The organism is Nostoc sp. NMS7, assembly GCF_017115085.1.
Lineage (GTDB): Bacteria > Cyanobacteriota > Cyanobacteriia > Cyanobacteriales > Nostocaceae > Nostoc.
The window spans coordinates 1-40,841 of record NZ_JABXKJ010000084.1; the positions used below are offsets into that span (position 1 = coordinate 1).

At 37.2% G+C, this 40,841-nt stretch carries 40 protein-coding genes and 2 pseudogenes; 36 read left to right on the forward strand and 6 right to left on the reverse strand.

Going from position 1 to position 40,841, the window contains the following annotated elements:
• A partial coding sequence (locus HWQ38_RS08610) for a hypothetical protein (RefSeq protein WP_292792273.1) occupies positions 1-237 on the forward strand: 237 nt, incomplete at its 5' end.
• 91 nt (positions 238-328) lie between these two features.
• Complete coding sequence (locus HWQ38_RS08615; protein WP_292792275.1) at positions 329-985, forward strand: Uma2 family endonuclease; 657 nt, start codon at positions 329-331, stop codon at positions 983-985.
• On the opposite strand, the gene HWQ38_RS08620 is transcribed toward HWQ38_RS08615, so the two are convergent.
• The 3 genes from HWQ38_RS08620 to HWQ38_RS08630 form a co-directional block, all read right to left on the reverse strand.
• Positions 977-1,297 carry a DUF4058 family protein gene (locus HWQ38_RS08620; RefSeq protein WP_292792277.1) on the reverse strand — a complete coding sequence of 107 codons (321 nt, stop codon included), beginning with the start codon at positions 1,295-1,297 and terminating at the stop codon, positions 977-979. The genes HWQ38_RS08615 and HWQ38_RS08620 overlap by 9 nt on opposite strands.
• A gap of 46 nt (positions 1,298-1,343) precedes the next feature.
• Positions 1,344-1,562: a hypothetical protein gene (locus tag HWQ38_RS08625; protein WP_292792279.1), complete on the reverse strand. Its 219-nt coding sequence runs from the start codon at positions 1,560-1,562 to the stop codon at positions 1,344-1,346.
• 138 nt (positions 1,563-1,700) lie between these two features.
• Positions 1,701-3,878: a polysaccharide biosynthesis tyrosine autokinase gene (locus tag HWQ38_RS08630; protein ID WP_292792281.1), complete on the reverse strand. Its 2,178-nt coding sequence runs from the start codon at positions 3,876-3,878 to the stop codon at positions 1,701-1,703.
• Positions 3,879-4,944: 1,066 nt separating this feature from the next.
• On the opposite strand from HWQ38_RS08630, the gene HWQ38_RS08635 reads away from it, so the two are divergent.
• The 11 genes from HWQ38_RS08635 (at position 4,945) to HWQ38_RS08685 (ending at position 15,691) form a co-directional block, all read left to right on the forward strand.
• A complete protein-coding gene (locus tag HWQ38_RS08635) occupies positions 4,945-6,303 on the forward strand; it encodes a glycosyltransferase family 4 protein (RefSeq protein WP_292792283.1) in 1,359 nt (452 codons plus the stop codon).
• A 131-nt stretch (positions 6,304-6,434) separates the two neighbouring features.
• A complete protein-coding gene (locus HWQ38_RS08640; RefSeq protein WP_292792285.1) occupies positions 6,435-6,863 on the forward strand; it encodes a hypothetical protein in 429 nt (142 codons plus the stop codon).
• 49 nt (positions 6,864-6,912) lie between these two features.
• Entirely contained in the window at positions 6,913-7,755 is an 843-nt protein-coding gene (locus tag HWQ38_RS08645; RefSeq protein ID WP_292792287.1) for an ABC transporter permease, read from the forward strand.
• 175 nt (positions 7,756-7,930) lie between these two features.
• The gene (locus HWQ38_RS08650) at positions 7,931-8,890 is read left to right on the forward strand and encodes a GDP-mannose 4,6-dehydratase (RefSeq protein ID WP_292792289.1); all 960 of its coding nucleotides are present in this window, start codon (positions 7,931-7,933) and stop codon (positions 8,888-8,890) included.
• Positions 8,891-8,995: 105 nt separating this feature from the next.
• The gene (locus tag HWQ38_RS08655) at positions 8,996-10,261 is read left to right on the forward strand and encodes an ABC transporter ATP-binding protein (protein WP_292792291.1); all 1,266 of its coding nucleotides are present in this window, start codon (positions 8,996-8,998) and stop codon (positions 10,259-10,261) included.
• A 9-nt stretch (positions 10,262-10,270) separates the two neighbouring features.
• Positions 10,271-11,173 carry a hypothetical protein gene (locus HWQ38_RS08660; RefSeq protein WP_292792293.1) on the forward strand — a complete coding sequence of 301 codons (903 nt, stop codon included), beginning with the start codon at positions 10,271-10,273 and terminating at the stop codon, positions 11,171-11,173.
• A gap of 81 nt (positions 11,174-11,254) precedes the next feature.
• Positions 11,255-12,103, forward strand: a complete 849-nt coding sequence (locus HWQ38_RS08665; RefSeq protein ID WP_292792295.1) for a methyltransferase domain-containing protein — start codon at positions 11,255-11,257, stop codon at positions 12,101-12,103.
• A 348-nt stretch (positions 12,104-12,451) separates the two neighbouring features.
• The gene (locus HWQ38_RS08670) at positions 12,452-13,258 is read left to right on the forward strand and encodes a class I SAM-dependent methyltransferase (RefSeq protein ID WP_292792297.1); all 807 of its coding nucleotides are present in this window, start codon (positions 12,452-12,454) and stop codon (positions 13,256-13,258) included.
• A 158-nt stretch (positions 13,259-13,416) separates the two neighbouring features.
• Positions 13,417-13,563, forward strand: coding sequence for a hypothetical protein (locus HWQ38_RS08675; protein ID WP_292792299.1), 147 nt, complete (start codon positions 13,417-13,419; stop codon positions 13,561-13,563).
• Positions 13,560-14,495, forward strand: a complete 936-nt coding sequence (locus HWQ38_RS08680) for an NAD(P)-dependent oxidoreductase (protein WP_292792301.1) — start codon at positions 13,560-13,562, stop codon at positions 14,493-14,495. Before HWQ38_RS08675 ends, HWQ38_RS08680 begins: the two co-directional genes overlap by 4 nt.
• Entirely contained in the window at positions 14,492-15,691 is a 1,200-nt protein-coding gene (locus HWQ38_RS08685; protein ID WP_292792303.1) for a glycosyltransferase, read from the forward strand. Before HWQ38_RS08680 ends, HWQ38_RS08685 begins: the two co-directional genes overlap by 4 nt.
• Here HWQ38_RS08685 and HWQ38_RS08690 read toward each other — a convergent pair.
• Positions 15,688-15,858 (reverse strand): hypothetical protein, encoded by a 171-nt coding sequence (locus HWQ38_RS08690; protein WP_292792305.1) that lies wholly within the window; start codon positions 15,856-15,858, stop codon positions 15,688-15,690. The two genes, HWQ38_RS08685 and HWQ38_RS08690, sit on opposite strands and share 4 nt — an antisense overlap.
• Before the next feature lie 20 nt (positions 15,859-15,878).
• On the opposite strand from HWQ38_RS08690, the gene HWQ38_RS08695 reads away from it, so the two are divergent.
• The 8 genes from HWQ38_RS08695 to HWQ38_RS08730 all read left to right on the forward strand — a co-directional run bounded on the left by HWQ38_RS08695 (position 15,879) and on the right by HWQ38_RS08730 (position 23,498).
• Positions 15,879-16,700, forward strand: coding sequence for a Uma2 family endonuclease (locus HWQ38_RS08695; protein WP_292792307.1), 822 nt, complete (start codon positions 15,879-15,881; stop codon positions 16,698-16,700).
• A 234-nt stretch (positions 16,701-16,934) separates the two neighbouring features.
• Positions 16,935-17,171, forward strand: a complete 237-nt coding sequence (locus tag HWQ38_RS08700; RefSeq protein ID WP_292792309.1) for a DUF2281 domain-containing protein — start codon at positions 16,935-16,937, stop codon at positions 17,169-17,171.
• Positions 17,172-17,427: 256 nt separating this feature from the next.
• Positions 17,428-17,847 carry a DUF29 family protein gene (locus tag HWQ38_RS08705; protein ID WP_292792311.1) on the forward strand — a complete coding sequence of 140 codons (420 nt, stop codon included), beginning with the start codon at positions 17,428-17,430 and terminating at the stop codon, positions 17,845-17,847.
• 133 nt (positions 17,848-17,980) lie between these two features.
• Complete coding sequence (locus HWQ38_RS08710) at positions 17,981-18,454, forward strand: DUF29 domain-containing protein (RefSeq protein WP_292792313.1); 474 nt, start codon at positions 17,981-17,983, stop codon at positions 18,452-18,454.
• A gap of 481 nt (positions 18,455-18,935) precedes the next feature.
• Entirely contained in the window at positions 18,936-20,075 is a 1,140-nt protein-coding gene (locus HWQ38_RS08715) for a glycosyltransferase family 2 protein (RefSeq protein ID WP_292792315.1), read from the forward strand.
• Between the two features lie 314 nt (positions 20,076-20,389).
• On the forward strand, positions 20,390-21,481 hold the full coding sequence (locus HWQ38_RS08720) for a glycosyltransferase family 4 protein (protein ID WP_292792317.1): 1,092 nt from the start codon (positions 20,390-20,392) through the stop codon (positions 21,479-21,481).
• A 32-nt stretch (positions 21,482-21,513) separates the two neighbouring features.
• Positions 21,514-22,614 (forward strand): glycosyltransferase family 4 protein, encoded by a 1,101-nt coding sequence (locus tag HWQ38_RS08725; RefSeq protein WP_292792319.1) that lies wholly within the window; start codon positions 21,514-21,516, stop codon positions 22,612-22,614.
• A 59-nt stretch (positions 22,615-22,673) separates the two neighbouring features.
• On the forward strand, positions 22,674-23,498 hold the full coding sequence (locus tag HWQ38_RS08730) for a methyltransferase domain-containing protein (RefSeq protein ID WP_292792321.1): 825 nt from the start codon (positions 22,674-22,676) through the stop codon (positions 23,496-23,498).
• 12 nt (positions 23,499-23,510) lie between these two features.
• Here the strand turns inward: HWQ38_RS08730 and HWQ38_RS08735 are convergent.
• Positions 23,511-23,819, reverse strand: a pseudogene (locus HWQ38_RS08735) (HEPN domain-containing protein); the annotation flags it as partial.
• Positions 23,820-23,845: 26 nt separating this feature from the next.
• Positions 23,846-24,166 (reverse strand): nucleotidyltransferase domain-containing protein, encoded by a 321-nt coding sequence (locus tag HWQ38_RS08740; protein ID WP_292792323.1) that lies wholly within the window; start codon positions 24,164-24,166, stop codon positions 23,846-23,848.
• 28 nt (positions 24,167-24,194) lie between these two features.
• Between HWQ38_RS08740 and HWQ38_RS08745 the strand changes: the two genes are divergently transcribed.
• The 15 genes and pseudogenes from HWQ38_RS08745 to HWQ38_RS08815 all read left to right on the forward strand — a co-directional run.
• Entirely contained in the window at positions 24,195-25,319 is a 1,125-nt protein-coding gene (locus HWQ38_RS08745) for a glycosyltransferase family 1 protein (RefSeq protein ID WP_292792325.1), read from the forward strand.
• A gap of 192 nt (positions 25,320-25,511) precedes the next feature.
• Positions 25,512-26,726, forward strand: a complete 1,215-nt coding sequence (locus tag HWQ38_RS08750) for a glycosyltransferase family 4 protein (protein ID WP_292792327.1) — start codon at positions 25,512-25,514, stop codon at positions 26,724-26,726.
• Positions 26,727-26,775: 49 nt separating this feature from the next.
• On the forward strand, positions 26,776-27,372 hold the full coding sequence (locus HWQ38_RS08755; protein WP_292792329.1) for an acyltransferase: 597 nt from the start codon (positions 26,776-26,778) through the stop codon (positions 27,370-27,372).
• 168 nt (positions 27,373-27,540) lie between these two features.
• Positions 27,541-28,908, forward strand: a complete 1,368-nt coding sequence (locus tag HWQ38_RS08760) for a hypothetical protein (RefSeq protein WP_292792331.1) — start codon at positions 27,541-27,543, stop codon at positions 28,906-28,908.
• A 12-nt stretch (positions 28,909-28,920) separates the two neighbouring features.
• Positions 28,921-30,174 (forward strand): glycosyltransferase family 4 protein, encoded by a 1,254-nt coding sequence (locus HWQ38_RS08765; protein WP_292792333.1) that lies wholly within the window; start codon positions 28,921-28,923, stop codon positions 30,172-30,174.
• A gap of 7 nt (positions 30,175-30,181) precedes the next feature.
• On the forward strand, positions 30,182-31,330 hold the full coding sequence (locus HWQ38_RS08770) for a glycosyltransferase (protein ID WP_292792335.1): 1,149 nt from the start codon (positions 30,182-30,184) through the stop codon (positions 31,328-31,330).
• Between the two features lie 165 nt (positions 31,331-31,495).
• Positions 31,496-33,304, forward strand: coding sequence for an asparagine synthase (glutamine-hydrolyzing) (gene asnB, locus HWQ38_RS08775; RefSeq protein ID WP_292792337.1), 1,809 nt, complete (start codon positions 31,496-31,498; stop codon positions 33,302-33,304).
• 8 nt (positions 33,305-33,312) lie between these two features.
• The gene (locus HWQ38_RS08780; RefSeq protein ID WP_292792339.1) at positions 33,313-34,515 is read left to right on the forward strand and encodes a glycosyltransferase; all 1,203 of its coding nucleotides are present in this window, start codon (positions 33,313-33,315) and stop codon (positions 34,513-34,515) included.
• Entirely contained in the window at positions 34,478-35,347 is an 870-nt protein-coding gene (locus HWQ38_RS08785; RefSeq protein ID WP_292792341.1) for a hypothetical protein, read from the forward strand. Before HWQ38_RS08780 ends, HWQ38_RS08785 begins: the two co-directional genes overlap by 38 nt.
• Complete coding sequence (locus HWQ38_RS08790; protein ID WP_292792343.1) at positions 35,337-35,627, forward strand: hypothetical protein; 291 nt, start codon at positions 35,337-35,339, stop codon at positions 35,625-35,627. The genes HWQ38_RS08785 and HWQ38_RS08790 overlap by 11 nt, the downstream gene beginning before the upstream one ends.
• A gap of 96 nt (positions 35,628-35,723) precedes the next feature.
• Positions 35,724-36,440 carry an FkbM family methyltransferase gene (locus HWQ38_RS08795; RefSeq protein ID WP_292792345.1) on the forward strand — a complete coding sequence of 239 codons (717 nt, stop codon included), beginning with the start codon at positions 35,724-35,726 and terminating at the stop codon, positions 36,438-36,440.
• A gap of 183 nt (positions 36,441-36,623) precedes the next feature.
• Positions 36,624-37,391: a glycosyltransferase family 2 protein gene (locus HWQ38_RS08800; RefSeq protein ID WP_292792347.1), complete on the forward strand. Its 768-nt coding sequence runs from the start codon at positions 36,624-36,626 to the stop codon at positions 37,389-37,391.
• A 447-nt stretch (positions 37,392-37,838) separates the two neighbouring features.
• Positions 37,839-38,885, forward strand: coding sequence for a glycosyltransferase family 2 protein (locus tag HWQ38_RS08805; RefSeq protein WP_292792349.1), 1,047 nt, complete (start codon positions 37,839-37,841; stop codon positions 38,883-38,885).
• A 453-nt stretch (positions 38,886-39,338) separates the two neighbouring features.
• The gene (locus HWQ38_RS08810; RefSeq protein ID WP_292792351.1) at positions 39,339-39,746 is read left to right on the forward strand and encodes an FAD-dependent oxidoreductase; all 408 of its coding nucleotides are present in this window, start codon (positions 39,339-39,341) and stop codon (positions 39,744-39,746) included.
• Positions 39,747-39,758: 12 nt separating this feature from the next.
• Positions 39,759-40,781 (forward strand): annotated as a pseudogene (locus HWQ38_RS08815) (FAD-dependent oxidoreductase); the annotation flags it as partial.
• Between the last annotated feature and the right edge of the window lie 60 nt (positions 40,782-40,841).

Sequence of the window (40,841 nt, forward strand, 5' to 3'; positions counted from 1 at the left end):
CGTGTTTGGGTACTCCAAAGTCGTGTTTGGGTACTCCAAAGTCGTGTTTGGGTACTCCAAAGTCGTGTTTGGGTACCACCGCGTCAAGTACACAGGTGCGTAGGCGTAGCCCGCACTTCTCTACGAGACCCTTCGGCAAGCTCAGGGCATCGCGCTGCGCGAACGGCAAGCTTCAGTGACCACCGTAGGCATCGCCTTTATAAATCTCCACAAACAAAGCGAACGCTTGACTTTTAAAACAGTCGCTATGTAATATTTTCTTTCAAAAATCAAATATGAGTTTTATATGTGATGAAGGTAAAATACAAGTACGATTAGGTGAAGAATAATGGTAACACTTCAATTGCGACAATTAAGTGTTCCGCCGGGACATAGAATAATACTCCACGATGTTAGCTGGCAAGAATTTGACGCGATTTTAGAAGAACTTGGCAACCATCGAGCCGTTCGATTGGCTTACAGCAACGGAACTTTGGAGATGAGAATGCCGTTACCGAAGCATGAGAAAGCCAAAGTCATCATTGGGGATTTGGTGAAAATTCTGCTGGAGGAGTTAGAGATTGACTGTGAAACATTTGGCTCAACCACCTTTAAACGTGAAGATATGGCTTTTGGTGTAGAGCCTGATGACTCTTTCTACATTCAAAATCATGCTCAAATGATTGGTAAAGAGCGAATAGACTTGACAATTGATCCGCCACCTGATTTAGCAATTGAAATTGATGTTACTTCCAAAACTCAACTAGATGCTTACGAAGCATTAGGAGTTCCTGAACTGTGGCGATATGAAGATGGCAAGCTAGAAATTAATATTCTTCGGAATGGCAAATATATTAAATCTGAAATTAGCCCTACTTTTCCCAACTTTCCTATTGATGAAGTAATTCCCCGGTTTGTCGAACAGAGCCGAACTTTAGGTAGAAGTCCAACGCTGAGAGCATTTCGTCAATGGCTAAGAAAACAAATCAACCCAAACTTAACGTAATCCCTGCTCTTTTAACAACTCATATACCCAAGCTGCATCAACTTCTCCAAGGGGCAGAACTGGTTCACGATTGTAGTCTATAGCCAAATCAAATCCGGCGCGTTCGTATACACCGTGTAGCAATATTTGTAAGTCTACGAATGGTTCTGTATCACCCCGACGTATGGGTAAAAAAAAAGCTGGAATCTGCTCTTGCAGTCCAAAAGGATATAATTCTGCCTTGGGGCGAGATTCACTGTGACTTACCAAAATCCGATAGTCTGACTTAATTTGATTACCCAAGATTGGCATGGGTTCGCCACCACGCAGCAAGTTTATTTCTACTTAGCTTGTCTAGTATCCTGGCGATCGCAACTGACTAATTGGTTGATTCATCTTCAGTTTGTCCATCATCTTTTACTGTTTTTATCGCAGCATTCAGACGATAACCAGCTTCTTGGATATAGTATCCAGCAGCGCCAATGTCTTCAAAGACATCATTAAATTGAGGATGATCTATTGTAAAAATCGCTCCTAACCTCTCACCAATTTGCTCAAGCTCTTGTTGAATTGCAAGTAGTTTTTGAGTATCGTTCATCCTGTAACTCCGTGCTTTGAATATTCACCACAAAGACAACTGCCCTGGCGAAATATTTGATTTTTCACCCCTATGGTAATAAAGATGGCACTTTGGTTATAGTTAGCTAATGGTAGTGCTGACGCGACTATTGATTTCCTAATAATAATAATAATAACTATTGTTGGTACTTTTCTGAGCATTACCAACTATGCCTAATATATTCAACCGAGAAATTTTCAGGTTATCTAAAGCTGCTTTTAGCATTGAGGAATTTGTTTTTTGAATTCTGACTACTATCAAAAGCCCATCAGTGTGGGGTACTATCAGGCTAGCATCGGCTAATCCCACCAAAGGAGGGACATCATAAATCACTAGGTCAAAAGTGTTATGCAAATCTGCCATTAGTTGCTTCATTTTTTGAGATGAGAGCAACTTTGTCGGATCGGGTGGTATTGGTCCAGAAGTGATTACAGATAATTGGTTCATGGAAGGTAGTTGTCGGATTACTTCTCCCACTGGCAAGTTTGTAGAAATTAAATTACTTAATCCCCATAGATTATTTAAACCTGATAGGTTGTGAATTGTGGGTTTACGAAGATCAGCATCTACCAGTAGAACTCGTTGCCCCATTGCTGTAGCTATTTGAGCTAGATGCAAGGCAACCGTAGACTTCCCATCACCACTCATAGCTGAACTAATAACTATAGAGCGCATTGGGCGATCGGAACTGAGTAGTTGAATATTGGTATAAAGTACCCGTAGCGCTTCTGAAAAGTGGGTAGATGGGTCACCATACTCTTTATCTAGTAAAACAGCCAACCTAGCAGTTGCCTGAGAAGAAGAGCTTTGGATATTTGCTAAGGGACTTTTTTGATTAAAAGTGCGCTTTTTCTTAGTGTCAATTTCCTTTTCAAAAGGAATATTTCCTAACAATGGTTGTTTGAGCTTCTTTTTCAGTTCATCAACAGTATGGTAGGTATTATCTAGCTTTTCTACAAGTAAGACAACACCAATTGCTGCGAGGATGCTTGCAACCAATCCCAGTATAAAATTGCGTTGGCTAGAAAAGGCATCAATAGGAATATCTAGGGTAGTTGGTCTTTGAAGTAATTGCCAGCCAATATCCGCTTGGGATATTTCAATTTGGAGATTTTCGTGAGTTGATAGAAAGCGGTTTAAACTTTCAGTGGCGATTTGTAATTTGCGCTGTAATTCAGTGTACTGTCGTGCTAAAACTGGCAGTTGGTTGCGTCGTTGTGCAAATTTCCGTTCTATTTTGGCAAGTTCTTGGCTTTGTACTTCTAAGGTCTGATACTGTGTCGCTACTTCGGCAAACTTTACACCCAATAGGCGCTCTGACTCTTGACGTAGCAAAGGTAAAAGACTAGCTCGTTGATCTTTCAATGTTTGCATACTGGGATTGTCTTCTTGCAAACGAGTTGATTCTGTAGCAATCTGAACATCAAGTTGACGTATTTGAATAATCAATTGTTGATATAAAGGAGCATAATTCAGTATTGTTGTTGCTCCATTTCTTCCTTGTAGGATAGCAAAATTAGCACGAACTTGGGCTAACTGTAGATCAATTGCTTGTTTTTGTCGAGAGAATTCAGCAGTTTGTAAAGCAATTTGTGCTACTTGGGTTTCTGGGTCGTTAAAACTGTACTTTTGCCGAAATAGTTGTAATTCTTTTTGGATCTGATCGACACGATTTTGGATAAATGGCAGTTGTTTTTCAACAAACTGAAGGCCCTGATGTAACTTGGTTTGCTTCCTTTCTTGACTATAGTCTAAGTAATTCTGTGCTATTCGCTCTAATACAACTTGAGTCTGCTTTGGATTGCTACTTTGATAACGAAATTCTATAATCTTTGTTTCTTCTAAGCGATTAATCTTCAGAGATTTGATAAGAGAATAATAGTCGATTTCTGGATAGTAGACTTGCAACTGTTTAACAGTGTTTTTCATCAGTTCAGGACTCTTAAGAACCTGAATTTGGCTTTCATAATCTAGACTAGACTGTTGTGCATTAAAGTCTTTGACAACATCCACAACTTTGGGGTCATCATTTACAGGTTCTACTAATAGTTTAAAACTGCCTTCATATTCTGGAGGCTTCTGGTTTACCACCAAGTTAATTACTACAAGTGTCATCACAGCAATCGTTACACTTGTGATGAGTAGCGATCGCCGCCGTAAAATACTTAGAAATTCTTGAAAGCTCCAGTCGTCTTCTTGTTCTTCAGCCCAGCGAACAGGTTGATTTTGAGGAAATGGAGGCACATTATGACTACCATTAGAATTTGAGTTTTGAGAAGGATAATTCTCGATCATGTGTTTAATATTTGGTTATGCACTGAACAGGAGCAGTGGAAAGGCTTTTGAAAGTTTCGGTTAGGTAGTTGGAATATAAGTATTAATATATACTAAATATAAAATGTGTTTGATACTCTCTATGATCAAAGCTCGGTATTTGTTCTTGAGTGTAGTACGTAGTGTATAAGTACTAAATATAGCTTTGAGTATCTGCTTGGTATCTGCTTGCTCAAAGTATAACAATAGAATTTCAACATTGACAAAAAATACCAAATATCCAATACGAGTTTTATCGATTCAAACTTGATTTTTTGACGTTTTTTCAGCGATAACAGGCTTGGGCTATGCCTGAGCGACTGATCAAAGGATGATTGAGAAAAGCCTGAAACGCCCTATATTCGTGATAAATAGTATAAATATACTAATAAAATTAGACAGTGCATAAGTCTGAAAAATGTTGGTTTTATAAAGATTTTGCTAGAATATCTTTTTAAATATAAAGTTTTGATGAGCTTTTGGTCTTTAGAATTAAAACATGATAAGGTGGGGCGTAACAGATGTTACACGTAAAAAATCAAACTCAATGATATATCTTTAAATCTCTTTAAAGATGTTTAAACAGTAATTTGTGTATCATTATTATTCTAGTTTAGGTAGGTTTTCGTAGAAAAGCCTTGCCACAGGGTTCGTAGTGTCCTAAGAAGAATTTAGAAGTCAGGAGTCAGAATGAAGACGTTCGCGGACTCATTACCGCTGCGTTATCAGTGGGGTATTCAAGCCCACCACTTTATTGTTGACCACTAAATATGCAGATTTAGTGGCGGTCTTAAACCCCTTTATTCAGACGCTTGCGGTATCCGCCAGCGACGCACTGAGCCTGTCGAAGTGTCGGACAAAATCCAGGGCTTTGTTGTGATGACTGACGCCTTTATTCTTTGTTGGTAAAGCATCTCAGTCCTAAAGAGAGATGAGGTTTTTTGCTTTAACTCGTTCCCCTCAGGGAGACTTGAATATATAGCTTGAATCTTTCAAAGGTTGAAGGAATAAACAAGCATTTTTCTACTCTAGACTAGGAGCATAGCTGATGAGACTTAATGAACTTAATGAATGGATTAATCAACAATTATTGCCATCGATTTCTCCTGAGTTAGATGCAAGGAATAAAGCTTCTGTAAAAACTCAAAAATCAATTAAATTATCTGTGCTGACCCAATTTTTTCCTCCAGATTATGCTGCGACAGGGCAGTTGATCGAAGAACTAGTGAAACAGTTAAGGAAGCAAGGCGTGGATATTGAAGTCTTTACAAGTCAGCCAGGATATGCGTTTAGCTCTCATACAGCACCAGCAGTTGAATGGGCTGACCAAATCAGAATTCAGCGATCGCGCACTGCCCAAATCTGGACGGGAAGAATTCGTGGTAAAGCTGTTAATGGAATACTATATACTTTACGTGCTATGCTCTATCTGCTGAGAGCTTGGCGTCGTAACAATATATTACTAATAACTACAGCTCCTCCATTTTTGCCAGTTATCGGATATCTGGCTTATTTATTGTTCCGATTGCCCTATGTGTGTGTACTCTACGATCTATACCCTGATATTGCGATCGCACTAGGTGTAATTTCCAAGCGTCACTGGCTAGTACGCTTGTGGCGTGGGATCAACAAACAGGTTTGGCTAAAAGCCAAGGGGATTATAGTACTTAGTCCGGTGATGAAAGAACAGGTATTAGCGCATTGTCCCGAAGTAGCTGATAAGATTTCTATAATTCATAGTTGGGCTAACCCAGAAGCGATCGTGCCGATTGCCAAACAAGAAAACTGGTTTGCTTGGAAGTATAATTTAGTTAACAAATTTACCGTACTTTATTCTGGCAATATGGGTCGCTGCCATGACATGGACACCATATTGGAAGCTGCAAAGCAACTACAAGATGAGCCAATTCAGTTTGTCTGCATTGGTGGTGGTGCCAAACGCGAAGAATTAATCACGGAAGTAAATCGGTTAGGGCTGAACAATTTTACGTTTTTACCTTATCAAGATCAACAAGTGTTACCTTATTCTTTAACAGCTTGCGATCTATCACTAGTGAGTGTGGATGCAACTACAGAGGGTTTAGTTGTTCCCAGCAAATTTTATTCAGCTTTAGCCTCTGGGCGACCAATAGCAGTAATTTGCTCACAGATTTCATATCTCAGACAACTAATGGCTGAAGCCAACTGTGGTGGGACATTTGATAATGGAGATGGTCAAGGTCTAGCGCAATTTATTCGCTTTCTGAATCGAGATCCACAAATAGGAGAACAAATGGGCAAAGCAGGTCGCCACTATTTGCGATCGTCGCACTTTACACCGAAAGTTATCTCTCAACAATACTTAAATGTCTTGCAGCAGGCACTATTATCTGATCAGATAATAACCATATCTCAAAACGATATCTAGTAAGTATATTGGAATTAATTGCATATTTTTGGAGTATTTTTTTAGGAGTTGGGCTTCGATGGTCTTATTGATCTCAGTCCCTCCAACATAGCCTTCCTTGCTCATAGTTGTTGTCTATACAGGAGGTGGAATTGCAGAAAAGGTGTGACCGAAATCGGAAACGTTCCCAGCGACGGGCTATTTATTGCCCCATTCATAGCTGCTATATCGATAGCGTCAGTCAGAAATATAAAATGTTTGCAGACCAAGCAGGTCAATTACAGCAACGAGGCATGAGTCGGCGGAATGCGTTGATGTTAGTAGCGAACCAAACCGCAGTGCCTATAGAAGGGGAATGGTTAGAAGCTTTTTGGTGTGACGAGTGTCAGCAAACAACTTGGTATCATATCCACAAGTGTAGCGATCGTAGTTATGAAATTTCGCTAGCACCACAAGAACTATGGCAGCAAGTAAGCGGAGTGATTGATGCTTTTGGGAACCCTTCTGTTGGGGAGTTTACGCGTAAGAGTGCCAGATATGTTGGTTATCAAGGTCTTAAAGGTTTCCAGTTTGTGAGTTAAGTGTTATTAGCGCCATTTTGTTAAATATATTAATCTTCAATCAATAATTATGAGTGATCCAAAAATTGTCTCTCAACAGGAGTTAGTGATTGAAGCTGGAGGCACAGATCGGCAGTATTGGAAAGACATATGGCGATATAGAGAATTATTCTATTTTCTTGCTTGGCGTGATATTTTGGTGCGGTATAAGCAAACTGCGATCGGTATTGCTTGGGCACTGATTCGTCCGTTTTTGACTATGGTAGTTTTTACAATTGTGTTTGGACAATTGGCAAAGTTGCCTTCCCAGGGTGTGCCTTATCCAATTCTAGTTTTTTCAGCGATGTTGCCTTGGCAATTCTTCGCCAACTCACTCTCGGAGTGCAGCAATAGTTTGATTGGCAATGCTAACTTAATCTCAAAGGTGTATTTTCCCCGCTTAATTGTACCGACAAGTGCAGTAGTAGTTAGCTTCGTAGACTTCCTGATTTCCGGGATGATTTTATTGGGGTTAATGGCTTGGTATAACTTTGTCCCCAGTTGGCGAATTCTGACACTACCACTATTTATTGTTATTGCTTTTGCTGCTTCAATGGGGGCGGGATTATGGTTTGCTTCTCTAAATGTCAAGTATCGAGATTTTCGTTACATTGTGCCGTTTATTGTGCAATTTGGTTTGTATATTTCGCCAGTGGGATTTAGCAGCAGTGTTGTTCCAGAAAAATGGCGGTTGTTATACTCCCTCAACCCGATAGTAGGAGTAATTGATGGTTTCCGTTGGGCGATTTTAGGGGGTGAGTCAAAGTTATACCTCTCAGGTTTTTTGCTATCTTTGGGATTAGTAGTTTTGCTATTCATCAGTGGCATTTGGTATTTTCGTAAGGTGGAACGGACTTTTGCAGATGTGATTTAAAGTTATATTGAGAGCATCTCAATGAGTGTAAAAAGCCTTGTAAAACCTCACCCCAACCCTCTTCTTGGTAAGGAGAGGGAGCAATAATCTTGTTTCTCATTTAGTAATTTGCTTTCACTGAGATGCTCCCGTTATATTTGCCCAATACTTTTAAAACATCCTCTAAAATAAACTGATGAAGAAAGCTCTCATTTGTGGAATATCCGGTCAGGATGGAGCTTACCTGGCACAGTTACTTCTTAATCAAGGTTATAGCGTTTGTGGTAGTTCACGAGATGCCCAGATTTCCTCTTTCCAAAATTTGGTTAACTTAGCTATCCGTGACCAAGTGAAGTTAGAGTCAATGGCTCTGAATGACTTTCGCAGTGTATTGCAAGTGCTGACAAAAATCCAGCCAGATGAAATCTACAATTTGGCAGGACAAAGTTCAGTTGGTTTGTCTTTTGAACAACCAGTAGAAACTTTAGAAAGTATCACTACTGGGACTCTGAATTTATTAGAAGCTATTCGCTTTTTAGGTGTGCCAATCAAACTCTATAATGCTGGTTCTAGTGAATGTTTTGGGGATACTGGCCAAACTGCTGCTAATGAAACAACGCCATTCCGCCCCAGAAGCCCTTATGCTGTGGCTAAAGCTGCTGCTTTTTGGGAAGTTGCTAACTACCGGGAAGCTTATGGTTTGTTTGCCTGTTCTGGGATTCTATTTAATCATGAATCTCCCTTGCGACCAGAAAGATTTGTGACTCAAAAGATTGTTGCGGCTGCTTGTCGCATTGCTGAAGGTAGCACTGAGCAGCTTTATTTAGGAAATATGCAAATTCAGCGTGACTGGGGTTGGGCACCGGAATATGTAGAAGCGATGTATTTGATGCTGAAACAGTCACAGCCGGATGATTATGTAATTGCTACGGGAGAGAGCAGTTCATTAGAGGAATTTGTCGCAGCAGCATTTGCATCTGTGAATTTAGATTGGCGTAACCATGTTGTGATCGATAATAGCCTGCTGCGACCTACAGATTTAGCAGTGGGTAGAGGTAATCCAGTTAAGGCGAAGGACAAGCTGGGATGGCAGGCAAAATACAAGATGAAGCAGGTGGTGCAAATGATGGTGGAGGCTAAACGATCGCAATCCTAAATCATTCATAAATGCGAAGGAGCTTCCCGAAGGGTAGCAATGAGTGCGATCGCTTTGTCGTTCCTCATCGCTGCGGACTTATACCTACTGATAATTGAAAAGCTAATGTCTGACACTGTTATTCAAGTTGAAAATTTAGGTAAAAAATATATTATTGGGCATCAACAGCAAGAACGTTACACTGCACTGCGCGATGTGATTGCTAATAAAGTTAAGTCCTTTGGTAATCTAATCCAAAATCCAAAATCCAAAATCCAAAATTCTCAGGAGGAGTTTTGGGCGCTGAAAGATGTATCGTTTGAGATTAAACAGGGTGACAGAGTTGGAATTATTGGGCGCAATGGTGCGGGAAAATCTACACTATTAAAAATTCTCAGCCGGATTACTGAACCGACAACAGGAAGCATCAAAATTAAGGGAAGAGTTGCTAGTTTGTTGGAGGTGGGTACAGGCTTTCATCCAGAGTTGACTGGTAGAGAGAATATCTATCTTAATGGTGCAATTCTGGGGATGGGCAAGGTAGATATTAAGCGCAAGTTTGATGAGATTGTGGCGTTTGCTGAGGTAGAAAAGTTTTTAGATACGCCAGTTAAGCGGTATTCATCGGGTATGTATGTGCGGTTGGCGTTTGCGGTGGCGGCGCATTTAGAACCGGAAATTTTGATTGTGGATGAAGTGTTAGCGGTGGGGGATGCAGCGTTTCAGAAGAAGTGTTTGGGGAAGATGGAGGATGTAGGAAAGGAAGGACGTACAGTTATTTTTGTTAGCCACAACATGGCTACAGTGACAACCCTGTGTCAGAGAGCTATTTGGCTAGTTAATGGTCAGGTTAATTTAGATGGGAATGTAGAGCAGATAACCAGTAAGTATTTAACCTATGGTGTCGAGCATTCTGGAGAGGTAATTCTTACAAAGCAATCTCAAAATCAACGATTTTCGTTTAAGCGAGTTTCTTTTCTAAATACAGAAGGAAATGTCAATTACGTTTTTGATGTACGAGATCCAATTAAAATTAGCCTTGAGTATGAAGTTACACAAAATTTTAATGGTTTAGAAGTTACTTTTAAAGTGATTAACTCTTCTGGAATTCCCATTTTTACTATTGATAGGTCATTTCATTTGTCTTCTGAGCTTGTGATAGGAAGTTACCTAGCAGAGATTGAGATTCCTTCTCTATTCCTAGCACCTGGCTCTTATAGTATTGATGTAGCAGCGCATATTCCAAACGTTGAAATTTTATCTCTTTATCAGTCTCTTATGAGTTTTGAGGTTGAAGAAACGGGCAGCCGTATGGCTCGGTACAAAGGTTTCGCTATTGGAGTAGTACTTGTCGATTTTCCTTGGAAAGAATTAGCTGTAAATTTTAAATAAAGCATAGCTATGAATATTTTGACTAAAATTAAAGAAAGATTTAATTTACTACATCATATATTTAATCAGGTTATCTCGATTCAAAGTAGGCTTGTAAAAGTTCAAGAAGCTTTAGGTAGGATTGAATCTCGACAATTACAATCTCTAGATAAATTTGAATTGAAAGACAATGAATTTCGAGTATTTTCACAATGGGGAGAAGATGGCATTCTTCAGATGCTTTTAAGACATATTGAGATACCTAATAAGATATTTATCGAATTTGGAGTTGAGAATTATATCGAATCTAATACAAGATTTCTGCTAGTAAAAGAAAATTGGGCAGGCTTGGTTATTGATGGAAGTACTGAAAATATTAGCTATATCAAGAAAGATTCGATATATTGGCAGCATAATTTAAAAGCTGTTCAAGCCTTTATTGATAAAGATAATATTAATAAACTCATCGCGGAAAATGGCATAAAAGGAGAAATAGGAATTCTGTCTATTGATATAGATGGAAATGATTACTGGATTTGGCAGTCAATTAATGTAATTAATCCTGCCATCGTTGTTACTGAATACAACTTTATATTTGGCAAGGATAAATCTGTAACTATACCTTATAATGATAAATTTGTGCGTACACAAGCTCATTATTCTAGTATTTATTTTGGGGCATCACTTAAAGCACTCTACTTACTAGCACAAAAGAAAGGTTATGCATTTGTTGGATGTAACACTGCTGGGAATAACGCTTTCTTTGTGCGTAAAGACTTAATGTCAGATTGTATTAAAGAATTGAGTTTAGAAGAAGGCTATGTTGCAGGTCAATTCAGAGAATCTCGTGATGAAGACGGAAACCTTAATTTTCTTTCTCTTCAAGAAAAACAACAACTGCTTACTTCACTACCCCTTATAGAGGTTAATTAAAAATGCTCAAAAAGCTTCTCTTCAGAAACAGGTTTATTGGCAAAAAATATCTAATTTACATCCCTTGTAATTGAAGTAATTATGCTTATGCACACGTATGAAGAATCTGTGAACTGGATGCGGAGTCAAGCAGAATATGCTGAGTTGGTTAAACTCTGCTACCTTGATGTAGACAATCTCATATCCGCACAGCGTTTTGCATCTAGTGATGAATTTACAGAGGTGAAAAATACCTTACAACTAAGTAATTCATCCAAGAAATTTAAAATACTCGATCTAGGTTGTGGAAATGGAATTGCTTCTTTTGCCTTTGCTTCCATAGGGCATGATGTTGTTGCTGTAGATCCTGACAACAGCGAAGATGTAGGTCTTAGAGCTACCGAAAGACTAGGTTCTGTAGTTCAAAGTGGATCTATCTCGACTGTTCAAGCCTTTTCTGAAGCTTTACCATTTCCAGACTCAACATTTGATATTGTCTATGCTCGTCAAGCACTCCATCACTTCTCTGATTTGTATGAAGGGCTGGCTGAATGTTCGAGAGTACTGCAATCCAATGGCATCCTTTTCGCAACTAGAGAGCATGTTATTACTGATGAAAAACAACTTCAAGAATTCTTAGGAAATCACATTTTACATAAGCTACATGGAGGCGAAAATGCACATACTTTACAAAATTATATTTCAGCAATGCAAAAAGCTCCTTTTAAGAATATAAGAACTTTTGCTCCTTTCGATAATATTGTCAATCACTTCCCCACATCTAATGCTGATGTGAGAAGTTGGCTATACAAGTCATTAGAAAAAAAGCTAGGAGTAATAGTTGCGTCAATTTTGATAAAAGTTCCAACTGTTCAAAGATTTTACAGACAGAAACTTTCTCATGGCTGCGATTTTCCGGGTAGGTTATATTCTTTCCTATGTAATAAGTAAAAAATCTAACAATGCGTATTTTAAATAGTTAACAGATTTATGCAATACAAACTGCTAGCAGTATCAATATCAAACAACTGAAGTTAGAGAAGGTACTTGTATTGCGGAAATTGAATTTCCAGGTACATTACTTGTATCTGATACTTATAGTGTTGATACTGGCGCACATATTCCAAAGGTTGAAGTTTTATCACATTATTCTTCTTTAATTAGTTTTGAAATAGAAGAAACAGGAAGTGATCTGACTATATATAGTGGTGCTGCTTTTGGAGTTATACTAGTGAATTTTCCCTGGAAGGAAGTTTGCCCAGCAGTAAATTAATAATTATTTCTAAGGTAACTATTTGTATGAATAACATTGTTAAACAATTTTGCCCTCCTATTCTTTGGAATTTCTTAGCATACTTGAAAGCTTCTAGAGCTTCGTTTAATTCGCCCAAAAACTCTTTGTTATTATCTCCTACAAGTCTTAATACTGATCATCAAGACTTGGATATGTACTGGAATACTGAGATGGCAAACATCCTTGAAACATGGGGTGAGGGCAATGTTTGGTCTGAAATTCAGTTTCTTATGGCAACTTGTGAGGGCAGAGTTTTAGATATCGCTTGTGGTACAGGTAAAACTATAGAAATTATTTCTAAATTTCCAAATATTGAAGTGTATGGAATTGATATATCTGATTTTGTCATTAGTAAAGCTATAGAACGTGGTATATCAAGCAATCATCTCAAAGTAGGTAATACTACTAGCACAAATTACTCTGATAATTTCTTTAAATATTCTTATTCAATAGGTTCTTTAGAACATTTCACCAATACAGGAATTTCAGAATTTATTTCCGAATCTTATAGGGTTACAGAAATTGCATCTTTTCATATGCTTCCAGTATCAAGAAGTGGGAAAGATGAGGGATGGATAAAAAGATTACAGAGCTATCATAACAACTCGGTAGATTGGTGGCTGGACAAGTTTTATTTGTCATACCCAAATGTGTATGTGATTGATTCCTACTGGAATGATGATATTTCTGTAGGAAAATGGTTTATTTGTTGTAAAAATGAAGCCAAAGTTAATAAAAATGAAATTCCAATTGAAGAAGATAATAGTACTTACGCATTGACGGAAAATACCAAATCATTAAATCTATTTTGAACTAATTTTAAAAGCCATGAATATTATCAATACGCTACGATTCAAGTTTCATCAATTAAATAATATTGAGAATCAGCAAAATAAATTAAGATTAACTATGCATAAACTTCAAGAAGCTCTAGGAAGAATTGAAAATAGACACTTACAAAATTTTGATTTTGACAGCAAAAATATTAACCCAAGTTGCTGGATATGTAGTAGGTCAGTTTCGAGAGTTGCGGGATGAGAAAGGGAATCTTCTTTATCCATCATTAGAGGAAGAGCAAAAAATTCTTTATTCTTTGCCATTAGTGGAGATTGAGTGAGTAAAATTCATAAATTAGCTCTAATTACAGGTGTCACTGGTTTTCTTGGCCGGTATATTGCCCGTTATTTCTCAGAGCAAGGCTGGTCTGTCATTGGGATTGGCACTTCTCCTCCAGAGAATGCACCTTTAGCCAATTTGACAAAATATTATTGTCTTAAATTACCAAATTCAGATTTACATGAAATACTCCAGGAACGTTCTCCCTCAATTTGTATTCATTGTGCTGGTAGGGCTTCTGTAGGCTTATCTGTCTCTGAACCAGCATCAGACTTTTATACAAACTCAATAGTTACCTTTGAACTCCTTAATGCACTGCGTATTAATTCTCCCAAATGTAAATTTATCTTTCTCTCTAGCGCAGCAGTTTACGGGAATCCTGAGTCATTCCCTGTGAGGGAAACACAAACAGTCGCTCCTATTTCACCTTATGGCTTTCATAAACTGATGTGTGAGCAACTGTGCCTAGAATTCACAAAAATTTATGGTTTACCAACAGCCAGTTTGAGAATTTTCTCTGCTTATGGCCCTGGATTACGTCGTCAGGTTCTCTGGGATATTTGCCAAAAAGCAATTACTCAAAGTTCTTTATTATTGCAAGGTACAGGTCAAGAAAGCCGTGATTTTATCCATGCTTTAGATATTGCTAGAGCATTAAGCGTAGTTGTCGAATCTGCACCAATGGAAGGGGAAATATATAATCTAGGCACAGGTAGAGAGGTAACAATTTCTGAACTAGCAACGATGGTGCTTGAGTCACTAGAGCAAAATTGTCAGATGCAATTTGATGGTGTTGTCCCCACAGGTAATCCTCTCAATTGGCAAGCGGATATTTCTAAGCTGAAATCGATAGGCTTTACTCCAACTGTTGAGTTAGAACGGGGAGTTAAGACTTTTGTCAACTGGTGTCGTGCTGAACTGGTAGGTGTATGAATCAACCTCTACGAATTGGTTTGATAATGCAAGGGGGACGTGGTTGGATAGGTGGTACTGAGTATATCAAAAATCTGATCTTGGCATTATCTAGTCTTCCTGATGAAGAACGTTCAACCTTTGAAATTTGCCTACTATATTATGGGCAATCTTTTGAGCCTGATATTCAAAATCAATTAAACCCTTATTTAAATGGTACTTACAACTTAGAAACAGAATTAGGTTATTTTACATTTATCAACCGCTTGAAATGGAAGGTCAAGAGGGTATTTTTTAAACAATCAGATCCTCGATTATCACATTTTTTGATAAAAAATAAATTGAATTTTATTTATCCTTATTTAGTCCCTGATGCTGAAAATGCCTCTTATCAAGGATGTCCTTGGATTTACGACTTCCAACACAAGTATTTACCTCATTTATTTACACAGCCTGATATTGATGAACGTGATAGAGGATTTGCTAAAATAGCCAATTCAAGTTCAAGAGTTGTATTAAGTAGCAAAACAGCAGCAGCAGACTTTAAAAAGTTTTTTCCAAATTCAGAATGTCAAACAGAAGTATTACAATTTAGAACTTCCTTACCTTCAATTTGGTATGAATTGAATTCGGTTAATTTGCAGAGTAAATACCATCTCCCTGATAGATTTTTCATAATTAGCAATCAATTTTGGCAGCATAAAAATCATTTGATTGTCTTAGAAGCTCTAAAAATACTAAAAGCCAGTTCTATCTATCCAATAGTTGTATTTACAGGTCATATTTATGATTATCGCAAGCCTGATTACATAGATACTATTTTACAAACTATTCATACTTGTGGTTTAGTAAACCAAGTTTATCTACTAGGTCTAATTCCAAGAATTGACCAAATTCAACTTATGCGTCGTTCGCTTGCTGTGATTCAGCCTTCTCTATTTGAAGGTTGGAGTACGGTTGTAGAAGATGCTCGTTGTCTTGGCAAGAAAATGATTCTCTCAGATTTTCCAGTTCACTTAGAGCAAGACCCACCAGGAAGTGCATTTTTTGATCGACACTCCCCTCAGCAACTAGCAGATTTAATTGCTGAATGGTGGGAAAAACTCAAACCTGGATCTAATTATGAGGAAGAAATCTTAGCTCAGGCAAGAAATAGGGAAGAAGTTAAAGCATTTGGATACCGTTTTTTGGAAATTGCTAGAACTAAAGCTTTCTAGCTCAGGCTGCAAAGGGTTTGTGCATCACGAAGTGGATAATTGCGATCGCATGAGTCAAAACTGACGAGCGATCGCAATACTTGGAATGGGGCGATCGCTCTTATAAAATACAAGTAGTAAGCTGCTCGTCGGGAGGCATCAGCAGAAACAGGAATAACTTTAGCCAATTTTGTTGAAAAACGAAGCTATGTACCAAACAGATCCACCCTTACCGCCCAGCCAAGTCCTGCCGACAATGTATGATCTGCCCAGTGAAGAACCTTTAGATATGGACTTACCGGAACAGATGCATCCTCGTCCACCAAGGGAAACCATGCCGACAATGTATGATCTTCCTAGTGAAGACCCAGAGGAGCCTGGTTTGCCGGACGAATTCCACGACTTTCAACCCCAATTATTACGCGAAACCTGTAAACCGCCAAATTACCCAACTGGGGAAATGTTTATTGGCACAGATTTAAATCTGTATTACGATGCCCGTCATCGATTGTGGCATAAAAGACCAGATTGGTTTTTGGTATTAGGTGCATCTCGTGCCCAACAACAACAAGATATGCGCCTGAGCTATGTTGTTTGGCAAGAGGGAATTGCCCCATTTTTAGTAGTTGAATTACTCTCACCCGGTACAGAAGCCGAAGATTTAGGACAAACATTCAGGGATGCCAACAAGCCGCCAACAAAATGGTTGGTGTATGAACAGAGTTTGCGAATTCCTTACTATATCGTCTTTGACCGCTATCAAAATCAATTGCGAGTGTTTCAATTAACCGCAACACGATATCAACCAGTAGAAGTTCCAGAACAAAAGTTTTGGTTAACAGAACTGGAATTAGGCTTAGGGGTATGGAGCGGGAGTTATCAGCAAACAGAAGGTTTATGGCTGCGTTGGTACGATGCTACAGGTAATTGGATTGCCACACCGGAGGAACGAGCCGAACACCAGAGTCAACGGGCAGAACGATTAGCAGAAAGATTGCGATCGCTCGGTGTTGATCCAGATGATTTGTAACTTGATTGGCAGGCGATGCCTTCTCTACGAGACCCTTCTCTACGAGACCCTTCGGCAAGCTCAGGGCATCGCGCTGCGCGAACGGCCGGCTTCTCTACGAGAGGCTACGCCAACGCCTACGCTTTTAAGTGAAAGGCAAATGTTCTGCTTGTGGTACTGTATTACAGCCCTAAACAGTATTGGGCTGTTCAAAATTGCTCTAAAATATAAGAGGTGCTAATTTGGACAGTTGAGATGACTTCCCAAACACGGGATATAACTGAGACATTAATTGCCCAACTCCAAACTCTACCACCAGAGCAACAACAGATGGTGGCAAATTTTGTTGAATTTCTAGCTCAGAAACACGCCCAATCCCAACCTAGTCAGAACCGAAAAAAGCGGCGCGTTGCTGGATTGCATGAAGGTATGGGTTGGATTAGTGACGATTTTAATCAGCCTTTACCAGATGAATTTTGGATGGGTGAGTGATGAATTTTCTTTTAGACACTCATACATTAATTTGGTGGTCAATAGACCCCATAAAGCTTTCAGAGCCAGCAAGAACCTTATTGGATAATGAAAACAACACTCTATTTTTAAATTTTGAATCATCAGTTTTTGTGTAATACTACAGATAATTTTGAGAGAGCAATTGATTAAAAATGAACCTAAAGTCAACTGATAATGAATAAAACCTTGCTGAGATTAAAATAGGTATTAGGCAGTTATAAAAAAACAGTCGATTATGGAAGAATTATTATTGTTACGTCAACTTATTGAAGAAAAGCAATATGAGAAAGCTTTAGAAGTTGTAGATGAACTTGAAGAAATGTCAAGGGAAGATAAATTAAATAAGATTTATAGCTATGCGGTAATTTTGTTGTTGCATTTAATTAAGCAAGAGGCTGAAAAACGCAGTACCCGTTATTGGGAGTTTTCTATTTATAATGCCAGCAAAGAAATTAAAAGGGTTAATAAACGGAGAAAATCAGGTGGATGTTATGCCAATGAAGAAGAATTAAAGGAAATTTTAACTGATGCCTTTGATACAGCGCTTAAAAAAGCAGCATTAGAAGCTTTGGAAGGTATATATACAGATAATGAACTCAAGGAAAAGATTGAAGAAGGCCAAATTAAAAGTAAAGCCGTTAGTCTAATTTGCTAATTGATCATTTGGTCTTTTTGAGGTGAAAATTTTATCACTAGGGCGTGAAAGCTATAATCCCAACCTTGAGGAGCGATCGCCATTAAAGCACTATACTGAAAAAAGGCAGTGACTAAGGGGAAAAGGAAAAGTTATGCTAACCCAATCCACAACTGAGAAATTATACAACCAAGACTTTTGCCTTTGGGTCGAGACAACTGTCCAGCAATTAGAATTGAAGCAATTTGAGACAATAGACTGGGAAAATTTGATTGAGGAGATCAAAGACTTGAGTGGGAGTCAAAAGCGAGCTTTAGAGAGCTTATTAAGCCGACTCCTTGAACATCTGCTCAAGATAGAATATTGGAAATCAGAATATCAAGATAATTCCAATCACTGGAAAGGCGAGATTCGAGCCTTCCGTAAACAAATCAAAAAGTTGCTGAAAGTAAGTCCTAGTCTTAGACCTTATTTAGAAGATATATTTGAAGAATGTTATCAGGATGCGAGAGAAATTGTAGCTGATGTAACAGCACTCTCTCTCGATACTTTGCCAATGAGTCCTATTGCCAGTTTAGAACAGGTATTAGACGAAAATTGGTTGCCAAAAACTTCTACTGGACTGTAATTTAGATAAGTTTTCATCATAAAGTTGCAATATAAATATGTATATAAAAACCCTGAAGGTGATCACATTTGCTACTATAAGGATTTACGGAAAATGCAACAGCATTATCCCTAGTGGTCAATTAGCAAGTCACTAACAGAAATTTTTATAGCAGTTCTCATTTGGATGCAACACATAGTAGACACCTAAGCGATCGCACTTCAAGAATATCCTCTGATTGAAAGGCAAATGTTCTGGTTGTCGTACTGTATCATACTGCGATCACTCTCTAGATAAAACAGTCTTGAGAGCGATCGCCAGATTTGCAATAGGCTATTTATACGATGAGCTACGGCTATACTTCTCAAGTATAATTACAGAGTTTGTACATCTTCAAGTGGATATTTGTGATCGCATGAGTAAAATATAGTCGAGCGATCGCCTAATTCCTATTTCCTGAATAAAATATAATCGCAATTTTTTAAATGCAGCGATATCTACGATGGTCACTGAGCTTGCCGAAGTGCGGGCTACGCCTACGCTCTATATTTATACATTCACTAGAGAGAATTCATTAAAGAAAATGGCAATTGTTAACACTGGTTTGACATTAAAAGATTTACCTACACCACCTGAAGGTAGAACTGGCTGGCCTTGGACAGAACAGACAGAACCATTGCCAGATAAAATGCCTGATAGTTCTGAGTGGCCACGCATTAGTATAGTTACTCCTAGCTATAACCAGGGACAGTTTATTGAGGAAACTATCCGTTCAGTATTGCTGCAAGGTTATTCAAATCTTGAGTACATCATCATTGATGGTGGCAGTACTGATAATTCAGTTGAGATTATTAATAAATATGAACAGTACCTATCCTATTGGATCAGCGAACCCGACGGCGGTCAGTCAAATGCTCTGAATAAAGGTTTCCACAGAGCTACGGGTAATTTAGTTGGATGGCAGAACTCAGATGATTATTATCTCCCCAAAGCCTTTCTATATGCTGCACAGGCTTTAGCTATTTTTGATGAAGCTGATGTTTTTTACGGAAACGCCAACTATATTGATGCAAGTGGAAACATCATCTTTACTGCTCAAATAAGCCAATTTGATTTCAAAAATATGATCCCTTGGCAATGTATATTAAATCAGTCAACTTTCTTTACAAGGCAGATATTCCAAAATGGTAATTTTATTGATGAAACTAAAGAACATATTATGGATTATGAATTTTTTTGGCGGTTAGCATTAGCAAATTATAAGTTCAAATTTATTCCTGAGATAGTAGCTAATTTTAGACAACACTCACAAGCCAAGGGAGCTACACAAACAGAAATCGCAGAGCAAGAGTTTTTTCAAATGTATAAATTTCTTTATACCGAAGCTAGTTTGGAATCAGATGTTAAAGAAAAACTCTTATTTTGTATGCGCGATTGCTGTTTAAATGATTTCGCAAAATTAAGGCTAAGTATTTTTCGCCAGCGCGTTAAAGAAGTAGCTGCAATAAAAGGTTTCAATTATCTCTGTCCGATTTTAATTATCAAATATTTCATTTCGCTAATAGGAGCTAAAAATATTTTTTTACTAAAAAGCGTTAGAAATAAAATTCTATATTTTGATCAGAATGGAAAGTTATTCTAAAAATTATAAGTCAATAATATCAGATATTATACCTTGTCCAAACGACTAGAAATCGCCATATACAATTCCAAAGGGGTAGAATTAATCGGTCGATTATCAGTAGATTAGCTAATAAGTTTCCCATAAATTATGAACAAAGATGGGCTTGGATTTGTCCAGCTTGGTATCTCTACTTTGAATTAGAGGTTATCAAATACAGCATACCTTTCAGCTATGAGGATGTACCTCATAGCTGAAAGGTATGCTAGGAGAGGGGCAAGGAGAAAAACTATATTCCATAATAGCCGGAAGCGCTGTAAGTTAATTTTAATACTATGAAAGTTATTCACATTACCCCAACTTACTTTGACGAATCATCAATTATCGGTGGTGGCGAACGCTATCCCACTGAATTAGCGTCTTGGATGGCAAATTGTGTAGATACTACTCTTGTAAGTTTTTCTTCACTGTGTAGAAATTATAGTCAAGGTAGTCTCAAAATCAAGACATATCCAGTTAAACACTTAATTCATGGTAACAAGATAAATCCATTAAGTTTTAAATATCTATGCTCAATTATGAGCGCTGATATAGTACATATACACCATATTCATACTCTAGTTTCTGATCTGGGCTGTCTCATAGCTGGTTTGCTTGGTAAGCGAGTTTTTGTTACTGACTATGGCGGTGGAGGAAGCTTTGTATTGAACCAGAAACTACCAGTGTTTAGAGTCTATAAAAATGCGATCGCCTATTCTCGCTTTGGTCTAGATTTTATCCCTGTTGAACTTCAAAAAAAAGCAGTTTTGATTAAAGGAGGTATTGATACAGATAAATTTTGTCCTGATGCATCTTTAAAAAAAGAAAATAATATTTTGTATGTAGGTCGAATTTTACCTCACAAGGGCATTAACTATTTAATTGATGCATTCCGTCTGCTCAATCGTTCAGACTACAAACTAAAAATTATTGGAAGAGTCTACAGTGAAAAATTCTACCAAGACCTTAAACAGCAAGCAGATGGGCTGAATATAGAATTTGTTCACGATGCGAATGATCAGCGATTATTACATGAGTATCGCACAGCAATGGTAACGGTTTTACCATCTGTTCACACCACCTGCTATGGCGACTACACTCCAGTTCCAGAATTAATGGGTTTTACTTTATTAGAATCCCAAGCGTGCGGAACTCCTGTGATCTGTACTGATGCTGGTGCAATGCATGAGTTTGTAGATGATGGTAAGACTGGGTTTGTTGTGCAGCAGAATTCTGGAGAAGCGATCGCTACTGCTTTGCGTCAACTCGTTAATTTATCTTCATTAGAATATGTAGAATGTCAAATGCATTGTCGTGAGTGGATAAATCCACTTAGTTGGTTAACGGTAGTGCAAAGACATTTAGATATTTACAAAGACGCTAATTAGTTTGTATATAATTTTTGGATAAGGAGTTTTGATTGCAATCACTTCGTATACTAATCGCTACATATTCACCACTTTCTGCTGAATTCGGTGCTGGTCAAATGGCAATCAATTTAGCAGAAGCATTACGGTTACAAGGACACGATGTTACTCTGTGGTCTCCTTATCCTATGCCTAATTTAAGAAGATGGTGGCAAGGTTTGCAAAGTATTCAATTAATGCAGTCAAAGCTAGATGCGTTTATTGCTACCCAGGAGCGATTCGATATAATTGATACCTCTGCCCACCTAATCACCAAACGGGTTGCTCAATCAGGGTTAGTAGTAGCTCGTAGTGTTCAGCCTCAAATTTTGTACATGCTATGTGATTTAAAGGATAAACCAGAAACGAGCCTAAAAGAGATTATTCTCCTGCCATTCGATTATTTGTTTTTGATAACGGTAGTTATTTTACTAATGCAAGGTTGGCAAAGATCAAAATATATTCTTTGCCTCGGTAGTTTAGAACTTGAATGGATGAAGAAATGGTTTCCCTGGTGGAAGAGTAAATTAATTTCTTATGTCAATGCACTATCAAAAGCTGATCAAGTAGAACTCGCTAATATACGTCTAAATAGAAAAAAACATGAAGGCGAAGGCATTCGCTTTCTGTGGATTGGTCGCTGGACTGCCCATAAAGGTATTCATGAACTAGTTGATTTTATCATTCAACGAGCAGCTTCGCACCCCAAAGATACTTTTACAATTGCTGGATGTGGTACTAATGCCAAGAAATATTTTTCACCTGAATTAATTCAATCGGGTAGGCTAAGAATTCTACCTTCATTTGAGAGAAACCAGCTTTACTCGTTACTTGCTAACCATGATGCTGGTTTATTTACAAGTAAAGTTGAGGGATGGGGATTAGTTTTGAATGAAATGTTAGAGTCTGGAATGCCTGTTTTTGCAAAACCTGCTGGTGGAGTAGCTGATTTACAAGAGTTCTTTAAGACTCTTATGACATTCCCACCTCCTCCGCAATTGATGCCCGATATTATTAGCAGCTATACAGATGTAGATGATTATTATCGTAGATGTAGTTGGGAAACAATAGCGGAAAATTACATAACTAAAATTTTCAAAAAAATCAATTCTTAGTAAATAAAAATTTTTCCTGATTGAAAATCAATTTAATGTCTTAGTTATTGCTTAAAAATATGAAAAAAATTAATTTTAAAGAAGATTGGACTGAAAGTTGGAAATATAGTTATCCCTATGACTTACTCGAAGTTTATGAAGTTAAAAATCTGACAGGATATGCTCACGCATACGCAAATAGGCTTAAACACACATTAGAGTTAATTCAAAAAGTTGCCAAACCGGGAGCAAAAATTTTGGATATAGCTGCTGCACAAGGAAATTTTAGTTTGTCATTGGCAGAACTAGAATATGAAGTTACCTGGAATGATTTGCGAGAAGAACTTATTGATTACGTCAAATTGAAGTGGGAATCTGGCATTGTTCACTATGCACCAGGAAATATTTTTGACTTAAAATTTGACGCTCAATTTGATGTAGTTTTAATTGCTGAAGTAATTGAGCATGTAGCTCACCCTGATGATTTCTTGAAAAACATTGCCCAGATGCTTAAACCAGGAGGTCATATCGTACTAAGCACACCTAACGGCGAATATTTCAAGAATCGTTTGCCCAGGTTTTCTGATTGTGCAGATCCGAGTCAGTATGAAGCAATACAATTTAAGCCAAACTCGGACGGACATATTTTCTTACTCCACTTAGATGAAATAGAACAGTTGTCACATCAAGCAGGATTGGTTGTTAAGGAGACTCGGTTAGTTACTAATCCATTAACGAACGGTCATATCAAACTACATTATTTATTAAAACTATTACCAAAATCCTGGGTAGAAACTTGTGAAAAACTAACTTGTTCCATGCCTTTAACGGTGAAGTGTAAATTGCACACAACTACAATTGCTTTATTAACTCAGTCAAAAAGTACCAATGAGATTTGCGGCTAAGTCCAGAAATATTTAAGCATTCATAATTTGCTCATTCGCTTGCTCAACAGAAACAGCATTAAGCTGTCCATAGTCTCCAGCATTACGCAAATCTTGGGCATCAATGAGAAATCTATGAAACTGAATTGGTACTTTACCAGTACGCGCAAAATTTCTTCCAAAAGCACTAATCACCCCAGCATGACTAGAGAAAGACATTCCTTCACCAATCAAAAAAGCTTCGGCAACGTAAAACATACTATAGTAAGCGCGAAAAGCAGCATAATCGGGATAGCTGTTCTCTAATAAAATTTTAGCGGCAGAAACACTTTGACGGGCTTTAAGTAATAAATCAAGTTATTATGGTGTCAAAAAGCTATCCCTTCTCGACGAATATTTTGTAATAGAGGACTATTATAGGAATTAAAACGAGATTCATCTATAAATAGACGGCTAATCACTTGGTCATACTTTAGGGATAACTCAGCAACTACATAACTGGTTTTTTTAATTTCTTCTCCTGGATTCACATTTCCCTTGAGTACCACCAAAACATCAATATCAGAATCTGTAGAAGCTTCTCCCCGCGCTTGAGAGCCAAATAAAACCATTTGAACTAAGCGATCGCCATAAATTTCCTGTAAGCAAGTTTTAAGCCGTTGCAGAATTTCTGCTAACTCTTTACTCATATTTAAACCTCTAAAGTTATAGCATTTGATGGTCAATTATTTAATTCATATAACTTCCATTGTACCTCGACTGCCTCCCGCAATTGATGGCGTAGGAGACTATGCCCTCAATTTAGCTCGTCAGCTTCGCAAAGATTTCAATATTCAAACCCATTTTATTGTAGGTAATACCAAATGGAATGGTGCAGCAAAAATTGAAGGTTTTCCTGTTAGCCAAATTAGCGTGGGCGTAGCTGGTCGTAGACATCACTCCCCTGATGCACTGCTAAATTTATTATCAAGCGATCGCACATCCAGCATCCTTTTACATTACGTAGGCTACGGCTATGCTCAACGAGGCTGTCCAGTTTGGTTAGTCGATGGGTTACAACGTTGGAAAAGTTTATTTCCCAAGCGATCGCTCCTTACGATGTTCCATGAAGTCTATGCTTCAGGACTCCCTTGGACTAGCTCTTTTTGGTTATCGCCCTTACAGAAAAATTTAGCCGCACGTTTGGCACAAATGAGCGATCGCTGTATAACTAGTAAACAAAGTTATGGCGAAGTTTTATATCAACTGAATCCCACTAAACAAACTGAAATTACTTGCCTTCCTGTTTTTTCCAATATTGGAGAACCAGAATACTTGCCAACTCTATCAGAGCGCTCTCAGCGACTAGTGGTTTTTGGTAGCCGTAACGCTAGGTTACAAGTCTATAATCAATGCCTCAAAGCCTTAGAAGAAACCTGCCAAAATTTAAATATTAAAGAAATCTTGGATATTGGTGTACCAACAGGTTTGGAACTTTCTAAGATTAAGGGAATTCCTATTATAGAAAAAGGAGTGGATGAAGCAGAAGAAATTAGTAAAATTTTGCAGGATTCTATCGCTGGATTTTTAAACTTTCCTCCCCCTGCATACTTAGCAAAATCAACTATTTTTGCTTCTTACTGCGCCCATAGACTAATTCCTTGCATGGCTATTTCTAGCAAAATACCAATAGATAGTCTCGAAAAAGGTAAACATTACTGGTCTGCTGATGAGCATAGTAATGAATTAACCTTCAAACAGGGACAGGATATTGCAGATAATGCTTATACATGGTATCAAACCCATAGCCTTCCAGTGCAAGCCAAAATTTTCATGGAGTACTTGATGTTGCGACAGCAATAGAAACAAAAAATTACTTATATGGTGGAAGCATTTGTTCGTTTAATATTAATTTATTAGGCAGAAGATTATGTCTATTAATTTTTTAGGAATTTCAAATCAAACAATATTAGGTAAGATTTTGAGAATTCCTTTACAATTTATTCCGGTAACAACAGTAATGCCTATTTTGCAGGGAAAACTCAAAGGCAAAAAGTGGATCGTAAAGTCAGGGAAATTGTTCAGAAATATCGAGTTTTAGTAGTTGCTTCTCATCCTGTGCAGTATGCTGCTCCAATGTTCAGGCTCATGGCAAAACATCCTCAATTGGATATTCAAGTAGCTTATTGTAGTTTACAAGGTGTTAAAGCCGGTTTTGATGCAGGGTTTGGTATAGAAGTTGCCTGGGATATACCACTACTAGATGGTTATCCTTGGGTGGAAGTTGAAAATAATTCTCCCAAACCTAAACTTGGGAGTTTTTTTGGACTAATAAACTTAGGGCTATGGAACCTGATTACTAAAGATAATTTTGATGCTGTCATTGTTTATACTGGCTATAGCTATTTCAGCTTTTGGATTGCAGCAGCCGCAACAAAACTGACAGGAAAAAAGTTTTTATTTGGTACGGATGCTAGTGTACTGGAACCTCGTGATAAAAAAAGGTGGAAGACATGGTTAAAAAATATGTTGCTGCCACGTATCTTCCAGCTTGCTGATATTGTGATAGTGACTTCAACATTGGGTAAGCAAATGGTTCATAGTTTAGGAATTCCTGAACAGAATATTGCTCTAACTCCATATACAGTAGATAACGATAGGTGGATATCGGAAGCTAATCAAGTAGATGTTAAGTCCGTTCGCAAGCAGTGGGATATTTCAGAAAAAGCTACTGTTTTGCTATTTTGTGCCATGCTCCAACATTGGAAACGTCCTCATGATGTTTTAAAAGCTTTTGCTCAAGCTAATGTCCAGAATAGCTACCTTCTATTTGCAGGTGAAGGACCTCTCAGAGCAGAATTAGAAGTAGAGACAGATTCTTTGGGGCTAATAGATAGAGTCAAGTTTCTTGGTTTTGTTAACCAGTCTTATCTATCCTCAATCTATCGCTCTGCTGATTTATTTGTATTATCTTCAGATTATGAACCTTTTGGATTGGTTGTCAACGAAGCAATGCTTTGTGGCTGCCCTGTAGTCGTTAGTGATCACGTGGGTTCTCGCTATGATCTGGTTCAACATGGAAAAAATGGATTTGTTTATCCCTGTGCAGATATAGAAGCCTTAGCCAAAATTCTCCAAGAAGTGCTTTCAGACCATGAGCGTTTGCAGAAAATGGGGACTGCTGCTACTGAGCGGATGAAATCTTGGTCTCCACATGAGTATATAGAAGCAATCATAAAAGCTTTAGAAAAGTTTACATTTGCAATTTAGCCTATCTTTTCTCAGAGTGTACCTAAACGCCATAAATCATATAGAAAATATGAGTTTTATATATCTTTGGCAAAACCGAGAAAAATCACATATTTTTTCATGGTTTTGGCTCAAGCAATGGGCAAAACGTATTTTGTATTTTCCTAAATTAATTACAGTATTAAAGACTAAGTTTTTTTTGAAAATAAGAGGAACTAAAATAGGTAGTGTTAGTATTATTTCTAATAAAAGCAGAATAGAAGGTTCCCTAGATCAACTAACTATTGGAAATTGTACTTTTATTGGTCAAGCATATCTTGCTATACACGCAGATATTAGGATCGGTTCTTTCGTTGTAATCAACGATGGAGTCAAATTACTCACGGCCAGTCATGATGTGAATGATCCATCTTGGTCTTCTTTTGCTCAACCGATAATTATTGATGATTATGCTTGGATTGCTACAGATGCAATTATTCTACCTGGTGTTCATATTGGGAAAGGCGCTATAGTAGGAGCAGGTGCAGTAGTTACTAAAAATATACCTGAATATAATATTGCTGTTGGTAATCCGGCTAAATTACTTGATAAGCAAAGAGTACAACAGCTTAAGTATAACCCAGTTCAACTGGTTGCTTGTTATGAAGCATGGCTAGGGAAATATTGATTATCTATCTATATGATGGAAATCATTAAATACTCTATTTTTTTATTTTAGCTTAAAAAAATACACATAACTAATAATAAAAACTCACTAATTATAGATAAGTAGTAAAATATTTATCATTAATAAGACATACATTAAACAAAGTAAATATTTTTCAGTAATTTAATTATGCTCATAGCTATTTTTGCAATATTTTTTCTAATTTGTATTTCTGCATTAGATTGGAAAAAATCGTTTTTTTTCGTACTAGTATTTATAGTATTGGAAGGAGTCGCACGAAAATGGATTTTGCCCCAAGCTAGTAACTTGATCTATTTTGTTAAGGATTTAGTTTTAATAGGAGCTTATATAAAGTATTTCTTGATAGAGAGAAAAAGAATAAAAAATCACTATATTAATTTTTTTATATATCTATTGGCAATTTGGTCTTTTGTGCAAGCTTTTAACCCAAGCTTAGGCTCTTACATCATCGGCTTGTTCGGATTAAAAACATATTTGTTGTATATTCCTATATTTTGGATTTTGTCAGATTTGTTTTCTTCAAAAATAGATGTATATAAATTTTTGAGGTTTTATTTATTACTAGTTATTCCTGTTTGTTTGCTAGCAGTGGCTCAGTTTTTTAGCCCTCCTTTAAGTCCCTTAAATGTTTATTCTAATAATGCAAGTGTAGTTGCTATGTTTGGAGTAGGAAAAGAACAAATAGTGAGAGTTACGGGAAGTTTTTCCTATATTACTGGTTTTGGGACATACTTATCAGCCAGTTTGGGTTTACTTGTACCGATGCTCACATTACGACAGTCCCGTGTATGGTATTGTTTAACTATTATTGAGTTGCTACTAGTATTAGGAACTTCTTTCATGACAGGTTCCAGGGCAGTAGTTTTATATGAAGCTTTATTTTTAATTAGTTATGTATTCATACTTTCATTAACACACCCCAATCAAACACCTCGTATCATTAAAAAGTTTATACTACCAACGATTATTGCATCGGTCGTTGTTCCCACCTATTTTAGTAAGAGTATTGATTTGCTTTCTAAGCGTACTATATCAAATTCAGCAGAAAGTGCTGGTCGTATTTGGGGACCTTTTACTGAAGCAGTTTCAGGAATACAGTACATAATACAATCTAAACAAATAGACAGCTATGGAACTGGAGCCACCCACCAAGCAACATCAGTTCTAAGAAAATTCCTTGGGTTGCCTCAAGGCGACCCTATACCACCACTCGAAGTAGAACCCGCAAGAGTAGCCGTAGAAATTGGCGTGATTGGTTTTATTTCATGGTATTTGATTCGGATAAGTTTGATTATTTCTCTTTTGCTAACTTTAAGAAAACTCCGCGATCCCTTTTTATGCCAACTAGCTTTATCTGCTTTTTTGTTTCATCTTCTTCAGATAACTATTTCTGTAATTTTTAATCCCTATATGGGCATTTATTATTGGTTTTTTGCAGGATTTATTTTTCTATTGCCAGAATTAGAAAAACGGGAAGAAAACAAAAATATTGTTTCCCAAATATCACCAAGCTAGAGTCTCAACACCATGTCTGATGTGAATTTATCTATAGTTCATTATGGCAACGCTGGCAATGTCCGTCAAGCAGCATTGGCATTTGCAGAAGCAAGTTTGCTCCATGAGGTAATTACAACTTTAGCATACAATCCTCATGCAAAAATTTGGCGTTATCTTGATTTATTGCCATCTCAATTTAACAGCTTAGTTCGGCATGAACTTAGTAAAAGAACTTGGATAATCAAAGATAAGAAAATTACAACCTATCCTTGGTATGAAATACTAAGGCTCTTTTTATCAAGGGCTAGATTCAATAAAATCTCTGGTAGAACTTATGAACAAATAGGGAACTGGGGTTTTCTTCTATTAGATCGTCAAGTAGCCAAGCATCATTTACAGAATCTAACTGCTATATATAGTTATGAAGATGTAGCGGCGATAACTTTTGAAAAGGCTCAAAAACAGGGTGTTTATTGTCTATATGATTTACCTATTCCTTTTTATCAAACGACTCGACTAATTATGCAAGAAGAAGCTGAAAGATTTCCTAGTCTTAAGCATAGTATTCAGACCATTAATGAGCCGGATTGGAAGTTAAAACGTAAGGAACGGGAAGTTGAGCTTGCAGATCACATTTTTGTTGCTTCATCAGTAACTCAAAAATCTTTGACTAATATTGGAATTAACGCTAATAAGATCAGTGTTATTCCTTATGGAGCACCTATTGATACTTTTCAACCTCAACCCAAATCTGATAATTGCTTTCGCGTGATGTTTTTCGGAAGATTTTCACCCTCAAAAGGAATTCATTATCTTCTACAAGCGTGGCAAGATTTAAAGTTTAAAAATGCTCAACTAGTCTTTGTTGGTCAAAATCGGTTTCCCCAAGGATGGTTAGAAGAGCGGTACTTAGGACTGTATCACCATATTCCTTCAGTCTCTCATTTTTTGCTAAATCAGTATTACAGTCAAGCTAGTATTGTAGTTTTGCCCTCTTTAATTGATGGTTTTGGATTGGTAGTTGTAGAGGCTATGGCCTGTGGAATACCTGTTATTGTTACTGTAAATACGGGAGCGAGTGATATTCTTACTGATGGCGTAGAAGGGTTTATCATTCCCATTCGGAATGTAGAAGCACTCAAAGAAAAATTAGAGTGGTGCTACTCCCATCCTCAAGAGTTAGCAGAAATGGGACGAGCCGCCCGATGTAAAGCTGAAGAGTTGAACTGGGGTGTGTATAGACAACGTTTGGCAAACCAGGTGCGATCGCTACTTACAAGATAAACTTTATATGACTAAAACCATATATCATCTTTGGTTTCCAAATATCTTTGAATTTAAAGGTGGAATCCAAACCTACTCGGCATTTTTACTACAAGCTATTCAGAATATCTATCCTAATGATAACTATGGCGTGTTTCTCATGCACGATCGCAGCCCATCGGCTAATTTTACTAACAAAAAACTTACCCAGTTTCACTGCGCTGGGGTTGTGCCATTACCACTAAGAAGACCTGTATTTGCTGCCCAATTAATCGGATGGGGAATTTATCAACGTCCTAATTTAGTTATTGCTAGTCACTTGAATTTTACTGTTGCAGCTTACTGGCTAAAACGCTTGGTAGGTATACCCTACTGGACAGTAGCTTATGGCATAGAAGCCTGGGATATTCAAAGCGCTGCGGTGAAAACATCTCTACATCATGCAGACCGTATTTTGGCTATAAGCAGTTACACACGCGATCGCCTACTGAAGGAACAAAACCTCGACCCCAAAAAAGTTTCTCTTTTACCTTGCCAATTTGAACCCAGTCGCTTTCAACCAGCACCAAAACCCAGTTATTTATTAGAGCAATATGGACTCAAACTGAAACAACCAATTATATTGACTGTGGCCAGACTAGCGGAGGTTGAACGCTACAAGGGCTATGACCAAATCCTGCAAGCACTACCTTATATTCGTCAAATAATCCCTGATGTCCACTACATCATTGTTGGTAAAGGTAATGACAAAAGTAGAATTAAGCAGATGATTGTACAACTAGGGTTGCAAAATTGTGTGACTCTAGCTGGATTTATACCTGATGAACAACTTTGTGATTATTACAACCTTTGTGATGTTTTTGCAATGCCTAGCAAAAGAGAAGGATTTGGTATTGTCTATCTAGAAGCACTAGGTTGTGGTAAACCTGTATTAGGAGGCAACCAGGATGGAGCTATTGATGCTCTTTGTCATGGTGAATTAGGGGCACTAGTTAACCCTGATAATGTAGAGGAAATTGCTCGAACTTTAGTTCAAATTCTCCAGGGTATATATCCCAATAAATTGATGTATCAACCCGATATTCTGCGTCAAAAAGTAATTGATTATTTTGGTTTTGAGCAGTTTCAAACTACTCTAGCTAAATATTTTGACAAGCACTTGCAATCTATAAGATAATTAATATAAATATTTTATTGATTATCTTTATTATTGTAAATGAATTATCTGAAGCTTTAAAAAACTTAAGTATCATCATCCCTTTTCTGAAATATTTTAATATTTTTTTAGCGATAGTGTTTATATTGAATCTATGAAAACCTCTGAATAATTAAATTATCTTCTATGTGTGGCATTGCCGGAATTTTAACGAAAACTGAAATAACAAACAGTTTGGAAACCTTGATGCGGAGAATGCAAACTGCTCTCCAGCATCGTGGTCCTGATGACCAAGGAATTTATATTTCCCCAGATAGACAAGTTGGTTTTGCTCATACTCGTCTTTCCATTCTTGACCTCAGTGCCGCAGGACATCAGCCGATGTCTACACCTGACGGACGTTATTGGATTACCTTTAATGGGGAAATTTACAACTTTCGGCAATTACGACTTACCCTAGAAGCAAAAGGAGAGAAGTTTTATTCACAAACCGATACTGAAGTTATTCTCAAACTTTATCAGCAGCAAGGAGCAGAATGTGTTAATAATTTGCGGGGGATGTTTGCCTTTGCTATTTGGGATAACCAAGAACAAACCTGCTTTATTGCCCGCGATGCTTTAGGAATTAAACCTTTATACTATTGGCAATCTGGATCAACTTTAATATTCGCCTCAGAAATTAGAGCAATTCTAGCATCAAAATTACCTAGCATTGCCTTAAGTCCAGAGGGTTTATATAGCTATCTTATCAGTGGAACAGTAACAGAACCTCACACCCTAATTGCAGGTATTCGCTGTTTAGAAGCTGGTCATTGGTTACGTTGGCAAGCAGGTAATCTCATTGAGCAGCAATATTGGCAAATTAACTTTGCTTCTGAAACAATTTCTCTAACAGAAGCCAAGAGAAAAGTCCGCAATGCTCTTATTGACTCCATTGAACATCACTTTATCAGTGATGTGCCAGTCGGAATATTTTTAAGTGGTGGGATTGACTCAAGCTCAATTGTTGCCTTAGCGCGTCAAACTCAAAAAGGTAATTTACGCACCTACTCAATTGCATTTGAAGAAAATGAGTGGAATGAAGGAGAACTTGCCCAAAAAGTTGCTAAAGAATTTAACACTGAACATACAGAATATAAAGTAACTGCATCTTTAGGACTAGACTTATTGCCGCAATTTTTAGCAAGTATTGATCAACCTAGTATTGATGGCTTCAATACTTTTTGTGCATCCCAAATTGCCCACATAGATGGGACTAAAGTAGTTTTATCTGGATTAGGGGCAGATGAGCTATTCGGTGGCTATAAAACATTTCAACAAGTACCAAATATGGTTCGCTGGGGTCAGCAACTCCAGAAAATTGAACCCATCAGCACCAGTTTAGGCAAAGGATTAGCATCTTGGGGCACATCACCACGAATCAAGCGCTTAGGAGACTTTTTAGAGCAAAAGCCAACAACCGCAGCAGCTTACCGTAGTTTTCGGGGTATTTTCTCCCAAGGAGAAGCCTGGAAAATTACTCAGCACTACTTCAAAGATGCCTCTTTACCAATTTGGGAGGGAGCGATTTTTCAGGATAGGAGCCTACCCAAAAATCTCCCTTCTTTAGAAGATGAAGTCAGCCTGCTAGAACTGAGTTGTTATATGCGTAATCAGTTGTTGCGGGACAGCGACGTTATGAGTATGGCATGGGGATTAGAATTGCGAGTACCCTTTGTTGACCAAGCTCTACTAGAAGCGATCGCCTCTATTCCTAGCACAATGCGTCTCGCACAAGGTAAACAATTATTAATTCAAGCAATTCCTGAGTTACCGAATTGGTTACTTAATCGTCCCAAGCGCGGATTCTTTTTTCCCTTTCAGCAATGGATGGAGAAAGATTGGAGTGATTATTTTCCAGATCATGAACTGGGTAAAGATATTAATTTAAAACTATGGTATCGCCGTTGGAGTTTAGCAATTCTCCAGCATTGGTGGAAGCAAGTTGCCGGATAAGAATAATTATGAAAATCCTTCATATCATTCCTTCAGTAGCATCAGTACGAGGTGGGCCAAGTCAGGCAGTACTACAAACAGTTAAAGCACTGCGAAATCAAGGTATTGCAGCAGAAATTGTCACCACTAATGATAATGGCAATAATTTACTTGATGTGCCTTTAAACCAGCATATAAACTATCAGGAAGTACCGATTTGGTTTTTCTCACGTTTTTCTCCTGAAGTTAACTCCATTAGAGAATTTGCCTTTTCTAGTCAGCTAACTTCGTGGTTGTGGCAAAATGCTGCTAACTACGACTTGCTGCATATCCACGCTATTTTTTCCTATACTTCAACGGTGGCGATGGCGATCGCTCGTTTTAAAGGTATTCCCTACATTGTTCGCCCTTTAGGACAACTGTGTCAATGGTCACTCCAGCAAAGTGCCCGTAAAAAACAGATTTATCTCCAGCTAATAGAAAAAGCTAATCTCAATCATAGTCAATATATTCATTTCACCTCAGACCTAGAACAGGAAGAAGCTTCGCGGTTGAATTTAATTTCTCCAAGCTTTATTCTGCCCCACGGTACTGCTATTCCAAATAATATTCCTAATGCCCGCCACCGTTTACGGCAACACCTTAAACTTCCCACAGATGAACCAATAATTTTATTTTTATCTCGTCTGCATCCTAAAAAAGGTCTGGACTATTTAATTCCAGCTTTGGAGAAACTATCTGATTACCGCTTTACTTTGGTATTAGCAGGGGCTGGTTCTCCAGAATATGAAACTGAAGTTAAATCTCTACTTGGATCTCATGGCATTCAAAACCGCACCCATTTTACAGGATTTGTTAAAGGAGAAATGAAAGATTTATTAATCCAAGGCGCAGACCTATTTACTCTCACCTCCTACTCTGAAAACTTTGGGGTAGCAGTCATGGAAGCTTTAGCTGCTGGTGTTCCTGTTGTAGTAACTCCTGGTGTCGCTGTAGCTGATATAGTAGCGCAGAATCAGCTTGGGTATGTTGCAGAGCTTGATGTAGCTGCGATCGCTGCTTCTATACAGCAGGCTCTAGATCATCCCCACCAGACAAAAGAGATGGGCGATCGCGCCCAGCAATTTATATTAGAAAATTATACTTGGGATAGTGTAGCCTCAAAACTGATTTCAGTTTATAAAGATATTGTTCATGGCACTCTTCAAAGGCAAACAAAAAAGGTTATCTAAAATCATGAATCAGCCTAACTTAGCATATACATCTGATAACCCTAAATTAGATTATCGGGTGATCATCAGAAAGATATTAAATGGTAACTTTGGGTATATTTTCGGTAGATTTCATATATTCAGAATATATTATTCTCGATACAAAAGTATTAAGCAATATTCTAAAAAGGAAAATGATAAAAGCTTAAAATTTGATACTAAAATTTTAAACTCCTCTAATCTTAACATACAACAAATATCTAATTTTATTAAAAATAACTCATACTATGAACAACTTCAGCTAGATCAACAATCAGTTACATCTATAGTAGAAGCCGCTAAGACTAAAAACCTAATTGTGTCTGCAAATAGGCTGTCTTTTACTTATGATCAATATCAGGAGAAGATAAAACCATATCATAAAATTGCAATGGCTAATGTAGATCAGCCTCTAGAAATAAAAGAAGTATACAAACTTAGATATGATAGTTATTTGTTAGAGATTTCATCACAATATCTTGGTTACTTTCCCACTAATTGTGATGTAAAAATTTGGTGGAGTTTTGCAGATACTTTATCTCCAGAAGAAAGACGTAGCCAGTTTCAAACTATTGACTACCATTACGATATACATGGATTCAACTTCTTCTATGTTTGTTTCTATCTAACTGATGTAGATATTAAAATTGGCGCACATATTGTTGTAAAAGGAAGTCATGTAAATAAAAAGATTTCAATGCTGTTGCGTAGTGCGCGTGTTCCTGAAGAGGTAATTGCTCAAAATTATTCTCCAATGGATATTATTACAATTGAAGGTAAAGCAGGTAAATGTTTTCTTGAGGATGCTTCATAGGCTGGAACCAAGTATTCCATTTATATTTGAACAGCTTGCTGCTAAAACCCTAATTCCTGAAGTTGAATCTATTTTAGGAAGAAAAGTTGATAAAAAAGAAGATATGTACGAAATAATATTATCTTATTTTCAAACCGTTTATTCCCCCTATGCAATTGTCACCAGTATGTTTAATTCTCGCCATATTGAAAGAAATCAGCAAGCAATTCAAGAGACAAAAATTAGTAAAGAACAATTTCATTCTTTTGAAAACCTGCTTCTTCTTAAGAAAATACTTTAAATGATAGATTTGTTATTGTCAAGAGATAATGCAAATTTATTTGATATAAATGCTTTGGAAAAAGATGAAATATTTTACATTTACTGAAAAGTTACTATGAATTCACTAATATCTAGTATCATTCAAAGCCAATACATTATAAATACAAGATCCTTTTTAAGGAAAAATAGCGGTGGGAGAAAGTTTTTATCATATATATCAAATAAAATTAGTAAAGGATATGAGAGTAATTTTCAAGCTGAGTTAGTCAGATATATTAAAGTTGGTGATGTTGTATGGGATATAGGAGCAAATGTTGGATATTACACACAACAAATATTGAATCTAGTCGGAAACGAAGGTAAGGTCATAGCTGTTGAACCATCACCATTAAGCGCACAAGCGTGCCGAAAAATTTCTAATAGCGGAAACTTAATTGTAATCGAATCAGCATTAAGCAGTAAAATTGGAACTACATATTTTTCTATTAATGATGATCCAACTTCGCCAAAAAATAGATTATCAGATTCTGGTAATATAAGTAATACGATAGAAATAGCAATTACTACGGGTGATAATCTTTTGCAGCAATCAGGTTATGCTCCTAATGTGATCAAAATAGACGTAGAAGGAGCAGAAATTGAAGTCCTTAGAGGTATGCAGCAAGTTTTAGCATATTCAGATTTGAGAGCAATTTTTATTGAGGTACATTCTCAAATACTTGAACAGAATGGCTATTATGATGCGATTAAGATAATAACTCAAATTCTAAATAATAATGGTTTTAATACTAACTGGACGGATTTTTCACATATTGAAGCCATTAGGAAATAACAGATAAAAAAGCTAATTTATCAGCTAGTAAAAAGCAATTTACCAAGATGATGGACACGCTCATATAGAGGATTATACAAAAATCAAATTTAAGTTTATAAGTAGATTTATTTATCTTTATAAATCCATGTTGTGTTCTAGCACACTATTTAATCAAAATAATTTATTTAAATTTACTGATAAATGCTAGAAGAAATTACCCCTCTTATCCTAACCTATAACGAAGCCCTTAATATTCAACGCACTCTCCAGCATCTAACCTGGGCAAAGCGCATTGTTGTTGTTGACAGTTACAGTACCGATGAAACCCTAGAAATTTTAGTATCCTATCCGCAAGTTCAACTATTCAAACGAAAATTTGACAACCATACAGCACAATGGAATTATGGTTTACAACAAATAACCTCTGAGTGGGTACTCTCTCTAGACGCAGACTACATCATTTCAGATGAGCTAATTACTGAAATTAAGGAATTACCTCAAGAGTTACAAATAGATGGCTTCTTTGCCAGATTCAAATATTGTATCTTCGGCAAACCTCTGTGGGGGACTACACTACCTCCTCGGCAAGTTCTTTTTAGGAAAGATAAATCCATTTATCTTGATGACGGACATACCCAACTCCTACAAGTTAAAGGTAAGTCAGCTGTGCTGTCTGGCTACATCTATCACGACGATCGCAAACCTCTAAGTCGTTGGTTGTGGGCACAGGATCGCTACATGATGATTGAAGCTAAGAAGTTGCTAGAAACTCCAATAAGTGAACTAAGCTTTGGCGATCGCATTCGCAAACAAAAAATACTTGCACCGATCATCATCTTAGTCTATTGCCTCGTCATTAAAGGAGGTATTCTCGACGGCTGGCATGGTTTTTACTATGCATTTCAGCGTGTCTTAGCTGAAATTTTACTGTCAATTCATTTGATTGAAGCAGAGAAATTAAAAACATAATATAGCGCGATCGCCTATACCCTAAAAAATTTGTAAATGCTGCTCAACAATTCATAAAATTACTTGCGAGTCTATATAAATTTTTATTTTCCTTGAATTCCCTATTCTAAAAACCGAACTATGAACTGGATTTCCCCCGTTCGTTGTCAGGCAATTTCTCTCTTTGATTGAGTATTTATACTTAAATCTGCGACCCAATTGTTTTTTTAGCCATTGCCTCTGGCTGAAAAAATAGTTATTTTGTACTATATTTTCAATTCCAAAATCGCGGTTAATACTCTATTTTTTCAAAATGAGAATTGCTGTGCTGGCGCACTATAATCATTTATTGACAAATCAGTGGTTTTGTGCAATGCTATCGCCGATAGTGGGCATTACCTCGTCCAATGTAAGTATTGGCATAAAAAAGTGCTACGAACCCTAGATTTAAGGCAGTATTAGGCAGAAATGAATTTGTCAACAGAGCTATCAATTTCGATAATCATTCCGGTTCATAATGGTGGTGATAGTTTCCGCCAGTGTTTGTCAAGTATTAGCGCGTCTATCTCCAAGCCCACGGAAATTATTGTGGTGGCTGATGGGGATACAGATAACTCTTGGCAAGTAGCAGCGGAATGGGGAGCGAAGGTAATTAGAGTCGATGAGAAAGGTGGTCCAGCACAAGCCAGAAATTTAGGTGCGGCTGCGGCTGAAGGAGATATTCTTTTTTTTGTGGATGCTGATGTGGCGATCGCACCCGATACAATAAATCGGGTAAGATTGGCTTTTGAAAAAGATGCAAATCTAGGGGCTGTGATTGGTTCCTATGATGATGCTCCCGGAGCCAGTAATTTTCTTTCTCAATACAAAAATCTTTTTCATCATTATATCCATCAAACTGCTAAAGAAGACGCTTTCACTTTCTGGGGTGCTTGTGGTGGGATTCGCCGTGATATCTTCTTGGCTATGGGGGGCTTTGATGAAAGTTATCGTCGTCCTTGTGTGGAAGATATTGAGTTAGGCTATTGGCTCAAAACAGCAGGTTACAAAATTCGACTTGACAAAGGCTTGCAAGTAAAACATTTGAAACGGTGGGGTATGGTTGCTCTGGTCAAAGCGGATGTGTGCGATCGCGCTTTACCTTGGACTAAATTAATACTCCGTGAAAGACAGATGCGTTCTGATTTGAATCTTGGGTGGTCAAGTCGGCTGAGTGTGGTTTTAGTTTACTCTTTGCTAGTGAGTTTACTTGCTTGTTGGTGGCTAAATCCACTATTTTATGTAGCTATGATTATTACTTTATTACTTCTAATTATCAACTTCTCAGTTTACAGCTTTTTTCTCCAGAAACGTGGTTTTATATTTACTTTGAGGGTTTGTCCTTGGCACTGGTTTTATTATTTTTACAGTGGTTTAGCTTTTGTTATTGGTATATTTTTATTTCAAAATTCTCGAAAAAAATGTATAAAAGAACAATTGCTTATGACAATGCTTAGGAACGTGAATTTAATATAGCAATTCCCATACTCGTGAGGTACAGTAACAAATAATTAACCGCCGATAGAAGAGGATTAATACAGATGAACGCCGATAAATTTGTACCTCAGCAGACTAGGAAACGCTATAAGATCCAATTTTGGCATCGAGGCTTGGCAATACCAAAGTCTTAAAGCAGAGAGATTGTGTAGGTTATTTAATCCAATATCCTTATGATATATAGCAATCCTAAATGAGTTGTGAAAATTACTTGTTAAGGCTTTTAACAGGGAACAGGAAAGAAGGATGTACAAATGTACTTTTTTTCACAAATGAAATAGGAATGCTATAGCAGTTCTAAATGATTTGTGAAATCTCGCACATATGCTGTTGACCGTTAAGACTCAATAGCCAGCACTGATATTTTTCACACCTGAAATAGGATTCCTATAAGATACGCCCATTAATAATAACTATGACAAGGGAAAACAATTGAACAATAATTATAGTGTACTCATTATCGGTGCAGGCCCTGCGGGTTTAACAGCCGCTTATGAGCTAATTAATCAAGGCATTCAGCCGATTGTATTAGAACAAGCTGACCGGGTGGGGGGAATATCTCGCACAGAAACTTATAAAGGCTATCGTTTCGATATTGGCGGTCATAGATTTTACACCAAAATTGGAGAAGTTCAGCAATTTTGGATAGAAATACTGAGTAACAAATTACTAAAAGTTACTCGGTTATCTCGTATTTATTACAATGGTAAGTTTTTTAACTATCCTTTGGAAATAACTAACGCTTTATCTAATCTGGGACTTGTTAACAGCTTGCTAATCTTATTTAGTTATTTGCAAGCTAAAATCAAACCAAATCCACAGGAAGAAAGTTTTGAATAATGGGTATGTAACCACTTTGGTAAGCGTTTATATCAAACTTTTTTTAAAACTTATACTGAAAAAGTATGGGGGATTTGCTGTAAAGAAATTAGAGCAGATTGGGCAGCGCAACGCATTCAAGGAATGTCATTAAAAAAAGCTATATTAAATAGTTTATTTAAGAATAACCAAACCAAATCCCTGATTAAGGAATTTTACTACCCAGAACTGGGACCGGGAATGATGTGGGAGAAATGCCAAGAAATTATTACCAGTAAGGGGGGAACAGTTTATCTCAACACCAAGGTAAATCAAATTTACCATCAAAATAATCATATTCAAAAAATTAGTTTCCAACAGGAAAATCAAACTTTTGATTTACAAGCAGACTATTTTATTTCTAGTATGCCAGTGACTGCTTTGGTATTACGACTAGAACCATCAGCACCATCACCAGTTTTGCAAGCAGCACGCAGTCTGAAATATCGAGATTTTTTAATTGTTGCTTTAATAATTGATGCGGTAGATTTATTTCCCGATAACTGGATTTATATTCACAGTCCAGAGTTTCAAGTAGGACGGATTCAAAACTTCAAAAACTGGAGTCCTGCAATGGTTCCAGATAGCGGTAAAACTTGCTTGGGTATGGAATATTTTTGCTCTCAAGGTGATAAAGTTTGGTCAATGTCTGATAGGGAGTTAATTGATATTGCTAGTCAAGAAATTGTAGCTTTAGGGTTGCTTTTAAATAGAGAAAAAATTGAGGATGCTACAGTGATTAGACAATTAAAAGCTTATCCTGTTTATGATGAAGAATACCGTCAGCACTTACAAGTTCTCCAATATTACTTAAAGACTTTTGATAACTTACAAACCGTCGGGAGGAACGGGATGCACCATTATAATAATCAAGATCATTCGATGTTAACAGGATTACTAGCAGCCAGAAATATCATGGGAGAAAAGAATGATTTATGGGAAGTAAATACAGAACGCTCTTATTATGAAGAGTTTGTCATTAAACCCGAAAAAACACAAATAGCGATCACCGGATAACCATATATAGCAACCGAAGCATAGATTAGGACATAATAGAAGTAAATGACCTTCAAAAAC

Excerpts from the sequence above, each read along its gene's own strand:
- HWQ38_RS08790 (WP_292792343.1), top strand. The coding sequence starts at position 35,337 with ATGCTTCATAGGCTGGAACCAAGTATTCCATTTATATTTGAACAGCTT.
- HWQ38_RS08630 (WP_292792281.1), bottom strand. The coding sequence starts at position 3,878 with ATGATCGAGAATTATCCTTCTCAAAACTCAAATTCTAATGGTAGTCAT.
- HWQ38_RS08800 (WP_292792347.1), top strand. The coding sequence starts at position 36,624 with ATGCTAGAAGAAATTACCCCTCTTATCCTAACCTATAACGAAGCCCTT.
- HWQ38_RS08700 (WP_292792309.1), top strand. The coding sequence starts at position 16,935 with ATGACTTCCCAAACACGGGATATAACTGAGACATTAATTGCCCAACTC.
- HWQ38_RS08695 (WP_292792307.1), top strand. The coding sequence starts at position 15,879 with ATGTACCAAACAGATCCACCCTTACCGCCCAGCCAAGTCCTGCCGACA.
- HWQ38_RS08625 (WP_292792279.1), bottom strand. The coding sequence starts at position 1,562 with ATGAACGATACTCAAAAACTACTTGCAATTCAACAAGAGCTTGAGCAA.
- HWQ38_RS08755 (WP_292792329.1), top strand. The coding sequence starts at position 26,776 with ATGAGTTTTATATATCTTTGGCAAAACCGAGAAAAATCACATATTTTT.
- HWQ38_RS08685 (WP_292792303.1), top strand. The coding sequence starts at position 14,492 with ATGAATCAACCTCTACGAATTGGTTTGATAATGCAAGGGGGACGTGGT.
- HWQ38_RS08720 (WP_292792317.1), top strand. The coding sequence starts at position 20,390 with ATGAAAGTTATTCACATTACCCCAACTTACTTTGACGAATCATCAATT.
- HWQ38_RS08740 (WP_292792323.1), bottom strand. The coding sequence starts at position 24,166 with ATGAGTAAAGAGTTAGCAGAAATTCTGCAACGGCTTAAAACTTGCTTA.
- HWQ38_RS08710 (WP_292792313.1), top strand. The coding sequence starts at position 17,981 with ATGCTAACCCAATCCACAACTGAGAAATTATACAACCAAGACTTTTGC.
- asnB (WP_292792337.1), top strand. The coding sequence starts at position 31,496 with ATGTGTGGCATTGCCGGAATTTTAACGAAAACTGAAATAACAAACAGT.
- HWQ38_RS08650 (WP_292792289.1), top strand. The coding sequence starts at position 7,931 with ATGAAGAAAGCTCTCATTTGTGGAATATCCGGTCAGGATGGAGCTTAC.
- HWQ38_RS08730 (WP_292792321.1), top strand. The coding sequence starts at position 22,674 with ATGAAAAAAATTAATTTTAAAGAAGATTGGACTGAAAGTTGGAAATAT.
- HWQ38_RS08760 (WP_292792331.1), top strand. The coding sequence starts at position 27,541 with ATGCTCATAGCTATTTTTGCAATATTTTTTCTAATTTGTATTTCTGCA.
- HWQ38_RS08670 (WP_292792297.1), top strand. The coding sequence starts at position 12,452 with ATGAATAACATTGTTAAACAATTTTGCCCTCCTATTCTTTGGAATTTC.
- HWQ38_RS08615 (WP_292792275.1), top strand. The coding sequence starts at position 329 with ATGGTAACACTTCAATTGCGACAATTAAGTGTTCCGCCGGGACATAGA.
- HWQ38_RS08770 (WP_292792335.1), top strand. The coding sequence starts at position 30,182 with ATGACTAAAACCATATATCATCTTTGGTTTCCAAATATCTTTGAATTT.
- HWQ38_RS08705 (WP_292792311.1), top strand. The coding sequence starts at position 17,428 with ATGGAAGAATTATTATTGTTACGTCAACTTATTGAAGAAAAGCAATAT.
- HWQ38_RS08805 (WP_292792349.1), top strand. The coding sequence starts at position 37,839 with ATGAATTTGTCAACAGAGCTATCAATTTCGATAATCATTCCGGTTCAT.
- HWQ38_RS08645 (WP_292792287.1), top strand. The coding sequence starts at position 6,913 with ATGAGTGATCCAAAAATTGTCTCTCAACAGGAGTTAGTGATTGAAGCT.
- HWQ38_RS08665 (WP_292792295.1), top strand. The coding sequence starts at position 11,255 with ATGCTTATGCACACGTATGAAGAATCTGTGAACTGGATGCGGAGTCAA.
- HWQ38_RS08795 (WP_292792345.1), top strand. The coding sequence starts at position 35,724 with ATGAATTCACTAATATCTAGTATCATTCAAAGCCAATACATTATAAAT.
- HWQ38_RS08765 (WP_292792333.1), top strand. The coding sequence starts at position 28,921 with ATGTCTGATGTGAATTTATCTATAGTTCATTATGGCAACGCTGGCAAT.
- HWQ38_RS08715 (WP_292792315.1), top strand. The coding sequence starts at position 18,936 with ATGGTCACTGAGCTTGCCGAAGTGCGGGCTACGCCTACGCTCTATATT.
- HWQ38_RS08660 (WP_292792293.1), top strand. The coding sequence starts at position 10,271 with ATGAATATTTTGACTAAAATTAAAGAAAGATTTAATTTACTACATCAT.
- HWQ38_RS08780 (WP_292792339.1), top strand. The coding sequence starts at position 33,313 with ATGAAAATCCTTCATATCATTCCTTCAGTAGCATCAGTACGAGGTGGG.
- HWQ38_RS08655 (WP_292792291.1), top strand. The coding sequence starts at position 8,996 with ATGTCTGACACTGTTATTCAAGTTGAAAATTTAGGTAAAAAATATATT.
- HWQ38_RS08785 (WP_292792341.1), top strand. The coding sequence starts at position 34,478 with ATGGCACTCTTCAAAGGCAAACAAAAAAGGTTATCTAAAATCATGAAT.
- HWQ38_RS08745 (WP_292792325.1), top strand. The coding sequence starts at position 24,195 with ATGGTCAATTATTTAATTCATATAACTTCCATTGTACCTCGACTGCCT.
- HWQ38_RS08635 (WP_292792283.1), top strand. The coding sequence starts at position 4,945 with ATGAGACTTAATGAACTTAATGAATGGATTAATCAACAATTATTGCCA.